49 protein-coding genes, 2 riboswitches and 1 other annotated feature (2 of these 52 cut by a window edge) are annotated in these 57,671 nt (G+C 30.2%); of the genes, 8 read left to right on the top strand and 41 right to left on the bottom strand.

The window, feature by feature from the left end; genetic code table 11:
• From B8978_RS08405 to ade, 6 genes are all read right to left on the bottom strand, one after another.
• A protein-coding gene (locus B8978_RS08405; protein WP_084115207.1) for a pyridoxal phosphate-dependent aminotransferase crosses the window boundary here: on the bottom strand, positions 1–897 show its 5' portion. The gene continues 267 nt to the left of window position 1, outside the view; 897 of the gene's 1,164 nt are visible here — the first part of the coding sequence; the start codon lies at positions 895–897; the stop codon falls past the left edge of the window.
• Complete coding sequence (locus B8978_RS08400) at positions 894–1,373, bottom strand: Lrp/AsnC family transcriptional regulator (RefSeq protein ID WP_084115206.1); 480 nt, start codon at positions 1,371–1,373, stop codon at positions 894–896. The genes B8978_RS08405 and B8978_RS08400 overlap by 4 nt, the downstream gene beginning before the upstream one ends.
• A 52-nt stretch (positions 1,374–1,425) precedes the next feature.
• Positions 1,426–1,678: a binding site (T-box leader), on the bottom strand.
• Positions 1,679–1,733: 55 nt separating this feature from the next.
• Positions 1,734–2,123 carry a GerW family sporulation protein gene (locus tag B8978_RS08395; protein WP_139796007.1) on the bottom strand — a complete coding sequence of 130 codons (390 nt, stop codon included), beginning with the start codon at positions 2,121–2,123 and terminating at the stop codon, positions 1,734–1,736.
• An 11-nt stretch (positions 2,124–2,134) separates the two neighbouring features.
• A complete protein-coding gene (locus B8978_RS08390) occupies positions 2,135–2,800 on the bottom strand; it encodes a DUF2953 domain-containing protein (RefSeq protein WP_084115204.1) in 666 nt (221 codons plus the stop codon).
• Positions 2,801–3,473: 673 nt separating this feature from the next.
• A complete protein-coding gene (locus B8978_RS08385; RefSeq protein WP_084115203.1) occupies positions 3,474–4,340 on the bottom strand; it encodes a tRNA 2-thiocytidine biosynthesis TtcA family protein in 867 nt (288 codons plus the stop codon).
• A 73-nt stretch (positions 4,341–4,413) separates the two neighbouring features.
• Positions 4,414–6,129 carry an adenine deaminase gene (gene ade, locus B8978_RS08380; RefSeq protein WP_084115202.1) on the bottom strand — a complete coding sequence of 572 codons (1,716 nt, stop codon included), beginning with the start codon at positions 6,127–6,129 and terminating at the stop codon, positions 4,414–4,416.
• A gap of 877 nt (positions 6,130–7,006) precedes the next feature.
• Between ade and B8978_RS08375 the strand changes: the two genes are divergently transcribed.
• Positions 7,007–7,492, top strand: coding sequence for a QueT transporter family protein (locus B8978_RS08375; RefSeq protein WP_084115201.1), 486 nt, complete (start codon positions 7,007–7,009; stop codon positions 7,490–7,492).
• A gap of 107 nt (positions 7,493–7,599) precedes the next feature.
• On the opposite strand, the gene B8978_RS08370 is transcribed toward B8978_RS08375, so the two are convergent.
• From B8978_RS08370 to B8978_RS08320, 11 genes are all read right to left on the bottom strand, one after another.
• Positions 7,600–8,721 (bottom strand): amidase domain-containing protein, encoded by a 1,122-nt coding sequence (locus B8978_RS08370; RefSeq protein WP_084115200.1) that lies wholly within the window; start codon positions 8,719–8,721, stop codon positions 7,600–7,602.
• A 17-nt stretch (positions 8,722–8,738) separates the two neighbouring features.
• Positions 8,739–9,641 (bottom strand): M15 family metallopeptidase, encoded by a 903-nt coding sequence (locus B8978_RS08365; protein ID WP_084115199.1) that lies wholly within the window; start codon positions 9,639–9,641, stop codon positions 8,739–8,741.
• Between the two features lie 159 nt (positions 9,642–9,800).
• A complete protein-coding gene (locus tag B8978_RS08360; protein ID WP_084115198.1) occupies positions 9,801–11,174 on the bottom strand; it encodes a SpoVR family protein in 1,374 nt (457 codons plus the stop codon).
• Positions 11,175–11,193: 19 nt separating this feature from the next.
• Complete coding sequence (gene yhbH, locus B8978_RS08355) at positions 11,194–12,357, bottom strand: sporulation protein YhbH (RefSeq protein WP_084115197.1); 1,164 nt, start codon at positions 12,355–12,357, stop codon at positions 11,194–11,196.
• Positions 12,358–12,361: 4 nt separating this feature from the next.
• Entirely contained in the window at positions 12,362–14,284 is a 1,923-nt protein-coding gene (locus B8978_RS08350) for a PrkA family serine protein kinase (protein ID WP_084115196.1), read from the bottom strand.
• A 168-nt stretch (positions 14,285–14,452) separates the two neighbouring features.
• The gene (locus tag B8978_RS08345) at positions 14,453–15,913 is read right to left on the bottom strand and encodes an MFS transporter (RefSeq protein ID WP_084115195.1); all 1,461 of its coding nucleotides are present in this window, start codon (positions 15,911–15,913) and stop codon (positions 14,453–14,455) included.
• Positions 15,910–16,371: a MarR family winged helix-turn-helix transcriptional regulator gene (locus B8978_RS08340; protein WP_084115194.1), complete on the bottom strand. Its 462-nt coding sequence runs from the start codon at positions 16,369–16,371 to the stop codon at positions 15,910–15,912. Before B8978_RS08340 ends, B8978_RS08345 begins: the two co-directional genes overlap by 4 nt.
• A gap of 442 nt (positions 16,372–16,813) precedes the next feature.
• A complete protein-coding gene (locus B8978_RS08335; protein ID WP_084115193.1) occupies positions 16,814–17,404 on the bottom strand; it encodes a histidine phosphatase family protein in 591 nt (196 codons plus the stop codon).
• Positions 17,395–18,138, bottom strand: coding sequence for an adenosylcobinamide-GDP ribazoletransferase (gene cobS / locus B8978_RS08330; protein ID WP_084115192.1), 744 nt, complete (start codon positions 18,136–18,138; stop codon positions 17,395–17,397). The genes B8978_RS08335 and cobS overlap by 10 nt, the downstream gene beginning before the upstream one ends.
• Before the next feature lies 1 nt (position 18,139).
• Positions 18,140–18,682 (bottom strand): bifunctional adenosylcobinamide kinase/adenosylcobinamide-phosphate guanylyltransferase, encoded by a 543-nt coding sequence (gene cobU / locus B8978_RS08325; protein WP_084115191.1) that lies wholly within the window; start codon positions 18,680–18,682, stop codon positions 18,140–18,142.
• A gap of 56 nt (positions 18,683–18,738) precedes the next feature.
• Positions 18,739–19,347, bottom strand: coding sequence for a HutD family protein (locus B8978_RS08320; protein ID WP_084115190.1), 609 nt, complete (start codon positions 19,345–19,347; stop codon positions 18,739–18,741).
• Between the two features lie 227 nt (positions 19,348–19,574).
• Between B8978_RS08320 and B8978_RS08315 the strand changes: the two genes are divergently transcribed.
• Both B8978_RS08315 and B8978_RS08310 read left to right on the top strand, forming a co-directional pair.
• Positions 19,575–20,036 (top strand): YbaK/EbsC family protein, encoded by a 462-nt coding sequence (locus tag B8978_RS08315; RefSeq protein ID WP_084115189.1) that lies wholly within the window; start codon positions 19,575–19,577, stop codon positions 20,034–20,036.
• A gap of 591 nt (positions 20,037–20,627) precedes the next feature.
• A complete protein-coding gene (locus B8978_RS08310; protein WP_084115188.1) occupies positions 20,628–21,803 on the top strand; it encodes a M20 family metallopeptidase in 1,176 nt (391 codons plus the stop codon).
• 98 nt (positions 21,804–21,901) lie between these two features.
• Here B8978_RS08310 and B8978_RS08305 read toward each other — a convergent pair whose 3' ends face one another.
• From B8978_RS08305 to B8978_RS08270, 8 genes are all read right to left on the bottom strand, one after another.
• Entirely contained in the window at positions 21,902–22,198 is a 297-nt protein-coding gene (locus B8978_RS08305; RefSeq protein WP_084115187.1) for a DUF1648 domain-containing protein, read from the bottom strand.
• Positions 22,199–22,223: 25 nt separating this feature from the next.
• Entirely contained in the window at positions 22,224–23,828 is a 1,605-nt protein-coding gene (locus tag B8978_RS08300) for a putative ABC transporter permease subunit (protein WP_084115186.1), read from the bottom strand.
• Positions 23,821–24,534, bottom strand: coding sequence for an ABC transporter ATP-binding protein (locus B8978_RS08295; RefSeq protein WP_084115185.1), 714 nt, complete (start codon positions 24,532–24,534; stop codon positions 23,821–23,823). The genes B8978_RS08300 and B8978_RS08295 overlap by 8 nt, the downstream gene beginning before the upstream one ends.
• On the bottom strand, positions 24,531–25,310 hold the full coding sequence (locus B8978_RS08290) for a DUF3784 domain-containing protein (protein WP_084115184.1): 780 nt from the start codon (positions 25,308–25,310) through the stop codon (positions 24,531–24,533). The genes B8978_RS08295 and B8978_RS08290 overlap by 4 nt, the downstream gene beginning before the upstream one ends.
• A 17-nt stretch (positions 25,311–25,327) precedes the next feature.
• Positions 25,328–25,759: a DUF3887 domain-containing protein gene (locus tag B8978_RS08285; RefSeq protein ID WP_084115183.1), complete on the bottom strand. Its 432-nt coding sequence runs from the start codon at positions 25,757–25,759 to the stop codon at positions 25,328–25,330.
• Between the two features lie 17 nt (positions 25,760–25,776).
• Positions 25,777–26,919: a DUF1648 domain-containing protein gene (locus B8978_RS08280; RefSeq protein WP_176212648.1), complete on the bottom strand. Its 1,143-nt coding sequence runs from the start codon at positions 26,917–26,919 to the stop codon at positions 25,777–25,779.
• Between the two features lie 13 nt (positions 26,920–26,932).
• On the bottom strand, positions 26,933–27,313 hold the full coding sequence (locus B8978_RS08275; protein WP_084115181.1) for a GntR family transcriptional regulator: 381 nt from the start codon (positions 27,311–27,313) through the stop codon (positions 26,933–26,935).
• Between the two features lie 670 nt (positions 27,314–27,983).
• Complete coding sequence (locus B8978_RS08270) at positions 27,984–32,426, bottom strand: alpha-amylase family glycosyl hydrolase (RefSeq protein ID WP_084115180.1); 4,443 nt, start codon at positions 32,424–32,426, stop codon at positions 27,984–27,986.
• A 189-nt stretch (positions 32,427–32,615) separates the two neighbouring features.
• Between B8978_RS08270 and B8978_RS08265 the strand changes: the two genes are divergently transcribed.
• The 5 genes from B8978_RS08265 (at position 32,616) to B8978_RS08245 (ending at position 36,872) form a co-directional block, all read left to right on the top strand.
• Positions 32,616–32,990, top strand: coding sequence for a GntR family transcriptional regulator (locus B8978_RS08265; RefSeq protein WP_084115179.1), 375 nt, complete (start codon positions 32,616–32,618; stop codon positions 32,988–32,990).
• Positions 32,991–33,003: 13 nt separating this feature from the next.
• Positions 33,004–33,870, top strand: a complete 867-nt coding sequence (locus B8978_RS08260; RefSeq protein WP_084115178.1) for an ABC transporter ATP-binding protein — start codon at positions 33,004–33,006, stop codon at positions 33,868–33,870.
• On the top strand, positions 33,863–34,507 hold the full coding sequence (locus tag B8978_RS20505; protein ID WP_084115177.1) for an ABC-2 transporter permease: 645 nt from the start codon (positions 33,863–33,865) through the stop codon (positions 34,505–34,507). Before B8978_RS08260 ends, B8978_RS20505 begins: the two co-directional genes overlap by 8 nt.
• A gap of 168 nt (positions 34,508–34,675) precedes the next feature.
• Positions 34,676–35,761 (top strand): glycosyltransferase family protein, encoded by a 1,086-nt coding sequence (locus B8978_RS08250; RefSeq protein ID WP_084115176.1) that lies wholly within the window; start codon positions 34,676–34,678, stop codon positions 35,759–35,761.
• A 16-nt stretch (positions 35,762–35,777) separates the two neighbouring features.
• The gene (locus tag B8978_RS08245) at positions 35,778–36,872 is read left to right on the top strand and encodes a glycosyltransferase (protein WP_084115175.1); all 1,095 of its coding nucleotides are present in this window, start codon (positions 35,778–35,780) and stop codon (positions 36,870–36,872) included.
• 137 nt (positions 36,873–37,009) lie between these two features.
• On the opposite strand, the gene B8978_RS08240 is transcribed toward B8978_RS08245, so the two are convergent.
• The 16 genes from B8978_RS08240 to B8978_RS08160 all read right to left on the bottom strand — a co-directional run.
• Positions 37,010–37,915 carry a hypothetical protein gene (locus tag B8978_RS08240; RefSeq protein WP_242950522.1) on the bottom strand — a complete coding sequence of 302 codons (906 nt, stop codon included), beginning with the start codon at positions 37,913–37,915 and terminating at the stop codon, positions 37,010–37,012.
• A gap of 97 nt (positions 37,916–38,012) precedes the next feature.
• The gene (locus tag B8978_RS08230) at positions 38,013–39,857 is read right to left on the bottom strand and encodes an ABC transporter ATP-binding protein (protein ID WP_084115174.1); all 1,845 of its coding nucleotides are present in this window, start codon (positions 39,855–39,857) and stop codon (positions 38,013–38,015) included.
• The gene (locus B8978_RS08225) at positions 39,858–41,582 is read right to left on the bottom strand and encodes an ABC transporter ATP-binding protein (protein WP_084115173.1); all 1,725 of its coding nucleotides are present in this window, start codon (positions 41,580–41,582) and stop codon (positions 39,858–39,860) included.
• A gap of 31 nt (positions 41,583–41,613) precedes the next feature.
• Positions 41,614–43,074 (bottom strand): MDR family MFS transporter, encoded by a 1,461-nt coding sequence (locus B8978_RS08220; protein WP_084115286.1) that lies wholly within the window; start codon positions 43,072–43,074, stop codon positions 41,614–41,616.
• A 216-nt stretch (positions 43,075–43,290) separates the two neighbouring features.
• Positions 43,291–44,433, bottom strand: a complete 1,143-nt coding sequence (locus B8978_RS08215) for an MGDG synthase family glycosyltransferase (protein WP_084115172.1) — start codon at positions 44,431–44,433, stop codon at positions 43,291–43,293.
• A gap of 386 nt (positions 44,434–44,819) precedes the next feature.
• Complete coding sequence (locus tag B8978_RS08210) at positions 44,820–45,671, bottom strand: methyl-accepting chemotaxis protein (protein ID WP_084115171.1); 852 nt, start codon at positions 45,669–45,671, stop codon at positions 44,820–44,822.
• A 105-nt stretch (positions 45,672–45,776) separates the two neighbouring features.
• Positions 45,777–47,135 carry a PFL family protein gene (locus B8978_RS08205; protein WP_084115170.1) on the bottom strand — a complete coding sequence of 453 codons (1,359 nt, stop codon included), beginning with the start codon at positions 47,133–47,135 and terminating at the stop codon, positions 45,777–45,779.
• A 26-nt stretch (positions 47,136–47,161) separates the two neighbouring features.
• Positions 47,162–47,431 (bottom strand): ACT domain-containing protein, encoded by a 270-nt coding sequence (locus tag B8978_RS08200; protein ID WP_084115169.1) that lies wholly within the window; start codon positions 47,429–47,431, stop codon positions 47,162–47,164.
• Between the two features lie 148 nt (positions 47,432–47,579).
• Positions 47,580–47,668, bottom strand: a riboswitch (glycine riboswitch).
• A 123-nt stretch (positions 47,669–47,791) separates the two neighbouring features.
• The gene (locus tag B8978_RS08195) at positions 47,792–48,391 is read right to left on the bottom strand and encodes a thiamine phosphate synthase (RefSeq protein ID WP_084115168.1); all 600 of its coding nucleotides are present in this window, start codon (positions 48,389–48,391) and stop codon (positions 47,792–47,794) included.
• A 132-nt stretch (positions 48,392–48,523) separates the two neighbouring features.
• Entirely contained in the window at positions 48,524–48,718 is a 195-nt protein-coding gene (gene thiS / locus B8978_RS08190; RefSeq protein WP_084115167.1) for a sulfur carrier protein ThiS, read from the bottom strand.
• Between the two features lie 64 nt (positions 48,719–48,782).
• Positions 48,783–50,081 (bottom strand): phosphomethylpyrimidine synthase ThiC, encoded by a 1,299-nt coding sequence (thiC, locus tag B8978_RS08185; protein ID WP_084115166.1) that lies wholly within the window; start codon positions 50,079–50,081, stop codon positions 48,783–48,785.
• Positions 50,082–50,195: 114 nt separating this feature from the next.
• A riboswitch (TPP riboswitch) is annotated at positions 50,196–50,294 on the bottom strand.
• Positions 50,295–50,348: 54 nt separating this feature from the next.
• On the bottom strand, positions 50,349–52,934 hold the full coding sequence (locus B8978_RS08180) for a LuxR C-terminal-related transcriptional regulator (protein ID WP_084115165.1): 2,586 nt from the start codon (positions 52,932–52,934) through the stop codon (positions 50,349–50,351).
• Between the two features lie 32 nt (positions 52,935–52,966).
• Positions 52,967–55,525, bottom strand: coding sequence for a winged helix-turn-helix domain-containing protein (locus tag B8978_RS08175; RefSeq protein ID WP_084115164.1), 2,559 nt, complete (start codon positions 55,523–55,525; stop codon positions 52,967–52,969).
• Positions 55,526–55,568: 43 nt separating this feature from the next.
• Positions 55,569–56,546, bottom strand: coding sequence for an ABC transporter permease (locus tag B8978_RS08170; protein WP_084115163.1), 978 nt, complete (start codon positions 56,544–56,546; stop codon positions 55,569–55,571).
• Entirely contained in the window at positions 56,546–57,289 is a 744-nt protein-coding gene (locus tag B8978_RS08165) for an ABC transporter permease (RefSeq protein WP_084115162.1), read from the bottom strand. Before B8978_RS08165 ends, B8978_RS08170 begins: the two co-directional genes overlap by 1 nt.
• A gap of 12 nt (positions 57,290–57,301) precedes the next feature.
• Positions 57,302–57,671: the 3' portion of an ABC transporter ATP-binding protein gene (locus B8978_RS08160; protein ID WP_084115161.1), read on the bottom strand. Its footprint extends 569 nt past the window's final position; 370 of the gene's 939 nt are visible here — the last part of the coding sequence; the start codon falls outside the window, past its right edge; its stop codon occupies positions 57,302–57,304.

The raw sequence follows: 57,671 nt of genomic DNA, 5'->3' as shown, positions 1-57,671 counted from the left end.
TCTTCTTCTATTATATTCACTTACCATTTCATTTACAGACACATCACCATTTTTAAGTGCTTCTATGGCAGCATATTGAGCATTAGTAGGTGCACACATTATTGCATATTGATGTATTTTTTTCATGGCATCTATTAAAATTTTATCGCCACAGACATAACCAAGTCTCCAACCTGTCATTGCATAAGCTTTTGAAAAACCATTTATAACAATGGTCTTATCTCTAACTTCTGGAAAACTTGCTATTGATACGTGCTCCTTTTCATAGGTAAGTTCTGAATATATCTCATCTGATAATATAATTACATCTCTATCCTTTAATACATTCACTATACTTTGTAATTCATCTCTTGTCATAATAGCACCTGTAGGATTATTAGGAAATGGAATTATTACAACCTTTGTTTTTGGTGTTAAAGCTTCTTCTAATAACTTTGGTGTAAGTTTAAATTCATCTTCTTCTCTCAAATTAATAACCTTTGATGTTGCTCCCGTAAATGCTGTACATCCTTTATATGCTACAAAACTTGGTTCTGGAATTATAACTTCATCTCCTGGACCAGTTAATGCTCTTAATGCTATGTCAATGCCTTCACTTCCACCAACTGTAACAATAACCTCATCATTATAATCATATTTAAGTCCATATTTTCTGCTCAATGATTTACATATTTCTTTTCTAAGTTCAATAAAACCAGAGTTTGCGGAATAATGCGTATGCCCCTTCTCTAAAGAATATATTCCTGACTCTACTATATTCCAAGGCGTTACAAAATCTGGTTCTCCAATTCCAAGTGATATCGCATCATCCATTTCATGTATCATATCAAAATATTTTCTTATTCCAGATGGAGGCATATTCCTTACGTTTTCTAATATCATATCCTCTAATTTCATATAAATGTTACCTCCCTATCATCTTCTGGTTTTTCTTTAAATATTGTTCCCTTATCTTTATATTTTTTTAATACAAAATGCGTAGAAGTGCTTAATACATACTCTTGAACTGCAAGTTTTTCTGCAACAAAAAGAGCTACTTCTTTCATGGTTTTACCTTCTATTATAACTGTTAAATCAAATCCACCTGACATAAGGTAACATGATTTAACTTCTGGAAATTTATATATTCTTTCTGCAACTTTATCGAAACCTTCGCCTCTTTGTGGTGTTATTTTAACTTCAATAAGTGCAAGCACTGTCTCTTTACTAGTCATTTCCCAATTTATCAAAGCTGAATATCCAGCTATTACATTTTTATCTTCATATTCCTTTATTGCACTTTTCACTTCATTTTCAGTTTTACCTGTCATTTTTGCAATTTCTTCCACTGTATATTTACTATTTTTTTCAAGAATCTCAAGAATTTCTTCCATTAAATCCAACTCCTAATCATTATTTTTGTATAAAAAAAACACCTTCATCCTTGTAAGGGACGAAAATGTTATTCGCGGTACCACCCTAATTAGAATATTTCTATTCTCTCTTAGTAAGGGATTTTTTATCCCTTTCCTCTGTAACGTGAGGACACGTCTTTCTCTATTCTTTGAATTAAAAAATTCTTATTTCTCGATAAGAAACTCAGAGGCTGCCTTCTGCAATTCATATTGTTGACATCTCACCTTAAATCAACTCTCTTTGAATTATAATATTGCCTACTCTTCCTCTTCATAGCCTTTATAATTTTAAATCATTATACCAAAATAGTATTGATTGTTCAATGTTATCTATAACTTTTAATCTGCTTTTTTTATATTCGAACTGTTTTTTTCAACTTTTTTAGGTTTTATTTTTGAAACTATCCCCGGTACCAAGTCAATCAAATTATCTAAACTATTTTTACCGCTTACAGGTAGTAAATTAACTTTATCACCTTTTATAACAACTATTGCATTTGGTGTAATTTTAGCAGCCACACCAAGTCCAGATCCACCACCTTGTGATTCCTTTTTGTCACCACCTTGTCCGTTTCCTGTTCCACATCCAAATGCCACACTTATTATTGGAACTAATGTAGTTTCTCCTACTACTATTGGTTCCCCAACTACAGTTTCCGTTTTAAGAAATTTTTCTAAATTACTAAACAATGAATCTACATTTTCTTTTATTGAAGAGTTATTCTCCATTTTAATTCCTCCTACAACACATTTTTATTTTGTTTACTATGCCTAAATATAACATTTCTTATGTTTTTATCCAATACAAACACTACAGTTTTAAAAACAACCACAAGAAGACTTATCTTTCCTAAGCACATAATTTGAATATCTATTATATCTTCTAAAAAAACTGGATTTAAGTCTATATTAACAGCTGGAGCAATAACTTGAATCATCGGAATAACTGCAGATATAAGTCCTGTAACCGACGGATCATAGAATCCATACACTCCACTAATTGTAAATGATTTTGGTTTTATTAATCCTCCAATTTCATATAAATATTCAAGTACTCTTTTAATAAACTTTTTTTTAATCCACTTAAAATTCATCTTATGTTTTTTACTTTTATGAATTTCAGTTTTTTCTGAATCTTTATCTACTTTTTCATCAGTTTCATTACCTTTACAATAAATACAAAATTTAAATATGTATAGTTTTAATTTAGAGCTATCGTTTAATTTTTCATGTTCAATTTGGATTAATCCATAAAAAGCTTTAATTTTTACATGACCACATATTCCACTATTTACATTATACTTTATATTGTAACTATATGGAATAATTAGAACTAGAATCAAAACAAAAATAAAAACAATAAGTAATGCTAATAGGATTTTTAAAAATAAGATAGCAGCAAACATAAATCTAACCTGCCTTATATTGATATTAATTATATTATACTATAAATAACCTAAATCCTATATAAATTTATAGCTTGCCAAATTGTCGTTTTTATCTTCACAATATTGAGAAATTGCGAAGCACGAGGGTTAAAGATTTTCATCATAGCTAAAGCTAGATAAAAAGATTAAAGAAATCCTTCGGCTAGATGGAAGAATTGACGAGGCTAAAGCCGTCAAAGGTGAGAGAAGTTACTTACGTATCCGGTAAAGGAAATTTTTCCTCCTACGTCAGAAAAATAGCAAACTTAATTTATATATATTAGTATTTAAAGATAACTCAAATATATATTTTAACCGCAGTTTATGCTTTTAGGCGTAGCCTGTGGTGCTAACATTACGGTTAGTATTGCAATAAATACTTATGCATTGAATACCATGACCTTCGGTCAAAAATGAAGGGCAATATACTTTAGCTTATATAGTTAAGTTCAAAGATTTTTCGCAGCATAGCGTAGAAAAATCATCCTAAACCTTTTGCTGCAAGCAAATTCTATCACCATTAACGGCATTATCGTTAATTCTTTAATCTTGCCACTCTGGCAATCTTTCACCTTTTTACTCACGTAGTAGAGTAAAAAGATTTAACTAGTTACTTCGCAATTTCTTTATATTATGTAGTACTACCTACCCTCTACTCCTCATCATAAACATCTAAAAAAGAGTATTTCTTTCCGTCTTTTTCCCAGCCTACAATAGAATCCATATTAACATTTTGTCCAGCATTAAATATTGATTTATCTACATCATTAAAAGTTTTCTTTAATTCTGCAATTAAATCTTTAATTTCCTTACGTTTGCTAGATGTTTTGTTTGCAGCAACTATACAACCACAATTCATTGTAGAAAGTCCATTGTTTCTAACAAATCTCTTAATGTCCTCTTCTTCTATGTAATATAACGGCCTTATAAGCTCTAATCCTTCAAAATTCTTTGCTTTAAGCTTTGGTTTCATAGTCTTAAAGTTTCCAGAGTAAAGCACGTTTAGCATAGTGGTTTCAATAATGTCATTGAAATGATGTCCTAATGCAAGTTTATTGCAACCTAACTCCTTAGCTTTACTGTATAATGCACCTCTTCGCATTCTTGCGCACATATAACAAGGATAATCTTTTGCTATATTCTCTACAATTTCAAATATTCCAGATTCAAACAATTTTACTGGAATGTTTAAATACTCACAATTGTTTAATAATAGTTCCCTATTACTTTCATGAAATCCTGGATCCATTGCAATAAATTCAACTTCAAAATTTATTTGAGAATGTCTTTTTAATTCTTGAAACATTTTTGCCATTAAAAGGCTATCTTTGCCACCTGAAACAGCAACTGCAATTTTGTCTCCTTCTTCAACTAAATTAAAGGCTTTTATAGCTTTAATAAATTTTGTCCAAGTTTTTTTTCTGTATTTTTTTATAATACTTCTCTCTATTTCTTCCACTGGCTTTCTATCACACAACGGAGTTATAAGTTCACATCCACTTCCTGCAATGCTATTCAATATTTACACCTCATTTATAAAATTTCTACTATTCTCTAATTCTATTTCAATAGCGCTAAAAATTCAATTATTTTTAATATTTTATGAATTCAAATTTTGTAACATCAAACAACCCCTGATCTGTAATTCTTATTTCCGGTATAACTGGAAGAGCAATAAAAGATAAGGTTATAAATGGATCTATTTTTTCATTAATACCTAATTTTCTCGCTTCTTTAAGCATTTTGTTTAAAGTTTCCATTACATATTCAGAAGACTTATCACTCATAAGTCCTGCAACTTTAAGCTCTAATGTGCCTTTTATTTCTCCATTATTTACTACGGTATAACCACCATTTACCCTTTTTAATTCATTTATTGCAACAAGCATATCTCTATCATTGTCGCCTATTACAATAAGGTTATGCGAATCGTGAGCAACAGTACTTGCTATTGCACCGCCTTTTATATTGAAATTTTTAACAATTCCAAGTCCAATATTACCCGTTGCCTTATGCCTCTCTATTACTGCAACTTTTGAAAATATATTGTCTTGAACAAATTCTCCATCTATAATATTAACCTCTGCAAATTCCTTTTTAGTAAGAAGTTCATTTGCACTAAAACTTATTACCGGAACCTTATTGCTGCTAAGTTTTATTTTTAACTCTTCCTTTGTTACATTTGCTATTCTTACTGTGTTAAGTACATTTCTATCGTTGATGTATTTGGGCATTTCAGTTTTAATTTCATTGTTTTCATATACTAAATCACCGCGATAAAATACTTTATCAACATTAAACTGTTCAAAACTATCAAAAATTAACAGATCTGCTGAATATCCTGGTGCAACAGCTCCTAGCCTTTTAAGTTTATAACAGTTAGCGGCATTTATAGTTGCCATACATATTGCTTCTATTGGATTTAATCCTAATTTCACAGCTTTTTTTATATTATAACTAATATGACCATCTTTACGTATATCATCTAAATGTTTATCATCTGTGCAAAACACACATCTATCAAAGTTCATATCATATTTAATCAAACCTTTTATTAGTTTCTCTAAATTTTTAGCTCCAGAACCTTCTCTTATTTGAACATACATTCCAAGTCTTAGTCTTTCAATAGCTTCTTCTACTGTAGAACATTCATGATCTGTCATAACCCCTGCCACTCTATATGCATTTAGCTCCTTATCTTTAAGGTTTGGTGAATGTCCATCTATTATCTTGTCATCAAACAAATCAATTTTTTTAAGAATTTCTTCCTTACCATTAATTACAGAAGTGTAGTCCATAACTTCTCCAAGCCCTAAAATTCTTTCATTAGCTAAATGTAATGCAATAAGTTCAGCACTTAAGTCCGCCCCATTATTCTCAAATGGAGTACTTGGAACGCAAGATGGCATCATGAAATAAATATTCATGGGTACATCTTTAGACTGATTTAACATAAAATTAATTCCATTTATCCCACATACATTTGCTATTTCATGAGGGTCTGCAATAATAGTTGTAGTTCCCTTAGGTATTATTGCTTTTGCAAATTCTGTTGGTGTTACCATTGAAGATTCTATATGAAGATGACTGTCAATAAGACCTGGGCAAACATACTTTCCTTCAGCATCTATCTCCCTATATCCATCATAATTTCCGATTCCTACAATTTGGTCTTTATAAATTGCAATGTCACCTCTTATAATTTCCTTTGTAAACACATTTATAATATTGGCATTTTTAATTACCAAGTCTGCTTTTTCTCTTTTCATTGCTAAATTTATTCTTTTTTGTTTCATCTCAACACTCATGTTTTTACTCCTTATATTATTTACTAATATTAATACTAAATGATAAACAAAAAATGCTTATGAGTCAAATGCATTTTATTACCTCCATATTAATTAGGTCCATAGAAGTACTGGTGAAGGGTTTTCACCTATGCTTTGCGGTGAAAAGGCGAAGGGTCGCTAAAGCGAGGCGAAGTGTTTGACAGGCGCTTTGCTGGTCAAAGGTGATGGGTTTTCCGTGGGAAAAAGCTATGGATGATTTTTCTCCACGATGCTACGAAAAATCTTTGAACTTAAATCTATTATCTAAAGTATATTGTCCCTCATTTTTTGACCGTAGGTCGTGGCGTACCATGAATAAGTATTAGCATATTAACTTTTTAACTTTTATATAAACACCAAAGGTTACGCCAAAATCAAAACCTACGGTTAAAATACATAGAATAGTTATCTTTAAATACTAAGATATGTAAATTTAAATTCATTATTTTTCCCACCTAAGGAGGAAAAATTTCCTTAGCCTTTATGGATTTATCCATAAACTCCTCACATTTTATCCGCGAAAGCAAGGATAAAACCCATCACCTCGCCCTTTGGCGACCCTTCACCTTTTAACGTGCGAAGCAATCGTTAAAACCCTTCACTTTACTTCGCAATTTCTTTATATTATGAATAACAAACTATTTATTGAAAATCCTTTAAAAATCTGATACACTATCTCAGTAAGACAGTTCGTAAGCCTCCTGTCTATAAACAAAACTACGGCACTTAAATCTATATACCTATTATATTTATTTATAATTTTAGATTAAAAGGCTGTTTTGTGCGGTCTTTTTTTGTGCTTTTATGATTAAAATGTTTATAACATGGAGAAATTTTTATAAGAGGAGATCATAAAATGAAAAATTTCTTTACAACAAAAAACTTAGTTAAAACAGCTATGGTAGCAGCTGTTTATGGTGCACTTACTTTTTTTATTGCCCCTATTAGTTACGGTGCTATACAATTTAGATTGACTGAAATCTTGGTTCTACTTGCATTTGTGGATTTTGGATATGTTCCTGGACTTGTTTTAGGATGTGTAATTGCAAATTTATTTAGTCCACTTGGCATAGCTGACGTAGTTTTTGGAAGTGTAGCAACTTTAATTGCCGTAATAATGGTAGGCAAGACAAAAAATCTTTTACTTTCAACTATATGGCCTAGCCTTGTAAATGGATTAATAATTGCATTAGAACTTTATTTTATATCAAAACTTCCTTTTTTATTAAGTTTTGCAGAAGTTGCTATAGGTGAATTTGTGGTGGTGACTTGTATCGGTTACCCCGTGTTTAAAAATCTTTTAAAAAACGAAAGCTTAATTAAATTTTTGAAATTTGACTAAATAAAAAATATAAAAAAGCAATAACAAACCTAAATTAAATAACACTCAGGTGTGATCAAAACCAAATCCACATCTGGGTGCAAGTTTCACTTTATTTTTTCACCTATCTAATAATTAACGTGTACAAGCCAAAATTTAATATTTTTATCGCTCCAGCCAAGATCCCAAGGAACTTTATTTCTATCCGTATTATGGCAACTAACTAAAGCATATCCTCTTGAATCACTTCCTGTTACTGTTGAAATATGTGTAATGTCACCTTTTTTTTCATAAGCAACAAAATCACCTGGTAAAAGTTTATATGAAGCTTTATAAACTTTATCATAACTACCATGAGCAATTAATGATGCCCTTCCACTGTTAATCATATAATTTTTAAATCCGTCAGCATTAAGCCAAGCCCTTGTCGCACCTGCTCTATCATAATTCCATGACCCATTCTTTTTAAATTTTCCACCTTCAAATAAAATTTGAGATGCAAAATTAGCACAATCTCCTCCTTGCGGATTGTAATCCCTATATTTATTATTGTATTTAAATCCATACTTTTTCTCACTAGCTGCCCCACAAAATTGATCAGCATATTCCATTGCTTTTAATCTTCTTTCTCCTAACGCACTAACATCTTTTTCATTTTGTAATAATATATATTCCTTACTTGAATAAGCTTTAGTATTATCTAAGTATAATGAATCTGCAAAAGGATCTTTATACCATTCTTTTGTTATAATCCATTCACCACCTCTATTTTCAATGTTTAGTACATGATAAGTCCCAATTCTTGAACTGTTTTCTTTATCAGTTTGATTGTCATATTTGTATTTGTATTCTGTAGAGCATAAAAGATTTACTGAATAGTTATTGTTAGTTTTCTCTCTTATTCTTTTAATTACTATCTGATGGGTTATATTTGTAAATTTTATTCCCTGTTTTTCTTGCCAATTATGAATATACTGCATTTTTTTCTTTTCATGCTCAAATGCCCACGTACCATACTTTGTTTTAGTATCAAAAATAGCTTTTATTAAATCAGCATTTCCATTTATAAGTGCCTTGTTTCTATTTTCAAATATTAAATTTATTGCCTTTTCTACCTCTTCCTTATTGTTAATCTCTGCCGCTTTTGTTTTAGTAATCATAAAAGGATTTATATATATAGATATAGATATAAAAATAAACAATATTACTTTTATTATAAACCTATCACTTTTAAAAAAAGAATACTTCATATTTTTCTCCTTTTCTCTTACTCCAGCGCACTATCGATTTTTTTAATACAATCTTTAACTAACAAATCTTCTGTTGGTGCCCCTTCATACCAAATTTTTCTTTCCTTACTATCTCCAAAATATTTAGCTTTTAAAATTATTTCAGGACGATATTCAAAATGTAAGGTATCAAAATGCCCCCATTTACCTCCCCAAACAAAATTATGCTTTTGAAATATATCCACTACCTCTTTAGGATAAATATCTAATCTCTTTTGTCCCTCTTCTCTTGATGCCCATTTCCAATAATCTCTTTTATCCCTGTTTAAATCTATAGCAATGCCATAAGCATGCGGACTAAGTTTCCCTGTGCCTGCAATTAACCTATAATTATAAGTTCCATTTAAGGGAAATACCGCTGAATATATATTATTTTTATTTTTTATTGCAGTAATTTCTTTAAATACATCATGCAGCGAATTCGATGCTTGGTTTTTATTATTAAATTGTAGATTTCTATAAATTAGATTAGTGTTTTTAAGATTGTGTTCTATTGAACTTCTATTATTCCCGTATACATCATCAAATAAGCTGTAAACCCTGCATCTACCAGGATTTTGGTCCTTCTCCATAAGCTTTTTTGTAGTTTCTAGAGGATATTTCTCCTCCATCATATCTTGCAAATCAGTATTTTGAAACTTCTGTTCTGCACTTTTCTTTACCTTATCGTCATATAAGATTTTTTTACTTGAATTCATGGTAATATATACATTCCCATTGTCATCATGAAGCACATCTTTAATATTTTCAGGATAAGCAAGCATTAAACACAGTATATCTTGTTTCATTGTTTCTTTATATTTACTAGTTTCTCCATTTACAGAAATTGAGGAATTACAAATAATCAATATATTTATTAATAATACAATTATTTTTTTCATTTTTAAAATACTCCTTATTAATATTCTGCTTTTATTATTCCTTATTTGCACTACTTTATCCTTAAATATAAACTTACCAAAAATGTTAATAATTATAGAAACAAAAAACGTACGTAGCTTTGCTTTACACAATTCTATGCACGTTAACTAAAACAAAAATTATTCTCTTCTTCTTATAATTTTATCTTTCTCATCACAAATTATATTTATGTCACCCTCTTCATCTTTTGTTTTCAAAACAACTCTATGTCCCCAAAGTTCATATATATATTTTAAAGTTTGCTCTGCATACGTAGCATTAAGTTCTCTTCCATCGTACACATGCTCAATAATTAAAGATTTATCATAACTAGACATGTCTACAACTTTTATAACAGGAACTGATCCCATTCCACAAGAAGAACTTAATGTATTTCTTATATTAATCCATCCACTTTTATCCGCCACATCTTTAATTACATACTTATCGGCCTCTTTTGCATATTTAAACAAATTTAATTCCCTACAAAGATCCTCCGTAAGATATCTTCTTATAAATGATTCATCTCTATCTAATTTTCTGACCTCAAATATCTTTTCAATTCCATATTTTTCATAAAGAAAACTAAAAATTTTAAATCCTATAAAATATGGATTTATAGAACCTATTCCTGGTGCAATAACATCATTATGACGTTTAATAAACTCTAAATACAATTCGTCTTTAAGATTAAGTTTTTTTAATGTATTATAGTGCCAAAAACTAGCCCATCCTTCATTCATAATTTTTGTTTCAATTTGAGGTATAAAGTATGCAGTTTCCTGTCTAACTATTTCTAACAAATTTTTTTCCCACTCTTGTAAATTTCCATATTTCACTATAAAGAGTAATATATCTTCTTCAGGTTCTAGTGGTATTTTATTTAAATCCATTATTTTTTTCTCTTCATATGGTTCTATTATACTTTTTCTTTGATTTGAATTTACATAATCTTCAATTATTTTTTCTTTTAATTCTTCATCACTAACTCTTATCTCTCCAATAACCCTACTTGCCTGAAGTTTAATTGCATGAGCTGCATCCAGTATTCTTTCAACTTTTTGATATCCAATACTTGGATCATTTATATATCTTCTAACGGCATCTGCATGTGCTTTAAACATTTCGACTGTGTAGCTAGCACGTGTTCCTTCCTTAAACAACCTATTATTTTTAAAGAAATCATTATGTCCATACACATGAGCTATAGTGAGTATTTGCAAAAGTAAAGTATTTTCCTTCATAAGATATGCTATACAAGGATCAGAATTTATAACCATTTCATATGGAAGACCACTTAAATTATATTTATATATAGTACTGCTCTTCTCATATGCCTTCCCAAAACTCCAATGTGGATATCTAGACGGCATACCTAAGTATGCTTCATAGGCAAGCATATCTTTATATCCAACAAATTCAAATTCCTGCTCATAATAGTCTAATCCAAAGCTTTTAGCTATTTGCTCGATTTTTATGTTCCAATCTTCTATATTTTTTAATGTGTACTCCAAAGCCTCAACCACCCCTTAGCTATTCCTTTTTTAGCATTTCTTTAAGTGCACTCCATAATTCATTTTTTCTTTTTATAGAAACTGCAATAAATTTTTTGCTTTCAACTTCTCTCATAAGTCTATCTTTTATATTGGTGGTATAATATCCACTCATTATTTCTGCATATCCTAACATATTACATTGTTCACATAACTTCTTAACAGCTGTGACAGTTCTTTCATTATCTTCAGACCAATTGTCTCCGTCACTAACATAAAAAGTATATATGTTCCAATATTCTGGATTATACCTCTTATCAATTATATTAAGCGCCATATTTAATCCACTTGATATATATGTTCCACCTGATTCAACCTTATGAAAAAATTCAAATTCATTAACTTCTTTAGCAACGGTTGAGTGTGCAATAAAAACAGTTTCAACATTTGAATATTTTGTACTCACAAATTGAGATAGAATAAAGAAAAAAGATCGCGCTAAATATTTTTTTGTACTATCCATAGATCCTGAAACATCCATAACACAAAAAATAACGGCATTACTTTCTCTTTTGTAGGTTTTTTTTATCCTATAATATCTTAAATCATCATTATTAAATGGAAATCTTTCAATTTCTTCATTTATTCCATCCTCATTTAATGCCCTTTTTTTATTTTGCTGTCTCTTCAATTTTTCAATTGTAGTTCTTTTTTTGGCAAGCCTTGGGTTTATACCATGTTTTTGATATCCAGCTTTTTTATTCCCATTTTGTGTTACTATATTAGAAAATTTTTTTTTATCCATCTCTGGTAGCTCTAAATCTTCCATCAGATAACCAAGGACATCTTCTAGTGTTATTTCTGTTTCGTAAATGTCTTCACCTTCGTCATTGCCTGCACCTTTGTTTCCATTTCCTCCTTCATCTGATTTATCCTTTCCTATCACCTGACCTCTTTTTTCATCCCCTTCACCACTTCCAACACCAGGTGAATTTTTACCATATATAAATTGATATTCCTTTATTCCCCTAATGGGTATCTTGATTTTTTTATCTTTACTCTGCCCAATTATACTTTCTTCAGATAATATATCCCCTAAGTTTTCTTTTATTGATTTCTCAACAAGTTGCCTATGCCTTCTTCTATCCTCTACTGCTCTATCTCCTCCGATGGAACTATTATTATGTTCTTTAAATATTGCCACTGTATTAATCCCTCCACAAATTATTAGCCGCATACTTTAGTATTACATCACAGCAATGATCGCAATATCCGTTTTCCTCCATTTGCATAACCATGGAATTGTATTTCTGATCTTGTTCTTTATCTCTTATTCTTGACTTAGTTATTATTCGGGATATATCTTTAACAGAATTTGTAAGTTTCTTCTCTATTGCTTCTTTTAATGGTTCATACGACGTATAGTCAATTTTTCCACCTTTTCTCACAACATAAAACATATATGAAGTTACATCACTTCTAAAACCTTTAGCTGAATTTTCAGATATAACAATCTGTTCTTCTATAGATCTCATAAATTTTTCATCTGGATTTAATTCTTCTCCCGTTGACTTATCTTTGAGTTTTGTCTTATTTACAAAAGCTTCTGCATTATCAAGATAGTTGTTAAATAAACTTTCTGCCTGCTCTCTAAAACTATTTATAAAGGCTTTTGTTACTTCTTTTTCAAGTATAGAATTATACTCTTTCCTAATTGTATCTTGAATAAATCCTAAATATCGTTTTTTTTCATCTTCTGCAATATCAAGATCTTTAACTGACTTTATGATGCTTTCCATAATACTTAATGGATTTATGCAATGAAATTCTGAAACTGAAAGCGCATTGTCTATTGCTTTAATAATAAATCTAGTTGAAATTCCAGTCATTCCTTCATCTAGACCAGCCTCTTCTTTTAGTTCTATTATGTCAATTTTTTTAGTCGTTCCCTTCTCAACAATTTCCTCTCCATTATAGATTTTTAATTTTGTTAGAGGATCAACTTTATTTGATGGTTTTAGTCTTGTTAGTATAGCAAATTTAGCTGCTGTTTCAATTGTATGAGGCGCAATATGTGCCTTAAAATTACTTTTATTTAATATCTTTTTATAAATTTTCACTTCCTCATTAAGCTCCATGCAATACGGTACTTCAACCTTAACAATTCTATCCAATATGGCTTCATTTGTATGATCTGATTTAAATCTATTCCATTCTGATTCATTAGAATGTGCTAATATTATTCCATCATAATATATCATAGAACCTTTTCCTGGTGATGGAATTGATTTTTCTTGAGTTGCCGTAATAATTGTATGGAGATATTCTACATCATTTTTAAACACCTCTATAAATTCTACCATACCTCTATTTCCAACATTAAAGGCACCATTTAAGGAAAATATTCTTGGATCATCCTCAGGATACATATCCATTTTTGATATATCAACTGAACCAGTTAAAATTGAAGTATCTTGATTATTGGGATCAACAGGAGGTACAACTCCAATTCCCTTTCTCGATCTTATCGAAAAAGACGTTGTTTCTACCATGAATTTCTCATATTCACCATTGTAATCATGCGTAAGTCTATGTTTGCAGATAGGGCATAAGTCTCCTTCAATCTCTACGCCTAATTCCTCACTAAATTTTTGTCTAAGATGTTTTGGTATTAAATGTAACGGTTCTTCATGCATTGGGCAACCTTTTAAATAATAAATGGGCTCTGCACATTCTAGTGCCTTTTTTAATGCCTCCACTAAAGATGACTTTCCTGCTCCTACTGGTCCAACTAAATATAAAACCTGCCTTGATTCCTCACCTCTCATTGCTGCGGAATAGAAATAATTAACAATTTTCATAATAACTTTATCAATTCCAAAAAAATCTTCTTTAAAAAAATTATATCTTTTGATAACATCATTGCCATATATCTTTCTTATTCTTTGGTTTTCTTCTGGCTTTAAAACTTCAAATCCATTTTTAATTATTAAATCATACATCCTCTTATGTGCAAGTTCTGCTACAATAGGTTTTTCTTTAACAATATCTAGGTATTGTAAAAATGTACCTTCAAATTTAAATTTATCACTTTTCTCTCTATCACTTTTTATTAACTCCTTAAAATCCATAATCTGCCCCCCAAATAAATTTATAACAAATGTGAATTATACACCTGTTTAAAACTTTGCTTATAAAAATATATGATAAGAGACACCACTAACATGATAAATAAATAAAAAAAATTGCTTAAAATTAGTTTTAACTCTAATTTTAAGCAATCTTTTACCTAAAAAACATTATTTAGCATACTTTTTCTGTGTTAAATTTTCAGTTGAACTGTTTTTTTTACTATTGTAAAATCTTACAGCTGTTATTATTGCTCCAATAACACACATTATTCCTGCACAAATGTACACATATCTCATTCCATACATAAATACATCGCTTCTACCTTTTACATAATCTATAACTCTGTACCCTATTTTATGACTCATTCTATTGTATAACAATAATGTTGCAAATGATGTACCCGAAACCATTCCAATATTTCTTATCAGTGCATTTACACTTCCTGCTATGCCAAGTTTATCCTTTGGCACTGTAGACATAATAAGCGAATTATTAGGAGATTGGAACATTCCATTTCCAATTGTCATTATTATAATAAATATTACAAGAAAAATCAGTGAAGAATTTTCATTTAAAGTACCTATTAATATTAAACCAAAACTCGTAAGTATAAGTCCCACAAGTGTAAGAATCTCTGATCCAATCTTATCTGAAAGATAACCACTAAATGGTGCCACTACAGATAAAACAATTGGGGATATCATCATAAAAAATCCCGTTATTGCTGGAGATATTTGTTTTGCATCTTGAAAGTAAAATGGTAATATAATATTTGATGCACTTATAGCTATAAATGATATGAATGCGCATAAAATACTTATTGAAAATAAGCTGTTTTTAAATATACTTAATTGTAGAAGTGGATCTTCTAATTTTTTTTCAACAATTATGAATAATATAAACGTAATAATTGCAACAATAAATGCTCCTATTATTAACGGACTATTATATCCTGTGTTTTGTCCTTGCTCAACAGCTCCAAACAAAGCTACCATTGTAATTGTAAATAATATGGCACCTTTACCATCTAATTTTTCATCTTTTACTTCATTAGCTTTTGGAAATATTTTTAAAGTCATTAAAAATACTATAATTCCTATAGGTACATTTATTAAAAATATATATTTCCAGTTTACTGCTGAAACTATTATTCCGCCAAGTGGTGGACCAGCCATAGCTCCTAACGCTACAAAGGTACCTATAACGCCAAGTGCTCTTCCTCTTTCTTTAGCCGGGAAAACTTGAGTAATAATTCCTTGGTTTGTAGCCATAGTAGCAGCTGCTCCTATTGCCTGTATAACTCTTGCCCCTACTAGGAATGGAAGGGAATTTGTAAATCCACAAAGAAGTGAACCTATTGTAAATAATACAACTCCAAATTTAAATACTCTTGTCTTACCTATAATATCTCCTATTCTTCCAAATATTAAAATTGTAGCAGCTACTGCAATTAAAAAGCTAGTAACTACCCATTCTATAGCCGCCATGCTTACATGCATCTTCTGGGCCATGTCCGGCAATGCTACATTTACTATACTTCCATCTAGCGTTGCCATAAAAGTTGCCAATAAAACATTAACCAAAATAATCCATCTGTTTTTATACACATTGTTTTCTGTCGTATTCAATTTTTCTTCATCCCTTCACAACATTTTTCTTTATGTTTTTTACCATTATTTAATACCTTTTTCAAAAAATTTATTGATGTATTTATTTCCTCATTGCTGCTGTCTTCAATCAAGATTTCAATCCACTCATCAATTATCTTATGAATTTTGGGCACTACAGATTTTCCCTCATCTGTAATATAAAGCTTATACGCTCTTACATCTTCTTTATCTTCTTCTTTTCTAATATACCCGATTTCTATAAGTTTTTTTATTGTCCTTGCAGACATAGCTTTATCTACATTAAGTTCTCTACTTATTTGATTTTGGCATATGCCTTCATTATTATTTAGAGTTAATAAGTAGGGATATGTTCCTGCCGAAAGATGAAATTTTTCAAGTTTTCTATCTAAATACCATTGAGTACACCTATATATCTTTGATGTGAATTTTATAAGACTTTTCGCATTATTATCCATACAACCTCCTTTTAGAATTCCCATAAAAAAATATAACACGATATAGTTGATAAGTCAACTATATCGTGTTATATTTTTTTCATAATATTAAGAAATTACGAAGTACGGGTGAAGGGTTTGAACATCAGCTTTGCTTGTTCAAAGGTGATGGGTTTTCCGTGGGAAAAAGCTTATGAACACAAAGGCTACGGTTAAAATATATATCAGAGTTATCTTTGTATATAAAGAAATACAAATTTAAATTCATTATTTTTCTGACGTAGGAGGAAAAATTTCCTTAGCCTTTATGGATTTATTCATAAACACTTCACCTTTTATCCGAGCCTCTCAAGGATAAAACCCATCATCTCGCCATTTGGCGACCCATCACCTTTTAACGTGCGAAGCAATCGTTAAAACCCTTCACTCTTGCTTCGCAATCTCTAACTATTCTGTACAATTCTTATATCAATCCATTAGTATCCATGCAATTTATCCCTTTAATATACATATAATTATTTTCTATACCTATAACATTAATTGTTCCATGTAATATTTTAAATCTATAAAAATATTCTCTACTATTAAATACAAGTGATAATGCACATCCAATTACTCCTCCATGAGTAACTACTAAAGCAGTATTATTTTCTCCCTCTATATCTTTAATAAATTTTTCTACTCTTGAAAAAACATCATTTAAGCGTTCCCCTTCTGGAACCTTATAATTCAAGTAGTCGTTAGTCCAAGCTTTGCTTTCTTCAGGATATCTTTCATTTATATCTTTATACGATAGCCCTTCAAATATTCCAAAATCTATTTCTCTAAGTCTTGCATCAATTGTGTAATTTTTTCCTACTATAATTTCAGTAGTTTCAATTGCTCTCTTTAAAGGACTTGAATATACATTATCAAATTTTATACCATCAAGAGATTTAACTAGCTTTTTTATATCATCTTTGCCTTTTTGTGATATACCTGTATCAGTCTTTCCAACATAAATTCCCTTCTCATTTAATAATGTACTTCCATGCCTTACAAAAACTATATCCATTTTGCTATTACAAGAAATGCTGCCATTGATAACATTTCACATAATTCTGCATTGGCTCCAAACACATCTCCTGTTAATCCTCCTATTTTTTTATACGAATATTTCATAAGACTTAACGTAAAAATCAAGGCTAAGCCAAATGTAATTAAAAAGTTTAACCTACAAATATACAAGCTTATTAGTATAAATATTATAGTGGCTGGTATAAAATACTTTTTTGAATCTTTATTCATAAGCATATCTCCCATACCACCTTTTCTTGCTGATTTTCCAAAACAAAATAACATAGCCACCATTGTTCTTGATATTCCACTTGATAATATAATCCAAGCAACCGCCATTTTAGGTTCCATGCTTTTAATAACAACATATTTAAATAATATATCAAGTACTATGGCTATTACACCAAAGGCACCTACCCTGCTGTCTTTCATTATTTCAAGTATCTTTTCTTTTGGTCTAGATGAAAAAAAACCGTCTGCCGTATCTGATAGTCCATCAATATGTAACCCACCTGTTGTAATTACCAGAGCTAAGACTGCACATATTGAAGCTATATCACTGCTTATAAAACTAAAAACGTAATAAAAAGTTGCTGCAATGACACCTACAAGCATTCCTATAAATGGAAAAAAGAATGTGGTTTTAGTTAAATTTTCTCTATTATAATCAACTTCTATATTTACAGGAAGCCTTGTTAAAAATTGAAGTCCAAGTATTAACGCCTTTACCATCTTACTTTACCTTAAGCGGTATTCCACAGGTTACTAAATACACATCTGATGAAATTGCTGCTACCCTCTGATTTATTTTGCCAACTATATCCCTGTACACTCTAGCTATGTGATTTTCTGGTACAATAGAACATCCAACCTCATTTGTTACAATCACAAGTGTTCCATCAACTTCTTTTATACTCTTAATTAAACTTTCTATTTCAGCTACGACTTTATCTTCAACTTGTTTTTGCTTATCCCTCTTTATTCTATCAACACCTCTAGTAATATCAAACATAATGTTTGAAGTCATTATAGTAAGACAATCTAATATGTATTTTTTTGAGTTTGTAACAGCTTTATAAAGTTCATAATTTCCTTCGAAGGTTTTCCATTCCCTAGGCCTAGAACTCTTATGAAGCTCAACTCTTTCTTTCATTTCATCATCATATATTTTTGACGTAGCTATGTATACAACATCACTGCTATCTTTATATAATGATTCTGCAAAGGAACTTTTACCACTCCTAGCTCCCCCAGTAACTAAAATTACATTACTCATTTTCCACCCACCTTTATTTAATATAAATTATATCATATGCTTTGTTAATTAATAACTTAAAACTTATCTGTAACTTTAGCCCTTATAATCTTTATTTCATTGTAATTTTTATTTATAAATTCAATTTTTTCAGAAATGGATACATAAGTTATGCAAAATAAATCTTTTTCCTCAATATAAAACTTTTCATTTCCCATTAATATTTCTATATTACCGCCAAGAATATAAAAAAAATCTGATATTTCCGTATCTGTACGCTGAAATTCTATACTAACTTCACTTTCCGCTTTAATAGTTAATACATCTAAAGCTCCAATGCACTCCTTAGCTGTCATCAAATTAAAATCTGAAGCTTTTCCATAGCTTTTAGTAGTCCAATCACCCATAAAGCTGTCCTTTTCAAATGGATTTAAAGTTATATTATACATCCCTTCATGAGCTAAAACTGTTTTTCCTTCTGTAACCATTAGTTTTCTTGAAAAGCCTTCTAGCCTTGTAAATATTGATTCTTCTACTTCAACTGTTGCTGTACTTATCCTCCACTTAAAATCTCGATTATTGTATTTAGCTGTTTTAGGATATATATATAATTCTGTAGTTCTTCCACCAGACCACTTTGATACATTGTAATTTTCTTTTTTTATTATTTCAATTTTATAATTCATTACACACTAGTCCTCTCTTGTTCTTTTACATATTTTTTCTATGTTTTAAATATATAATTTCATTTAATAAACGTCAATGTACTTCCTTTATTTATATATTCTATATTTTTATTTAACAAAATATATTGACAAGACTTTTCTTTAATGTTAGCATATTCCCAAATTTAAGAATTAAAAATTGTTATTTATCTTACTAAATTTAATATTTAAGAAAAGAGGGGCTAGTATTGAGTGTAGAAAATGTAAGGAAGTTTTTTTTAGATAGGAATCTTGAGGATCCTGTTTTTACCTTAGATGAGAGTGGTGCAACTGTTGATCTTGCTGCCGAAACTATAGGTGTAAATCCAGAATTTATTGCAAAAACTCTTGCTTTTAATGTTAAGGAAAAAAAGGTTTTGGTTGTCACAAGGGGAGACGCTAGAGTTGATAACAAAAAATTCAAGCAATTATTTAAGACAAAAGCTAGAATGATAAATTCTGAAGACGTTGAATCTTCAATAGGCCATCCTGTTGGAGGAGTATGTCCCTTTGGTGTCAAAGATGATGTAGAAATTTTTATTGACGAATCCATACGAGATTTTGAGTATGTATATCCCGCTGCTGGTTCAAAAAACACAGCATTAAAAATTTCACCTTCCCAAATAGAGGAGCTTACTAATGCTTCTTGGGTTGATGTATGTACATACTAAATAAAGTGAAGGGTTTTAACGATTGCTTCGCCCGTTAAAAGGTGAATGGTCGCCAAAGGGCGAGGTTATGGGTTTTATCCTTGCTTTTCGCGGATAAAAGGTGAAGAGTTTACTGATAAATCAGTAAAGGCTAAGGAAATTTTTCCTCATTAGGTCGGAAAAATAATGAATTTATATGGCTTACTATTTAAAGATAACTATAATATATATTTTAACCGTAGGTTTTACTTTTGGCGTAGCCTTTGGTGTTTTTACAATAGTTTAATATGCAATAACACTTATTCATGTAACACTGAGACCTACGGTGAAAAAATGAATGTAAATATACTTTAGATTATATATTTTAAGTTCAAAGATTTTTCGTAGCATAGCGGAGAAAAATCATCCATAGCTTTTTCCCACGGAAAATCCATCACCTTTGACCAGCAAAGCGCCTGTCAAACCCATCACCTCGCCACGGCGACCCTTCACCTTTTCACCGCTAAGCATGGGTGAAAACCCTTCACTTGTATTTCGCAATCTTTAACTGTTATGAATGAACTTAATTTATTAAGCATCATAAAATATAGAGAGAAATGGGGCATAATTTATATGAACATTAAAGAACTTTCATTAAAATATAAAGACTACATGATTGAACTCAGACGATATTTTCATAGACACCCTGAATTAAGCTTTCAGGAGTATGCTACATCAAAAAAAATAAAAGAAGAACTAGACAAAATGGGTATACCCTATAAGTCTGGCGATAATAATACCGCAATACTTGCTACAATTGAGGGTTTTAAAAAAGGAAAAACTATAGCATTACGTTCTGATTTAGATGCACTAAAAGTTACTGAATGTACAAATTTAGAATATAAATCAGAAAATATAGGCTCTATGCATGCTTGTGGTCATGATGCTCATATGGCATCACTTCTTGGTGCTGCAAAGATTTTAAAGGATATACAAAATGATATACCTGGAACAGTAAAACTTATATTTCAGCCTGGTGAAGAAATGGGAAAAGGTGCTGAAAAACTTATAGAACAAGGTTTTTTGGATGGAATTGATAGCATATTTGGTATACACGTTATAAGTGACATTAAATGCGGTAAAATTTCAATCGATGCTGGACCTAGAATGGCTTCAGCAGATAACTTTAAAATAAAAGTTATAGGTAAAGGCTGTCATGGAGCAAGACCTAACCAAGGGACAGATGCACTAGTTACAGCTTCATCTATAGTTCTTAATCTGCAATCACTAGTAAGCAGAGAAATAGATCCCCTAGAACCCGTTGTAGTTACAATTGGTACCTTAATTTCTGGAACCCAATATAACATTGTAGCTGATTCTGCTGAAATGACTGGAACTGCTAGATGTTTTAATAATGAAGTCAGAAAAAAAATTCCTGAAATTATGAAACGAATAATAGAAAATACGGCAAAAGCTTATGGTGCAGAAGCAATGCTTGAATATGATTTTGCTGTAGCTCCTGTTATAAATGACTCTAAGCTTTCAGTTATTGGTGAAGCTGCTGCAGAAAAAATTTTATCAAAGGACGCCCTATTAAAGAACACAAAATTATTGATTTCAGAAGATTTTTCTTCTTATCTTGCCAAAGTACCAGGTATATTTGCACTTGTAGGTGCTGGTAATGAAAAAAAAGAAGCAATTTATCCTCATCACAATGAAAAATTTACTGTAGATGAAGATTGCCTTCAAATTTCTAGTGCCCTACATGCACAATATGCCTATGATTATTTAAATGCAAATGATTTATAGTTCTTAAACTTTTAACTCATCATAATATTAAGAAACTGCGAAGACGCTTTTGTTAAGCTTAAAGTTGCTTCGCAATCTCTTAATATTAAATTTTAAAATCATATCTTTAACTGAGAAAATATTATCCATATATTAGCTATAAAAAATACCGTTTCTACTATAATTACTTTAAATTTATTACTAGCTTTATATATGAATGAAAATATCCATATAGCAATAATTAGCACAGGTGTAACTAAAACAAATAACATTTTGGGTATATAGTTATCCATAGTTCCATTATTGTTTACATGCATCCCAATCTTTACAGGTAGATACATATAAGTAGCGACATTAATTATAATTGTGATCACTAAAAAAATTATACTTATCTTTTTTATTAAATTTTCGTTCATCAAAATTATTCCTTTCCTTATAAGTTTACCCCATAATTTCTAAGAAGATTTTTTCACCCTTAGTTTTAGTTATTCTCCAAAGCAAAATATTTAATATGAAAAGCGTAATAATCACTACTAACAAAAATACTGTAAAATTATTAGGTTTCATTAAATAAAAAATTCCTCCAATAATAAACATATATACAAACCCTAACAATGATGAAATCAAAACACTTGCACTTTGTTTTACAACCGCGGTCTCAGATTGCCATTCTAATTTAGGAAACAACAAATTTGCAATTATTCCTGTAATTGAAGACAAAATCGCACTCAAAATACCTACCAGTACAATCTCAAAATATTCTATAAATGTAATTCCTAATGCAAATTTTAAAACTGTAATGTCTATAATAAAAACAGGAACACTTATTGTTAAGCTAAGAAGTATTTTACTCTTAATAATGTCAATATATTTTATTGGTAAGGTCTTTATTATCCAAATGTTTTTTCCTTCTAATGATATAGAGGGTGCCGTAACAAATGTTAACATTATAGAAAATATCATTATTGCTGCAAACATAGGTATTATGATTCCTTTTAATTCTGGAATTTTTAGTATTTTAAGAATTGTATCTTTACCAAATATAGCTGTACCAAATGCAACAAAGGTCATCATAACAGCTCCAAATCCAGTATTTATAAAATATGGAAAAGATGAAAAATAGAAACTTATCTCTTTTTTATAAAGTGCCATTAATATTGACGACTGTTTAAGCCTTGACATATCATACTTGGATACTTTATAGTTCTCATTCATATCTGCATTAATATTTTTAAAACTCCTCGAGAACAATATTGTAAATAACATAAATATTAATGTATTTATAATTATAAACATAAAAAAAGATATAAGATTAATATTTTGGGTAGCATTTAAAAATATTTTTGTTATAAAATATATATTTGTTATATTCTGAAATACAGCTTCTACATTTTGAACTTGAGTTGTTGATATTAACTTTATATTATTCGTTACTATAAATAAAGCAATTATTACTACAAAGGTTCCAATTGATAAAATTAGATTTCCTCTTTTATTTTTTGATGATATTTTTGCTATTATAAGAGATAAAACACAGCCTATAATCATAGGTATAACTTGAACAAATAACAATAAAACAATTACTATTATATAATACAATGCATTACTATTAGCTGTAATTCCATATACAATAAGTGGCGGCATCCCGAATACAATTACACCTATAAAGTTAGTTATATATAAAAAGAAAATTTTACTTATAAGAATTGAAGAGGTTTTAATTGGAAGCGACATAAGCATATCATAATCTTTAAAAGAAAATAAATACCCTGATGCTTTTAATATTGTAAAAATCAGTGTACATCCATTAGCAAATAAAAATCCAAAAACAATAAGCATGTTTAATTTATTTATCATGATTAACGAATTGGCCATCATAAAAAAGTATGCAAAACTTCCAATTAAAACTGCTGTAAATGCCCATACAATAACAATTCCTATCAATATTTTTTTAGCTTTTTCAGCCTTTGATTTTGTATTTATAAATTCATTTATACCAAAAAAATTCATTATATTTATTTTTATGAGCAAAAAAACATTATTCATTATCTACCAACTCCAAAAATAAATTTTCAAGAGATTCATCCCCAGTAACCTCTTTTGTTTTTCCACATTTTATAAGTTTACCTGCTTTTATTATTGCTACCTTATTGCAAAGTTTTTCTGCAACTTCTAAAACATGTGTAGAAAAAAATATAGCAGCACCTTTTTCACATAACTCTTTCATATATTCCTTTAACGTGTGAATGGCCTTAGGATCAAGCCCGGTAAAAGGCTCATCAAGTATTAAAATTTTAGGTTCATGAATAAGTGCGGCTATTATAGCTAATTTTTGTTTCATTCCATGTGAATATGAGGATATTAAATCACCAAGATTTTTACTGATTTCAAAGCCATTAGAATATTTTTTTATCCTATCTTGCCTAATATCTTTAGATATATTAAATATGTCTGATATAAAATTAAGATATTGTATTCCTGTCATGCTTTCATAAATGTCAGGATTATCTGGAATATACGCCATAATTTTTTTACATTCTAATGGTTCCTTTTTTATAGATTTACCATCGATTAGAATATCGCCTTCTGAAAAATCAAGTATTCCCGTAATGCATTTTATTGTTGTTGTCTTACCTGCTCCATTATGGCCAATGAAACCATACATATCACCATTTTCTATTTCAATGCATAAATTATCTACTGCTTTTTTACCATTTCTATAGGTTTTAGAAAGATTGGTTATTTTAATCATTGTAAATCTCCTCCATTATTTTTGTACTTTAGAAGTTCCTTATAAAATTTCTCTGTTTTTGAAGCATCTTTATTATTAATGATTACAAAATCCTTACCCATAATTACATATAAATATGGACCTTTGTCACTTTCTAAGAATACTGATCCCTTTCCAAGTCCATTTACATCATATGTGCCACGTTCAATGCTGCCTATACCTTCTCCAGAAGACTTTGAATGGTCTGGTATTGTATTATTTATATATATCTTATTTATGGTTTTTGTATCGTAAAATCTTTCTACTGCACCTGCTTTAATGTTTAACTCTTTGTTATCCACAGAAAGGGTTGTACTCTGAATACTTTCTTCTATCATAAAACCACCTATTAAGCCAAACACAATAATTAACAATACACTACCCGCTATTATAGACGTTTTATTATAATATTTTTGTGTCTTTGATTTTTCAGCCCCTTCTGATAATTCATATCTCTTAGAATAAATTGCACATTTTAATGAAAAATATATCACGTCCACAAAAAAGAGGATTATATCCAATATGGAGGCAATAGTATGTGATTTTGAAATTGCTACAAATATGACATTTATAATGACAATAGATACCCCCATATACATAAGATTACTTCCATTAAATTTTGCAAGCCCCTCCCTATCATATTTTTTTGTTGGATCATATCCATTAAGCATCTCAATGGCTTTGTATTTATACAATATAAAACCAAGAACCAATATAAAAATTCCAACGGCCATAAAAATAAAATACATTAAATTCATATGAATGCCCCCTAAAGCTACTTTTTCATAAGTTTTGGTGAACTTATAATAAAGGTTTCTATTGCATGTTTGTTATCATCATCAAATGTAACTGTAATTGTTGTTTCTCCTGATTCATTTTTATATTTCACATCATAAACAATCACAATATATTTTTTACCGTTCTGAGATACTTTCGTTCCCTGTTTAAACTTTTTTGAATTAGGTATATATTTACCTATTTTTGTATTTACAATTTTATTTTGTTTATCCATCTCATCCTTAGTAAAATTTTTTTTAGTGGCACTACTTAAATTCTCTGCAAACTTATCATAGTCATTATTATTTTGTGCTATAAGCATATTTTCCACAGTACTATTCGCAAATTTAGTGCCACTTTCACTTATTTTCTGTGAACATCCAACTAATATAAAAATTGATAAGGCTAACATTATAATTTTTATTTTCATAATTAGTCTTTTCCTCCTTAAATGTTGTACATAAGTAGTAAGATATACTCAAGTACATTTAATAATATAATTGAACCTATCACTGCTATTATTAACACATAAGTTCTTATTTTCCCATAATTAAGTCCAAAGGCGATTCCAAATCTTTTTTCTACAAACAATGCTGGATCTTTTGGATTGAAATAGATAAGTCCTAGTTTCCAATATTTATCATCATCCAGATTATCACAGCTATTTGTATCTATATTATTATCATCAATTTTAATTCTGCTTCCTCCTTGCCCTGTCCATAAGGATATAATTAAAATATCTAACAAAATAAGAATTACAGTTATAGGCTTTAATAAAACCAAAAATTTAAAGTTTATATTTACAACTTCTAGCAAAAATAAATTTGTAATAGTACTTTCAATTAAAATTAACACATTAAGAAATATTATATTTGCTGCCCATCTATATCTAAAAACTCTATTTATTTCTCTTGAATATTCTGGTCTAAAGCTACTTATTTGCTGTTTAGACCTCTCTATAATTTGGTAAATTAAAAACATGTATATAGTTATAAAAATCTGCTGCAGTGGGACTTCAAATATTACTCCATAAGATTTAATTGTAGTAATATCAATTTTTCCGCTGGCATTCCAATGTACTGGAACAAATATAGGTAATCTATCAAATACTAAATATCCTATTATTATATTTAACAAAACTATACTTATTGGAATTAAAAACCATTGTCTGTGTGGCAGAAGTCTCTGCTTTTTATTATTTCTAAAATTTGTATCTATAACAACTATCTGTTTTTTATAAGTTTTATCCTGGTTAAATTTTTTAAATTCCTTTACTTTTTTATGAGAGAAATAATATATAATCGTAGATAAAATAAAAAATGCTATAATACCTATTAATAAAACAATATTGCTTGGATGAGTTAATAACATATAACACAAAAATACTACATAAATTCCACACACAAAAATACTGTTTCTTATATAAAGTTTTTTAAATTCCTTAAGCTTTTCATGGTTAATTAACTTCCTCGGAAGTCTAACTCCAAAAAAAATTTCGCTTCGCATTATAAGTGGTGTAGATATTTTCAAAACAAGAAGCATCAATATGAAAATAAAAGCTAATATCAAAGTCCAATTCGTATAATCCATAATCATAACTCCTTCATGCCTCTGCAAATTTTATATATATTTCTTTTATTTTTTTTATTATTTCTTCTTCCTTCATGCCTCTACAATATGCCTCTGCAATAATAGGTTTTATATCCTCCTCAAATTTACTTTCATAATCATTTAACTCCATATTTTGTTTTGAATTTATAACAGCTCCTATCCTTCTGTCCATAAGAATAAAATTATCATCTCTTAAAATAGCATATGCCTTATTAACAGTGTGTAAATTTATTCCTATGTCTTCTGCCATCTGTCTTACAGAAGGCAAACTTTCCCCTTCTTTTAAAATTCCAGCTGCTATACCTTCAATAATTTGTTGTCTTAACTGTGTATATATTGGTACATCTGAGCTAAAATCAATTTTTATAAACATAAACACCTCCAACTAGATAATATGTTATAGCTGTTATACATAATATATAACAGCTATAATTATAAATCAATTTTTAAAATCGCTGTAATTCTTTGCAATTTTAACTTTAAGCCTCGCTTTATCCATATAATCATGGAATATCTCGGATTAGATTAAATTTTCTACACTATGCTAATTTTAACTATTTTGAAAATCACATTAAAACTTAATACAAATAGATTGAAAAGTATTGACTAAAGAATTTCATCATAGCTAAAGCTAGATGAAAAGATTAAAGAAAGCCTTCGGCTAGATGGAAGAATTGACTAGGTAAAGCCGTCAAAGGTGATAGAAGTTACTTACGTAACAAGTAAAGGAGATTTTTCTTCCTACGTCACAAAAATAGTGAATTTAAATTTATATATCTTAGTATCTAAAGATAACTCTACAATATGTTTTAACCGTAGGTTTTGTTTTTAGAGCCTTTTGCTGCAAGCAAATTCTCTCACCATTAACGGCATTACCGTTAATTCTTTAATCTTGCCACTCTGGCAATCTTTAATCTTTTTACTCACGTAGTAGAGTAAAATTCTTTAGTCTTTTTGCTTACACCTTATAAAAAATCCAAACAAAAATAGGCATCTGAGCTAAACTCAAATACCCATTTTTTTAATACTTTATAATCTTTATTTTACTTTTGTTTTCTTCTTGATAATAAAATAACCCCTGCCCCAAACATTAACATAATTACTCCAAATATAAGAAGTACCGATTCGTCAATAACTGAACCTGTCTTTGGAAGACTTGCAGCAATAGTTTTCTGAGCTGCAAAGTAATCACTACAATGATTTAGGGATATTGTTATATATCCATTAGCATCTGCTGTAGCTTCCGTAACTATTTCATAGGTGTTTTTATCTGCAAAATATCTGTAAATATTAACTGTCTTATTGGCAAAGTCTGTACCTAATGATAAAGTTATCTTTGCTGTTCCAGGAAGTATTCCATTATAATTGAAAGAAAAAGAAGCTATATTTATATCTTTTCCTAAGATAGATTTAACTTTATTTTCTTCTTTGTCTCTGAGCTTGTAGCTTACATTCTTTAATGATAAATCTATATCACTTGTAGTGTATCTAGTAATGTCTTTTCCATTAAATACCCAAGTAGCACTTGCCGTTACAAAGGTTATTGTCTTATTCTTACCCTTCATTTCATTAAATACATCTTTAGATATTATAGGATTTTCTCTTGCATCAATTTCTAATGCTGTAATGTTAGCATCGTCTATTTTAGCAATGATGTCACTAGTATTATTTTTCAGTTGTATACCATTTGTTTGTTTTGTATTAGTACCACTATCTCCAGAACCTGTATTTCCACCTGAACTTACGTTTCCACTACTGCCAGTTCCAGAAGCTCCATTTCCACCTGAACTTGTATTTCCACTGCTACCAGTTCCATTGTTACTAGGTTTAACTACTGTTACTTTACATTTGGCTGTAAAGCCTCCATCTACCGTGGTGGCAGATATATCTGTTGTTCCTTCACCTACAGCCGTTACTTCTCCGTTTTTATCAACTTTTGCAATATTGTCATCACTTGAAGTCCAAGTTACATCCTTTAAAGTGGCATTATTAGGTTCTAGGTTAGCAACAAGTGTTACATTCTCACCAACTTCTAAAGATTTTGATGTATCCAAAGAAACTCCTGTTATCCTAACTTTATCACTAACTACAAAGCTTGGATTATAGGCATCTTTTAACCCCGCTTCATTAATATCAGCAGCTGTATATTTTGCAACAAGAATTGTACCTGACTGAGCTGGTACATTTACAGTTACGGTACCATTTTCAACTGTATATTTCTCACTATTATTTAAAGCGTTTGTTAAAATTGTTCCATCTGCAATATCAGGAACATTTAATTGTAATCCACTAATGTTTGTAGTTTTTCTGTTTGCTACAACCACTGCGTGATTTGATGTATCATTTCTAGTATATGCTAATACATCACTAGAATTAGTATCATTAACTTGAAGCGGCACTATATCTCCTGTTCTTAAAACCGGATATGCATTTCTTATGTTAGCAAGTCTTGCATACCAATCAACTAAAGTCTGGTTTCCTTCTCCCCATTCCATAGCTCTTCTATCATCAGGATCGGCTCCACCAGGCATTCCAAGTTCATCACCATAATAAATAGTAGGTGCCCCTGGATAAGTCATTTGAATAAATGGCACTAGCTTCATCTTTGCAAAATCTGCTTCTGAAGGATTTGGAGCTATTGATTTGCTATCATTACCAATACCATCAAAATCTGAAATTATTCTTTCAGTATCATGAGAATCAACAATATTCATAAGAGCTTCAAAAGCCTCCTTTGGGTACTGTTCTCTCATTTTTTCAAGGTCATTCATAGCTTTCACGGCATCTCCTGAACCAGTTACATACTCTTGCACTGCTCCTCTAAACCTATAGTTCATTACAGAGTCAAACATGTTTCCAAGAAGATACTTTGATGAATCGCCCCAAATTTCACCAATTATTACATCATCAGAATTTAATCCCTTAATTGCAGGTCTAAAGTGCTGCCAAGTATCATCAGAAACACTGTCTGCAGCATCTAATCTCCAGCCATCTGTACCTAATTTTAGCCAGGACTTTGAATCTGCATTTGGACCATCTATTATATCATTTGCCCAAGATGTAACATTATGTTCTGAATTGTTTAGTGCTTGAATTTCTGGCATGGAGTCATTTCCATTCCAACCGTTATATTTATAAACTCCTGAGGCATCTTTCTGATTGCTGATTATAAACCAATCTTTATAATGAAAATCTGTTATACCCATTGCTGTTAAATCGGTTTGTACTTTACCTTCTGCATCTTTTTGAGACATATTAGCATTTTTATTCATTAAGTCGTAAACTCTTGACCAATATTGATATGCCCCTATAGGTTTGCCTTTTTCAACATATTTACCATATCTATCAAAATAGATTGAATCATCAGAAACATGGTTAAATACTCCATCAAGAATTAAATGCATACCTATTTTATGTGCTTCATTTATCAGATTAACATAATCATCCATATTACCAAGCATAGGATCAACCTGTGAATAATCCTTAGTATCATACTTATGGTTTGAACTAGCCTCTGATATAGGATTGATATACAAAGTGTTAACTCCTAAGGATTTTAGATAGTTAAGTTTGTCTTGAATCCCCTTTAAATCCCCACCATAGACATCGTTATTCCATATGCCATCTCCAACATTTCCCTTATAATCAGGACTTACAATAGGTTTTCCAGCAGCATCCTTAATAATGTTTCCATTTAAATCCTCCTCATACTCTAAGTTTGGATCTTCTGGTATGGAATACCATTTATTCACACACTCATAGAGAGTATTTCCTCTTGCAGTGGTATCAGCATAATCATTACTTGTACTACCATTAAAAAACCTATCCGGGAATATTTGATATATAACTGCATTCTTCATCCAATCAGGAGTTTTAAAGTTCTGATCATATACAGTCAAATCGTACTTTCCAACCTTTCCAATATCATCTGCTTTCCCAGCACCATAATATCCATCATCATCACCATAAGCCTTAACATCTGAGCCATTCGTTACAGCAAAATAATACTGATACAAACCTATAGTAGTTGGATTAAAATCTACTGACCATCTATCAAACTGGTTATTTTTATCTGAAGCAAAGGTACCATTCTTCTTCATATCTAAAACCATTGTGCCCGAACCTGATAAAATAATTAGCTTAGCACCAGTTAAATCACCTTTTTTAGCCTGTAAATTAAACTTTACATTAGTATTAGTTGGTATTGCCCCATATATGGACTTAAAACTTGCATCCTTAGAATTAAAATATATGTTTGCCGTATCAATCTTATTAGTTGATAAATCATTAAATATTATTCCCGTTACAGCATCATAACTTATCGTAACATCCTTAGAATTTTCAGTAATATCTATAGTAGGAACCTTGATTGTTTTACTCCCATCTGTTATTAGTAAATCGCTGTGCGTTCCTTTACTTAATGTTATTTTATAGCTATATACCCCTGTTAATCCATAATCTAAAAGAATAGTATTAGCTGGTACATCAGTTCCTGATAATATTGGAGAATCCACCACATATGTAGTTGTATCAACTATAACATGTGTAGTATCTGAATAATAAAAGGTTACATCTTTTGTATTTGTAACTGATAAAGCTATATTCCCACCATTATTTACCCCATTGGCTCCATAGTTTTCTGCCCAAGAGCCTCCAATGGCTACTTTATACTGGTAATTTCCAGCAGGTACATTTTTTAAAGTTATTTTATATAATCCATTTCCTTGGTATAACATTCTTGTTTTTGTATCACCAGGTGCCCAGGAGCTAGCTCCAACAGCAGCTTGAATGTCACCAGCAAGAACTACTTCTTTTCCACCTGGTTGTTCAGTAAGCTTCCTAACTACTTCTATGTTTTTAGTTACTGTTATACCATCCTTTTCACCCATTATTGAAATTGTTTTACTATCAATTCCATCTGGTAAAGCACTTGCTTTTAGTACTCCATTAGCATCAATTGTAGCTAAACTATTTTGTGAAGTACTCCAATTAACACCAGTTGTTTCTGCATCGGTTCCATCAGTATTTAATTTAATAGCTGTTACATTAGTTGTTTCATTTTGTTGAACTTGTCCAGCAATATTTATTGCATAAAATCCTGGAACATATGCCAGTGAATTACCTCCTGAAGACGTATTCGTGTTTTGCGGGTCCGTAATCCAGTTGCTGCTATTAACTACAAATTTATATTCGTGTTTTCCTGGTACTAGAACTCCTGTTGTTATGCTCCATATATTATTATCACCTTTTGTCATAGGAGTTGCTGTGCTGCTCCACCCATTCATATCCCCCGCTAAAGATACAGAAGTTGTACTACTATCTCCTTGGTATTTAAATACCACAGTTCTGTCAGCATTTACTGTAATACTTTGAAATGTAGGTGAAACGTTTACAGTTGTGCTCGCAAACGTTTTAATGTTTGGTACAAAAGTAATCAAGAGAAAAAAGGTAATTACCAAACTTAGTACTTTTTTAAGTTTTTTCAATATATCCCCCCCTTTAATATATTAAGATGCAATCGATTGCATCTTAATATATATTACTATACAGTTAACATTTTTTCAAGTATATGTTAATATATATTTTATTACTTTTACTTGACAGCCATGTGTATACTGTATATACTGTTCATATACAGTATTGATGCTTACACTTTGCAAAGAGGAGTTAATCAAATGAATATAATTATTTCAAATTCATCCGGAGAACCAATATATAAACAAATAAGCAGCCAGCTTAAAAATCTTATTTTTAATGGTGAGCTACTGGAAGGTGAATCTCTTCCTTCTATAAGAAGCCTTGCAAAAGATTTAAAGATAAGTGTGATAACTACTAAAAGAGCCTATGAAGAACTTGAAAATGAAGGGTTTATTTACACACTTCCAGGTAAGGGTTCCTATGTATCTGCTCAAAACATGGAAATCTTAAGAGAAAAAAAAATAAAAATTATTGAGGATAAGCTATCAGAAGCAGTTGATGCAAGTAAATTAATTGAACTTCCTATTGAAACCTTAAAAGAAATGTTAGATATCTTATACAATAATAAATAATATGGAGGACATTATGGATAATATTTTAGAAATTAAAAATTTAACTAAAAGCTATAAAGATTTCACTTTGAGTAATATAAGTTTCAATTTAAAACCTGGGTATATTATGGGATTTATTGGTCCAAATGGTGCTGGGAAAAGTACTACCATAAAACTCATTATGAATTTAATAAAAAAAAGCAGTGGTGAAATCAAAATTTTTGGAATGGATAATATAAAAAACGAAAAAGAAATCAAGCAAAAAATAGGATTAGTATATGATGAAAATTATTTTTACGCTGACCTCACGTTATCGCAGATGAAAAACATCATTGCTCCCTTTTATAAAAATTGGGATGATAAGGTTTTTAATAGGTATTTATCTCAATTTGATCTGAGTAAGAATAAAAAAATAAAAGAGTTATCAAAAGGCATGAAGATAAAATATTCTCTTGCTATATGTCTTTCTCATAATGCCCAGCTTATTATAATGGATGAACCAACTTCTGGCCTTGATCCTATATTCAGAAGTGAACTTATAGATATATTATTATCAATAATTCAAGATGAAAACAAATCTATTTTTTTCTCAACACACATCACTACTGATTTAGAAAAAGTGGCTGATTACATTACCTTTATAAATGACGGTAATTTGATATTTTCAGAAGAAAAGGATGACATTTTAGGTAAATACGCCATAATTAAAGGTAGTAACGATATCCTTACGAATGAAAATAAAAAAGAGTTTATAAGTGTAAAAACTGGGATTTTTGGTTTTGAAGCTTTGACAAATAATAAAAAGAAAATAGAAAACATTTTTGGCGATAAGGTAATGATTGAAAATGCTAACTTAGAAGATATTATGGTGTATTCAGTAAGGAGTGGTGAAAATGTTTAATTTAGCTTTAAAAGATATTGTTATTCAAAAAAAAATTATACTCGTAACAATTATTTTTATAATTGCTTATGCTCTACTAATTACTTTTACTAACTCAACTATAAACCTGATGAATTTTGTTCCTATAGTAATTGCATATACTTCAATTATGGGTGCATGCTCTATTGATGATAAGAATAATTCAAATGTATTATTTGCAAGTCTTCCTATAAAAAGAAATGATATTGTTTTAGGAAAATATTTATCGGCTTTTATTTTTCTCGTACTCGGAATTATAATCTCTATAGTCTTATTAACAGTACTAAATATTAATAAATTTAATGCTTTGGAGGACATATTGATTCCTATATTAAGTTCCATGACATGTGCTTCTTTATTATGTTCTATATTTTTCCCCGTCTACTTTAAATTTGGTTACTTAAAGTCAAGATATTTTAATATTATGTTGTTTTTTGCTGCTTTCTTCTTACCTGGAATCTTGTATCCTTACCTAAAAAAACCTATAAACAGTATTCTAGCAAATTTGCAATATACTCCAAACTCCATAATTATTTTATGGATACTTATTTTTATCATTGTGCTTAATACCGTATCCATTATAATTTCCATAAATATTTTTGAGAATAAAGACTTGTAACAAAAGGATTTTAAGCACCATTTATATCCTTAATTTTAATATTACCTTTGTTTTTAGATTCATCCTATTATAGTGTCAAGCTACATCTCAATTTCATATAATATGAATAGCTTAATTATAATGCAAATTTATATAACTATGCAAAGATTGAATGGAGTTTGATTTAATTTGAATAAATATAAAATATGCGTTTATGCTATATGTAAAAATGAGGAACAATTTGTTGATCGTTGGATGAATGTTGTTACCGAAGCGGATATTGTAATTGTTACTGATACAGGTTCTACTGATTCTACTGTTAAAAAACTGCTTAACAGAGGTGCAATAGTATATAAAGAAAAAATACAACCTTGGAGATTTGATGTAGCAAGAAATATTGCTATGAATCATATTCCGGAAGACGTAGATATTTGTGTATCTAATGATCTTGATGAAGTCTTTGAAGCTGGTTGGAGACAAAAACTTGAAAAAGCTTGGAATCCTAACTGTACACGTGCTCGTTACCTTTTCACTTGGAGTTATCATGAAGATGGTAGCCCAAATAAGCAGTTTCCTATGGAGAAAATTCATAGCCGCAAGGGATTCAATTGGATACATCCTGTACACGAAATTCTTGCATATAATGGAACTGCCAAGGAAAACACTATTTGGATTCCAGAGATAATTTTAAATCACTATCCTGATTTGTCAAAGCCAAGGAGTCAATACCTATCCTTATTAGAGTTATCCGCTAAAGAAAACCCAGATGATGATAGAGGTGTATTTTGGCTTGGAAGAGAATATATGTATTATAAAAAATATTATGCTAGTATTTCTACTCTAAAAAAATATTTAAACATGCCAACTGCTACTTGGGCTGAAGAACGTTGTGCAGCTATGCGATTTATTGCTAGGGACTATGAAAATATAGGGAGTTTACACGAAGCTCGAATGTGGCTTTATAAGGCTATTGCCGAATGTCACTATGTTCGCGAACCATATCTAGATATGGCCCAACTTGGATATTTAGAAAGCGATTGGCCTCTTGTAAAACTTATGACAAATGAGGCTCTAAAGATTAATACTAGAACTGAAAGCTACCTTTTAGAGATTTCTTCTTGGGACTATACCCTTTATGATCTTGCTGCTATTAGTAATTATAGACTTGGATTGTATGAGAAGTCATATAAATATGCTGCAAAAGCTTGTGAAATGTCTCCAGAAAATGAACGTCTTAAAAATAATCTTTATTTAATAAGTCTTAAAGTAAAGTAAGCTTTGAGGTGATAATTTGAGTAAGTATAAAATATGTGTTTATGCTATATGTAAAAATGAAATTCAATTTGTTGATAGATGGATGAAATCTATGAGTGAAGCTGATATTATAGTAGTTACTGATACTGGTTCTAATGATGGCACTGTAGAAAAACTTCGGGAAAACGGTGCTATTGTATATATAAATGAAGTAAAACCCTGGAGATTTGATGTTGCAAGAAACATTTCACTTGATCATGTACCTAAAGACATTGATATTTGTGTCTGTACCGACTTAGATGAGATTTTTGAAACCGGCTGGAGAAAATGTCTTGAAGATTCCTGGATGCCTGGCACAAAAATGGCTAGTTATTTATACAATTGGAGCTTAAAAGAAGATGGTACACCTGACATACAATTCAACTATTTTAAAGTTCATTGTAGATATGGTTATAAATGGTGCTATCCTATACATGAATGTTTAAAGTATATGGGTACACCTCCTGAAAAAGTAGTCTTCGCTAATGGTATGGTTCTTAACCATTATCCTGATAATAACAAACCAAGAACCTCCTATCTTCCCTTATTAGAAATGGCCGCTTCTGAATTACCAGAAGATGATCGTGTTAATTATTATCTTGGTCGTGAGTATATGTATAGTGGAATGTGGAAAAAATGTATTGATACTTTAAAAAGACATTTATCTCTAAAATCATCTGTATGGAAAGAAGAACGTTGTGCTTCAATGCGATGGATTGCAAAATCATACTTTCAGCTTTCAAATTATACCGAGTCATATATTTGGTATTTCAGAGCTATTTCTGAATGCTCTCATATGAGGGATCCTTATATAGAATGTGCTAAAATAGCCTATGCATTAGAAAATTGGGAAATGGTATTTTATATGGTACAACAAGCTCTAAAAATAGAAAAAAAGTCCTCAACGTACGTTAATATGGGATATTGCTGGGATTACACACCATATGACTTGGAAGCTATAAGTTGCTATTGGCTTGGCATGTATGAAAAATCTCTCAATTGTGCAAAAAAAGCACTTTCATTTAGCCCTAATGACACCCGGCTAATTAATAACTTATCAATAATAGAGAGCAAATTTATTAATAAATTATAAAGAGGAGTATAAAATTAACTTATACTCCCCTTTTTTATATTATAAATTTAATCACGACACATGCCTTAATTAATTTTTTCATAGATAATTTAGCAATACTATCTGTTCATTAATACTTAACTCAATATGCTATTACTCTATGCAATTTGAGTGATAACAAGATGTGCTGAAACAGGCCTTGTTCCGCCTGCAAACGGAGTCATTGTTAGTGCCGTTGAATTTCCAGCAGGATTTCGCACAGTTAGTTGTGAATTAATGACTGTGGTATTCACAAGAGCTATTCCTACTATCTGCGAAGTTCCTGTTGATCGTCCAACCACCGTATAGGCTAAGTCTACACCATTAAGAGTTAAAATTAATTGACCTGGTTCATTCACACTTACTTGAAACAATACCTGATAAGTTCCAATTAAAGACAAGTTGAATGTGCTAGCACTAGTACGAGAAATAAACAAACCATTATTAGGTCCATCTTGAGGAAAACTTACATCTGTTCCTGGAGCAACTGTGGCACTATTATCAGGAGGCATCAATGCAAAAAAGTCTGCAAAATTTATTACTCCAGTTGCTCCCGTTGGGCCTGTTGGACCTGTTGCTCCCGTTAATCCGGTTGCTCCTGTTGCTCCGGTTGGACCTGTTGGTCCTGTTGGACCCGTTGCTCCTGTTAATCCGGTTGCTCCCGTTGGACCTGTTGCTCCCGTTAATCCGGTTGCTCCTGTTGGTCCTGTTGGACCTGTTGCTCCCGTTAATCCTGTTGCTCCTGTTGCTCCCGTTGGGCCGGTTGGACCTGTTGGCCCTCTTTGTCCAGTTGGGCCGGTTGGGCCTGTCGGACCTCTTCGCCCAGTTGGGCCTGTTGGTCCGGTTGGACCCGTTGGACCTCTTCGTCCCGTTGCTCCAGTTGGGCCTGTTGGGCCGGTTGGTCCACAACATGGATGCTTCTTGCATGGATTTTTATTTGGTTGATCGCAATCATAATCTTCCGGCAAACCTATATTTCGTCTGTAGATGTTTATCATTGTATCATCATTACTGTTGTAGCTCATACAAAAATCTCCTTCAAATAATATTAGATAATATTATCCAATATTATTTTATGCCGTATAAAACAATATGATAATAATAATTCATTTTTATAAACTTCTACTCTTCACTATTGTTAAATTGATTAAAATACATATTATAATATTTGCCTTTTTTATTTATAAGCTCTTCATGATTTCCTATTTCCATAATCTGCCCATCATCAATTACCATTATTTTGTTAGCATCTCTAATAGTACTTAGTCTATGCGCTATAATAAAGCTAGTTCTTCCGTCCATTAACTTAAGCATTGCTTCCTGTATTTTTAGTTCTGTTCGAGTATCTACACTACTTGTGGCCTCATCTAATATTAATATAGATGGATTTGTTAAAATTGCCCTTGCAATAGCTAGAAGTTGTCTTTGCCCTTGGCTAAGATTACTTCCACTTTCAGAAAGTACTGTTTCATAACCTTTGGGAAGCCTTTTTATGAACTCATGTGCATTTGCCATTTTAGCAGCATTTTCAATCTCATCATCATTAGCATTAAGATTTCCATACTTTATGTTTTCTTTTATTGTTCCCGTAAATAGATACGTATCCTGTAAAACTATACCAAAGCAATTTCTAAGACTGTCCCTTGTATAATTCCTTATATCCACGTCATCAAGATATATATTGCCAGCAGTAATATCATAAAATCTTGTAAGTAAATTTACAATTGTAGTCTTTCCTGCTCCAGTTGGACCTACAAGTGCTATGCTTTCACCTGGTTTTGCTTCAAAATTAATATTTTTAAGTATATCTACGTCTTTCCTATATCCAAAGTATACATTATCAAATCGGACATGACCTTTAGGTGCATTAAGCTCTTTAGCATTTTCTACATCTGCTCTTTCGTCCTCTTGATCTAATATATCAAATACTCTTTCTGCACCTGCTACTGCCGATTGAAGGGTATTAAATATACTTGCGATGTTGTTAAGAGGTCTTACAAATTGTCTTGAATAGCTCAAAAAGCTAGCAATTACTCCTACTGTTATCATGCTATTTACTGCAAGTACTCCGCCTACACCTGCTACTGCTGCAAAGCCAATATTATTTATTACATTCATAATTGGCATTAAAAAACCAGAAAATATTTGTGCCTTTAATCCAACTTCACATAAAGCTTCGTTTATCTTGTCAAATTCTTCTACAGTTTTGCTTTCATGGCTAAAAGCCTTAACAATATGGATTCCAGATATAGTTTCCTCAATATGTCCATTAAGTTTTCCAAGCTCTGCCTGTTGCCCTTTAAATAGCTTTCCTGTTTTCTTTGCAATATTTCGTGTTAGCAAAAACACTAATGGTACTGTTATTAAACTCGCTAAGGTTAATAGAGGACTTAATATTAGCATAATAAAGAATGATCCAATTACAGTTATAACACCTGACATAAGCTGAATAGTTGCTTGAGAAATAGTTGAACTTACATTGTCTATATCATTTGACAGCCTACTCATAATATCCCCATGACTATTTGTATCAAAAAAAGCTACTGGAAGCTTTTGCAACTTAAAAAACAGCTTATTTCTCATTCCTTTAACTATTCTCTGACTGGAACTAGCCATTGCAAAACCTTGAAATAGAGTTATTCCTGCATCTACTAAATATGAAAGTAGAAGGGTTAAGACAGTTATAGTTAAAAGACTAAAGTTAACCTTGTTTCCTTTACCAGACATTGCATCAATAGAACGTCCAATTAAATATGGCCCTAAAAGACAAACTAAAGAATCAACTATTGTAAATATAAATATTATTATAAAAGTCTTTCTTTCAGCACCAAAATAACTCCAAAGCCTTCTTATGGTGCCTTTAAAATTCTTAGGTTTTTCCACTGGTCCCATATTTCTTCTTCTGCCTCTAGCTCCTTGAAATGGCATATTCATATTTTCTGGTGTTTTATATTTGTTATCTGCCATTTATACCATCTCCTTTCCGATTTGAGAAAGGAAAATATCTTTATAAACATCACAACTTTTTAAAAGCTCATCATGCTTTCCTATTCCTTTTATTTCTCCATTATCTAAAACTATAATTTTATCTGCCCCCATTACTGACGTTATTCTTTGAGCAATTAAAATACAAGTTATATCTTTAGAATATTTCTTTAAATTTTCTCTTATTCTTACTTCTGTATCAGTGTCTACTGCACTAGTAGCATCATCAAGAATTAGTATTTCTGCTTTCTTAATAAGTGCACGTGCAATGGATAAACGCTGCTTTTGTCCACCAGAAAAATTAACACCGCCTTGTCCTATTCTTGCATTATAACCCTCTGGAATTTTCTCTATAAAGTCATAGGCTTCAGACACTTTAGTTGCCTCTTCAATATCAAAAAATTCAGCGTTTTCACTTCCCCATTTCATATTTTCTTCTATAGTACCGGAAAACAGTAACGCCTTTTGTGGAACTACGGCTATTTTCTTTCTTAAGTCTTCAACTTTTAAATTTTTGACATTCATTCCATTAACCTTCACTTCTCCACTTAAGCAATCATAAAATCTAGGAATTAAATTAACAAGTGTACTTTTTCCTGAACCTGTTGAACCAATTATTCCAACAGTTTCTCCTTTACTGCAACTAAACGATATATCTTTAAGGACAGGTTCCTTTTCTTTATTATACGAAAAATATACATGTTCAAAATCTATGCTTCCTTTAATTTTAGTATTGTCTAAACTGTGCTTTCCATTAACCATACTGCTTTCTTCAGCAAAAACTTCTCCTATACGTTCTGAAGATGCTCTAGCTCTAACAAACATTGTAAATACATTAGTAACCATCATAAGTGAAAATAATATTTGAGTCATATAATTTGTAAATGCAATTATTTCCCCTACATGCATAGTTCCTTTATTAACATTTATGCCACCTATCCATATAACTAACACTATTCCTAAATTCACCATAAGTGCAATTGCTGGCGTAAAAACAGAAGTTATTTTCATAGCTACTGTAGAGGTGTTTGCTAATATATCATTCTTTTCCTCAAACCTTTGTATTTCAAAATCAAATCGATTAAAAGCTTTAACTACCCTCACCCCAGATAAATATTCACGTATAGTTGCATTAACATTATCAATTGATTTTTGCATTTTAATGAAGTAAGGATATCCAAGTCTCATATTAATGTATATGAGAATAGCAACAACAGGAACAATAGCAAATAAAATAACTGAAAGCCTCAAATTCAGTTTAGCAGCCATTATTATGCTTCCAATACCTACTAGTGGAGCTTTTACAAATATTCTCATCAATCCATTTACAAAATTTTGTACCTGTGTTACATCATTAGTAAGTCTAGTAACTAATGATCCACCTTCAAATTTATCAATGCTTTCAAAGGAAAAACTCTGAATTTTTTTGAATAAATTTGATCTAAGCTCTGTTCCAAATTTTTGAGATACATTACTTGATACTACATTTCTAATAGATGCAGCTATTGCACCAATAGCTGTAACAAGAAGCATTACTCCTCCCAATTCTATAACGTAATTCAAATTTTTGTTTGCAACCCCAATGTCAACAATCTTCGACATGATGGTTGGCTGTAACAAATCACAAAAAGCTTCCATCATAACAAAAAATACCGCTGTGCAAAAGCCTTTGCCATATTTATGAATATATACTTTAAAATAACCCAAAATAAAATGTCCTCCTATTCTAATATACCTTCTATTTATTTCTTGAGGATGCTTTAAGTGAATTTGACATTACAAGTGACATTACAACACATATAATTGATAGAACTACAAATATAAGTACCAATGAATGTATTCCATAATTAAGTGATTCTTTAACTTTATCTATGGGAATATTATTGCTTAATTTACCTGAACTATATAAATTACTAGCATTTACATTTATAATGTTAAGTTTGCCTAGATATTTTGATATATTTAAGTTAAATATCACACCAAATCCAGCAACGCCAACAGTTTGTCCTATAGTTCTTAACAAGGAATTTGCACCTGTAGCAGCCCCTCTTTTTTCATAATCCACAGCTTCTTGAATTACTATTGTAAGAGTAGTCAATGTTCCACCATAACCAAATCCAATAATAAAAGCATATATAACAACTAGAACCAATGATGATTTTACATTTAGTGTATACATAAGTACAGTACTTATAAAAATAATAAAAGTTGAAATAAAGACAACTATTTTCTCTCCATACTTTTGTATGGTTTTTGATAAAATCCAGGATGATAAAATCCAGGATATAGACATTGATGCTAATGAAATTCCTGATATAGTAGCACTAAATCCCAAAACATTTTGTATGTACACTGGCAAATATACATCTGTTCCTATCAATATAGCGGAAATAAGTAAACTTATAATATTAACAATATTGGTTTGAGTTGAGAAAATATCAAAAGGCATTAATGGATCCTTTGCCCTTTTTTCTGCAATGTAAAACACAATTAACAATACAATTGTACAAATTATTGGAGTTACTATTTTAAAAGAGTATATTTTAGTATTTTCATTAATTGCTAAAATCGTACACAAAAATATTATTATAGAAAAGGATAAAGTCACTATACCTAAATAATCAATAGCGCTTTCTTTTTTTTCAAACTTCTCATCTAAATTTTTTTGAAGAAGTATAATGGAAAAAATTCCAAATGGAATATTTATATAAAATATCCAATGCCAAGACATATAATCAATTAAGAAGCCTCCTAAAAAGGGACCTAGTAGACTAGCTATCCCCCATACAGAACTAATCCATCCCTGAACCTTTCCTCTCTCCTCAACTGCAAAAACATCACCAACTATAGTGTATGACACTGTAAAAATCGCACCAGCACCAATACCTTGAAGTCCTCTAAATAAAATCAGCTCGTACATATTCATGCTTATACCACATAGTGCACTTCCTATTAAGAATATTGAAATTCCTGTAAGCAGTGCAGCTTTTCTTCCATATAAGTCAGCTATTTTCCCATATATTGGTGTTGAAATTGCTGAGGTCAATAAATAAACAGAAAAAACTAAACTTATTTTATCAAACCCATTTAAACTTTTAACAATAGTTGGCATAGCGGTAGTTACAACTGTTCCCTCAACCGCTCCTAAAAACATAGCCACCATTATTGATAGAATTATATTTCTTTTTTTAGTATTCATTTCACGTTCACATACTTTCTTGTAATTTATGTATAAAGTAGCCTTCAAATTCATAGTAGAAAGAAATTGCCAGGTAATATGATTTAAATAATCATTTTCATAAATATCATTATATCGTATAATGATATTTATGAAAAATAAAATTATTAACATTTTAAGAAAGTTACAAGTAGTAAATAAAAAAAGTCCACCAATTGGCAGACTTTTTCCTTTCAATTAAACAGACCTTAAAACTGATATTTTACTTCTATCCACAGGTATACTATCTATAAAATCAACTACATCTTCAGCACTATTAAAATTAATATATTTTCTTTGAGCTCTCTTTATCTCTTCTAATTTTTCATTATTGTTTTTTTCAAGCTCACAAACTACATTGTATATATTTTTTATGTTGTTACAGTATATTCCCAAGTTATACTTTTCAGCAAAGTATGGATTGCCTTCTTCTTGGCCTGGTAGTGCTCCAGTTATAATGAACGGTACATTACATGAAGCTACTTCTAGCATAACGTTTGGACTTGCTCTTGTAAATGCAATATCTGAAGTAATCATTAATTCTTGAATGTTATCTACAAACCCATGAACTTTAACTCTATCCCCATAAATATGAGTTAAAGATAATTCAAGTTTCTTTTTAAGTTGCTTATTTCTACCAGCTATAATATTTACGTTACAATCAAAATTTTTTAAAAGTATATTGGCAACTTTTTTCATATTGCCAACACCTTCTCCACCACTCATAATTAAACAGTTTAATCTTTTTCTATCTTCCTTAGATTGTTTTAAATTTGTTATATTGTTATAATGAAATCTTGATCTTACCGGCAAACCTAATACCCTTATTCTATTGTTAGGAATTCCGTATTGTAAACACTTGTCTTTTGCTTCAACTGTGGGACTTATTATATATTCTGCTCTCTTATCAGCCCAAAGTGGAGATATACTTATAAGATCTGCAATTAGTGTTACAACTGGGATTTTATAGTTGTACTTATCTAATAAATTTATTATTGAACCATTAAAATTAGGATGCACAGATAAAATCAAGTCTGGTTTGATTTCTTCAATTAATTTAATAAATTTTTCTTTAATTGTTATTTCAATTATTTCATTTATTAATTCAGGCTTAACTGAAGATACATCAAATATAAGATCCCATAATCCTTCAGCATTTCTAGTAATAACTCCATAGGATTTTCCTACTGCTATGAGCGGCTTCCCTCCAAGAGAGAACCCGTCTACTACATGAACATTTACATTTTCTCTCATTTTAAATTTTTCACACAAAGCCTCAGTTATACTCTTATGTCCATTTCCAGTATGATTTGAGGAAATAATAAGAATATTTTTTTTCATAATAACGCTCCTCTCAAATAGTCACACAATAACTAACGTTAGTTAAGTTAAGAATTATAAACTTATTGTGTGAAAAAACCTGTGATTATATTCATGTCTATAATATTTTTCATAGTTGAAATGATCTAGCTGGCAGCAACCGTTAACTCAATGCTTGCCGATGTTGAAATCTTATAGATGCTAGCAAATGTATAAATTCACCCCATTGCCCCTTTAATTCAATGAGAATACACATGTAAAAATTCTAATTTAATTTTTCCTTTTCAATTCATTATAAATGTACTAAGTTAAATTTAGATTAAAATTTCTATAATAATAAAGGGTTGTTGAATAATTAATTACTTATTCAACAACCCTTTATTATTAAACCTTTAAGTTTTAGTGTTTTATTCAAATCTCTTCATAAATTGATCTAAATTATTTAATCTTTCATTTATAGTCTCTACATTAGAACTTAATTCTTCTGTTGCAGCTGCTTGCTCTTCACTAACTTCTGCACTTTCATTAACAGCTTTAGCAATCTTTTCAACTGAAGAATTCATATTATCAATAATCATCTTTATGTTAGATACGGATTCCTTGCTCTGTTTAGCAAGTTTTCTTACTTCAGTAGCTACTACTGAAAATCCCTTTCCATGTTCACCTGCTCTTGATGATTCTATAGCTGCATTAAGACCAAGTAAATTAGTTTGATCTGCTATGCTTTTTATTAAATCAAGTACTTCTGAAGTTTGTTTTGCTGTTTCTATAGTTTCTCTTGCAAGTTCTATAGCCTGTTGTCCTGATTGGGCATATTTAACAGAGGAGTTGGCCATTTGTGTTATACTATCTTTTACTTGAGAAGTTGATTCTAATATCTCCTTTACATTAGAAGCCAGCTTTTTAGTATCTTCAACATCAATTCCGTTGCTTATTGTACCAATAATTCTGCCGTCTGAATTTTTTATAGGTACCACTATAACTTTTAGTTCTTTTCCTAAGACGTCAGCTGGAAGATCACCTTTTTCTATGTTTCCACTTCTTATAGAAGCTTTTATATTATCCACTACATCCGTTCCATACTGCACTCTTAAGTCAAAACCTTCAGCTGGTTCGTAACTAATATATTTTTTCAAATCTGACAGACCAAATGCCATATCATCTCTAACCAGTTTATTAAGATAAGGCATTACAACTGAAAATGCCCTTAGTATTTCATCATCGTTTAATTTCTCGTTAAAATATTCCTCATAGTCCAAAATATAACCCTCCTCATTACAAGAAATTTAAAATATTCTTGCTTATACCATATATTTCGGGTTTTTCACCTATTACTTTATACGTTAATAAACACTTAGTATTTTTTAATTTTTAAAACTATGAACTGGTGATGGTATTCTTCCACCTCTAGCTATGAAATCTTCACTTGAAAAATCACTTACCTTCATTATTGGAGCCTCACCTAAAAGTCCACCAAATACAGCCTTATCTCCAAGACCTTTACCATATACAGGTATTACCCTTACAGCTGTTGTCTTATTGTTAATAACTCCTATAGCAACTTCGTCCGCAATAATACCAGAAATTGTTGATGCTGGTGTGTCTCCAGGTATAGCAATCATATCAAGTCCAACTGAGCAAACACAAGTCATAGCTTCTAGTTTTTCAATATTTAATGCTCCTGCTTCTACAGCCTTTATCATACCCTCATCTTCACTAACAGGTATGAAAGCTCCACTAAGCCCACCTACATGTGATGATGCCATTATTCCACCTTTTTTAACTGCATCATTTAACATAGCAAGTGCTGCTGTAGTTCCATGACATCCACACATTTCAAGACCCATTTCTTCAAGTATTCTAGCAACACTATCTCCAACAGCTGGTGTAGGTGCAAGTGATAAATCAACTATTCCAAAAGGAACATCAAGTCTCTTTGAAGCTTCATTAGCTACTAGTTGACCTGCTCTCGTTATCTTAAATGCAGTTTTCTTAATTGTTTCTGCAACTACATCAAAACTTTCTCCTTTGACGTTTTCTAATGCTGATTTTATAACTCCAGGACCACTTACTCCAACATTAATTACGCAATCAGCCTCTCCAACGCCGTGAAATGCTCCAGCCATGAATGGATTGTCTTCAACAGCATTTCCAAATACAACTAGTTTAGCACATCCTATGCTTTCTCTTTCTCTAGTAAGATATGCTGCTCTTTTTATTATTTCTCCCATATCTCTGACAGCATTCATGTTTATTCCGACTTTAGAATTTCCAACATTTACAGATGAACATACAAGGTCTGTAACTGCTAATGCTTCTGGAATTGAATTTATAAGTATCCTATCTCCAGGTGTGCAGCCTTTATGTACTAATGCAGAAAATCCGCCTATAAAGTTTACACCTACAGTTTTTGCAGCCTTATCAAGAACTTTTGCATATTCTACATAGCTAGTATCACTACTGCTTTGTGCCACTAGGGCTATAGGTGTTACAGAAATTCTTTTATGTATTATTGGTATTCCAAACTCAGTTTCAATTTGTTCACCAATTTTAACTAAATTTTCAGCTTTTCTAACAATTTTATCATATATTTTTTCCCTTGACCTTGCTCCATCCCCATCAGCACAATCCAATAAAGATATACCCATGGTTATGGTCCTAATGTCAAGTTTTTCTTTTTCAATCATCTTAATTGTTTCTATTATACTTTTGTTATCAATCATATTTATTCTCCTAATCTATATGTTTATTATAATTCATGCATAGCTTTAAACAAATCTTGTCTTTGAAGCTTTATAGTTACTCCAAGTCTCTTAGCTTCTTCTCCAATTTCATCATTTAGCTGTTTAAAATCAACTTCTTTTTCCCCTAAATCCACTAACATAATCATTGTAAAATAATTTTGTAAAAGTGTTTGATTTATATCCATTACATTAACTTTATTTTTTGCTAACACAGTTGTGATACCTTGAATAATACCAACTTTATCTTCTCCAATTACAGTTATAAATGCTTTCATTTACCTTTTCCTCCTAAATAATATTTTACCAATATTTCCCTAATAAATTAATAAAAAAGAGACTAAAAAAATTAGTCTCTGAAATACAAACAAATAAAGCAAAAGAGCACTAATTGCTATAACACTTATAGCATATACCCATTTCTTTAAAAATGTCTCTGTTCTTTTACCTGAGAGTTTCACTAAAAATTAGTTTTCCCCTTCGGTGCTCTTTTGAGTCTCTCCAGAGTTTCGTCCAATAACGGTTTATAAATTCCACTATCTTCATTCGAAGTATTAAGTTATTAAAGATATTCTAACACAATACATTTGTACTAATCAATGTAAAATTAATCTTTATTTATGAATTTTATTGCATAATTAATAATTTATTGTCTGTTTTAGACTATTGATTAGTTTTTCTGGATCATCTGATTTCATAACAGATGACATAACTGCTATGCCCTGAGCCCCACTTTTTATAACTTCTAAAGCATTTGATAAATCAATACCACCAATTGCAACTACAGGTATATTTACATTTTTAGTTATCTCCTCTAAAAATTTAAGCCCTCTGCCTTCAAGTCCTTTTTTACATTCAGTATTATATATGTGGCCTGCAAGAATATAGCTTGCATCCATTAGATTTACTATTTTTGCTTCCTCTACTGAGTGTATAGATACTCCCTTTATGCTCTCACAAGCCTGACTAAAGTTTAAAAAGTCATTATAACTCAACTGTATTCCCTCTGCTTTTGCTATAATACTAACCTCATAATTACCATTAATAATAATTGGAATATTTCCATTTGTAGCCTCTTTAATAGCAATTGTAAGTTTGTACAATTCTTCTTTATTTAAATCTTTTTCTCTTAAAATTATCGCATCCGCCCCACCACGAACGCATGCCTTAGCTACTCTACATAAATCGCCATCTGGAATAAGTTTTCTATTTGTTACAATAAATAGTTTTCCTTTCATATCTATCTACTTCCAATCTTTTTTAGGTTAGTGAATAATAATTTTATGTTTATTCATAATATAAAGAAATTGCGAAGCAAAGTGAAGGGTTTTAACGATTGCTTCGCAATTTCTAACTATTATGATTTAACTTCAGCCTCCACCTACAAACCTTATAATCTCAACCTTTGACTCCGTTGATAATTTTTTTGTTTCAAAATCATCTTTTGATATAATTTCAAGGTCAACTTCAACAACAATTCTGTCCTTATCAATATTAAGTTCCTCCAATAATCTCTCAACGTTTATGCCATTTGGAAAATCTTTTTTTTCACCATTAATAATCAAAACTATAACACCACCTTCTGCATTTTAGTATTTATGATATTTTCAAAAATGAACATTCTAAAATTTATATATTAAGTTCCTCATTATTAAGTATTTTCTTCATGGTCCTAGCCGAGCACATCTTTCCACACATAGTACAAGTGTCTTGGTGTTCTGGTGATGATTCTGCTCTATACTTACGTGCTTTTTCACTATCAATAGCAAGACTAAACATTGCCTCCCAATCTAAATCTGCTCTTGCCTTACTCATGGCATTGTCCCAATTTCTTGCTCCCTTTATCCCTTTTGCAATATCACCTGCATGGGCTGCAATTCTAAATGCAATTATACCTTCCTTCATATCCTCAATAGATGGAAGCCTCAAATGTTCCGCTGGTGTGACATAACATAAAAAATCTGCTCCACTTGAAGCTGCTATAGCTCCTCCTATTGCAGCCGTTATGTGATCATAACCCGGTGCAACATCTGTAACTAATGGTCCTAAAACATAAAATGGTGCTCCATGACATAATTTCTTTTCCAAAAGCATGTTAGCCTTGATTTCATTTAATGCCATATGTCCTGGACCTTCTATCATAACTTGTACATTTCTTTTCCATGCTCTTTTAGTTAGTTCTCCTAATGTTATTAGTTCCTTAATTTGAACAGCATCAGTAGCATCTTCTATACATCCTGGTCTACACGCATCTCCTAATGATATTGTTATATCATATTTTTCACATATATCTAAAAGTCTATCATAGTGCTCATAAAATGGATTTTCTTCTTTATTAAGTTCCATCCATGCAAACAAAAGACTTCCACCTCTTGATACAATACTTGTTAATCTTGGATTTTCCTTAATTACTCTTGCTGTTTCTCTGTTAAGTCCTGCATGTATAGTCACAAAATCAACACCATCTTGACCATGTTTTTCTACAACCCTAAAAAAGTCATCAACTGTTAAATCCTTTAACTGCTTATTGTTAAAACCAATGGCATCATACATTGGAACTGTCCCTATCATTGCTGTAGACATCCCAATTACATCTTTTCTTAAAAGTTCTGTTTTTCCATAATTAGATAAATCCATTATAGCATCGGTTTTCATTTCAATAGCGAGTTTAACTTTTTCAAGTTCTTTTTCAATGTTGCAGCAATCCTGTGATATACCTAAATTTACATTTATTTTTGTCTTTAGCCCTTCTCCTACCCCTTCAGGATTTAGTGATTTGTGATTTTTATTTGCTGGAATTACTACCTTTCCTTCTGCAATAAGTTCAAGCAAATCCTTCTCAGCCATATTTTCTTTTTTCGCAACAATTTTCATTTCATCTGTTACAATGCCTTTTTTAGCAGCATCCATTTGAGTTGTATACTTCATTTAACATTACCTCCATATTTTTAATAATATAAAAAACGACCAAATGTAGAGACTACACTTGGTCGTTATCTTAAAGACTTAAATAAAAAAACTTGCAAAAAGCAAGCATATTTTAAAATAAAACCTATGCTTCCCTACGGTGGTCTTAACCACATCAGGTTCGTAGAGTTAGGAAAAATCCTTCTCAGCCTTTCGGCACCCCTAGCAACTATTTATTATTTAATTATTAAGTTGATTATACAATAAAAAAAATCAATTGTAAAATATCTATTTTATAATTTTAACCTTTCTTGCCTTTTCTATTGCCTCTATTCTGTTATTTACTTGCAGCTTTGAGTATATATTTATAATATGAGTTTTTACTGTTGAGACAGATATGCAAAGTCTCTCACCAATTTCCTTATTTGAAGCTCCTGTGGAAAGCTCAGTGATAACATCTACTTCACGTTTACTTAGAATTCCCTCCTCATTATTATGAGTTTTAGAATTAATTATACTTCTAAGAAATTCTCTTTCATCACTGCTCATATTGTTATATCTTTCTAAAAGCAATATTGATAATGGTTCTATTAGCTTCTTCCCCTCAAATATAAATGGAGCAAATATCTGGTTGTCAGCAGCATAATATATTGCTTCTCTAAGATGATTCAATATTTCCCTCTTATTTGTATTAAAGTCTTCTAAAAGTATTACCACATTTAAAATAGATGCATATATAATCTCCATTACTAACTTTTCTTCTCTTGCCTTTTTTAATACTTCATGAACAATTTGAAGTGCTAAATCCATTTTTCCTAACATATATTGTGCTCTGCAATATACAATTTTATCATCTAAACGCCTGCTCTTAGTATTAGAATTGTTCTCATAAAACATCACTGCCTGCTTCAATTGTTCTTCTCCTAAAAGTTGTAAATACAATAGATATTTAAATATAATAAATTTATAAACGCTATTCTCTAGATGTTCATCTAAATTAAAAATTTTTTCTATAATTTGCCTTGCCTGCTCCTTCTCTCCTCTTAGTATCTTAAGTTCCATAATGTTGTATTCATATCCAAAGGTTAGCTCAGCATTGCTTGTATCAATTGCTTTACCTGCTATCTCTAAATATCTTTCTGCTTCGTCCAATTTATTCATTTTAATATATGTTCCAGCAATTGCAATGTAGGTATTTACTTTTAGTGAAGCTAAAACTATAAAATCTTCATGCATTTTAAATACTCTTTTATATATTAGAAGTGCATCTTTAAGCCTTCCAAGTTCTTCTAATAATTGTGCTCTAAATGTAAGTACAAAGTATCTAATGTAGATATTATCCATGTCTTTTTCAATATCTAATACATAATTATTGCACTGAAGTGCCTCCTCATATCTATCGTCAAGTCTTAAAAACATAGAACTTATTATATGAATTATTGCTTTAGTAACATTACTTAAATTCATATTTTTAATTTCTTCTGACTTTAAAGGTTCTACTTTTATGGCATCCTTAAAATTATTGCTTACTAACGCTATTGAAAATTCCAATATTTTAGTTGAAAAATCATCCTCAACTATATTTTTTAACTTGTATAACACATCTTTGCACTCACTTAATTCCATATTACAAAAATAATAAAAAATTCTTTGGAACATCATATCACGGTTTTTAGCAATATATTCTAGTGGGATCTTTTTTAAAAATGTCCATCCCTTAGGATTTTGCCCTATGTTCTCAATTAAAAGCAGTGCTTTTTCATATTCCTTTATTATCATAAGATGACTTAAACTTTCTTCTAAATCTCCTATATCTTCATAAATTTTATATGCTTGTAAATGAAAGTTTTCTCTTTCCTTATAACTTAGTTTACAAAATTGAAGTTTTAAAAATTCTTTAAATATAGAATGATACCTGTACTTGCCTCCACCTATATTTACAATAAACATATCACTATCTATAAGTTTATTTATAAGCTCATTACTATTATCTATTTTTAGAAGTTTATTAGCTATATCCATATTAAAATAACTTAACGTTGAAGTTTTTATTAAAAACTCTTTTTCATCATCTTGTATAGACTCTAATATTTCTCGTGACAAATAATCTATCATATATTTATTTAATGTTCTAATGTTTCCTATTACTTTATTGTTACTTTTATTTATTGCAATAGTAATAAGTTGTAGTCCACCAATCCAACCTTCTGTAGATTTTAATATATTGCTCATAGCTTCTTCATCAAGTTCCATACTTACAGTTTCACTTAAAAATGCCCTCTCTTCATCTTGTGAAAATCTAAGTTCGCTGTCTTCTATCCTAAGAATTTTATCCTTCATTAAAAGTTCACTTAAATGAAGTGTTGGTTCATTTCTTGTAATGATGATTATATGAATATTTTCTGGGAAATACTTTATAAAATAATTTAATGTATCTACTAATTTTTTTTGTTTTATATATTGAAAATCATCTAATACAATTATAAATTCACCTGATTTACATAGATTATTTATAAGCAATGTCAATATATCATAAATATCATTTTCCTTTATGAGAGCCTCAAAATATTGTAAAATATTTTTACTATCATCTATAATATAATCCTTTATTCCTTCTAAAAAATAAGCCCAAAAGGAATATATATCATTATTGTCTTCATCTAATGTAATCCATACTACCTTAGATAACCTGTTTTCTTTTATAAAAGACGATACTAGTGTAGTTTTACCACTTCCAGCATTTCCTTTAACAAGTATTATTTTGTTATTAAACACTTCATTTAGTTTTCTTAAAAGCTGTTCTCTTTTTACATATTTATTTCTTGGAATTGGCATATTAAATTTTGTAGATATGAACTTTATACTATTTTCCATCTAATCCTCCACTAAAAGTATCCCCTAACAGCTTAGCCTTCTCTAAATTTCTTTGCAGCTTCCACTCTATTAGAAACTCCAATCTTAGAATAAATATTAATAATATGGGTTTTAACTGTGGCTACAGATATACATAAAGTTTCTGCTATTTCTTTGTTAGAAGCTCCACTAGCTAAAACTGTAAGTACTTCCTTCTCTCTTTCACTGAGCATTTCAGTTTTATATTCCTTATTCATATACATTAAAACTTCATTTAAAAAATCTTTTTCTTTTTGATTTATACTATTGCTTTTCTCATTTTTAAAATTCAGTAATAAATTTTCTAAGCCTTCACCTTCTAAAATATATACATCTATGATTTTATTTTCATAGCTGTAGTATATTGCTTCCTTTAATAGATTAAAGATTTCTCTTTCATTACTTTTTAATTCATCTTTTAATATTTGAATTTTCAAAATTATGGCTTGTATCAATCTCGGTTTTACATGGTATTTTCTTAAAACTTCTAAAACTTCATTTATAACCTTTAAAGCTTTTGCCTTTTTCTTTAAACAAATTAGAGCTTTTGCATATGTTATTTTATCCCATATAAATAATTTTTCTTTACTTTCACATTGAATTACAAAGCTTTGGAGTTGCTGTGTTGTAACATTCTTAGCTGAAATCAATAAGCTTATCACTGCTGCATGATAAACAAACTGTTTACTTTCAACAAAAAAATAAAGTCTATCTATCATTTTTTTTATTTCCCTATAATCTTTAGTAGCTATTTTATATGCAATTAAATTACCATTATATGCTGCTTCCAGTCCTAAATTGCTTATGTACATTGCACCCTTTGCTTTTTTTAAGTATTCCTCTGCTTTCTCAAGTTGAAATCTTCTTAAATATATACCAATTATACCTATGTAAGCATTTACCTTAATTTTTTCCAGTATAGGATATTTTTCATACATTTTAAATATTTCTTCGTATATTTTTTCAGCTTCATTAAGATCACCAAAATCTTCTTTAATTTGAGCTTTTTGAAATAGGCAAAAATATCTAATGTATGGATTTTTATAATTTTTTTCAATGTTAATTATTTTTTTAATTATAACATCTGCATCTTCATAGTTATCATATAAAGCTAACAGAGAGGACATAACTAAAAGAATTGCTTTGGAAACATCACTAATATTGAGTTTATCTATTTCTTCAAAAATCTCTACATCAAATTCTAACAAATCATTCTCACCAAAATTAATTTGTGACTGTTGCAAAGTAAACTTTAATACTCTTTTCATATCATCGTAATCTTTTCTCATACATACTTTATCATATATATCCTTGCATTTATCTATTTCTCCATTGCAATAATGATGGAAAAATTTCTCCACCATGAGACTTCGATTTTCTAATATAAATTCTATTGGAATTTTATTTAAAAAAGGCCAACCTTTTTGATTTTCACCAAACTGTTCAATTATTTTAAGTGACCTTTCATATTTCCCTATAGCTAAAAAATGATTTAAACTTTCTTCCAAATCATATAATTCTTCAAAAATCTCTCCTGCTTTTATGTGTATAACTTCAATGGTTTTCTTATCATTTTTCATCAATTCATGCTTTAAGAACTCGGAAAAAATATTATGATATCTATAAATTTTTTTATCTTCATCTATATTAATTAAAAATAAGTTTTTATCTAGAAGTGCATTTATAATTTCACCTGAATCAGAAATATTTAAAAGTTTATTACAAATTTTTTCATCAAAATAGCTTAAAATGGAAGTATTAATTAAAAAATTTCTTTCTTCCTCTGTAAGAGCAGTTAATATTTCTTTGGATAAGTATTCTACCATATATTTGTTCACTATATTAACTTTACTTATATTTTTGTTATTTGATGCCAAAGCAATTAACTGAAGACCGCCAACCCAGCCTTCAGAAAGCTTATTTATTTTATTTATAAATTCATTATCAAAATTTACTTTAAGAGTATTTTTAATAAAAGCTTCACTTTCCTCTTCAGAAAATTTAAGCTCTTCTTCATTAATTTCGAGAAGCCTGCCCCTCATAATTAAATCACCAAAATATATTGGAGCTTCTTCTCTAGATAACAAAATAAAGTGTACATTATCCCCACTGTATTTTATGAAATATTCAATAGTTTCAAGTAAATATCTATTCCTAATATTGTGAAAATCATCAAAAATCATTACTATTTCTTCATCAGTATAAATAAAATTTATAAGCATTGTTACTAAACTCTCAATATCTTCTTTGCTTAACATAATTTTAGAGAAATGAAATACTTCCTCACTATTTACAATGCTGTCTTTAATGGCTTCCAAAACATAATACCAAAAGGAAAATAAATCATCATTGCCTTTATCTAAACTAATCCATTTAATCTTTTCAAAGTTTTTTTCTTTTATAAAGGATGTCACTAGCGTCGTTTTACCACTAGCGGCTGCTCCTTTAATCAAAGTAACTTTATAATCCAAAATATTTTCAAGCTTTGAACTAAGCTTTTCTCTCTTTATATAATTTTTTCTTGGTACAGGCATTTTTAACTTTGTAGATATGAACTTTATATCCTTTTCCATTTCATCACCCTACATTAATTGTATACTAAATTAACCGTCAATATCAATATTTGCCTTCACTATACCTCCTATTGCAAATTACTGATCCTATAATAAACAATATAATTGAAAGGGCAAAAATATATATAAGTTGCCCGCTATAATTAGACATTGCACTTTTATTTTCAATTCCCTGAACTAGATTTAGATAATTCTTTTGTGGCATAATATCTGTAATTTTGTCTAAAACATTATTTTTATTGGTAAAGGAATAAAAACAACCTGCTAGTATTGAAGATAATGTGATAATAAGAGTTGACATCATGGAACTATCATCAGTATTTTCAATAGCTGTACTCATAAAAAATCCAAAGGCTGTTGAAATAAGGGTTAGAATTGCTAGCAAGTATGCATACTGAAAATAGTTAAAACCAATATCCACCTTTAAGATTTGCTTCTCCACAACTAACACAATAAAAGTAGGTATATAAATTATGAAAAAATTAAAAATACATTGTGCTAGCAAATAGCTTTTCATTGATATGGGTGAAATTAAAACTCTTTTAAAAGTTCCATTAATTTTATCTTCAGAAAAATACCTCATAAATATTGTGCCTTCCATAAGTACAAACATAGTTAAATATCCTAAAATGTTTGTGCCTGCTTTTCTAGTTCCGCCAGAGCTAAAACTTATAGACCTTTTACCTTGTAGTGCTTCTTCAATAGATTTTTTAAAGTCATCACCTTTGTACGTAACTACGTCAAAGTTACCTTTTTCTTTATCCATTACTATAGCATCATACTTTCCCATTACTAAGTCCGATTTTTGTGGTGCCTTTTTCATAACATTAACATTTATATATTTTGATGTCACATCAAATTTATTTGAATTTGTAACTAACGCAATATTTCCTTTAATTTGAAACTTTGAAGTGAAATACACTGCTAAAAGTATAGTTGCAATAGTTATTACTAAAACACTTATAACATAACTCTTATCATTTTTTAATCTTAATATATTATTTTTAATTACTCTTGACATTACACATAATCCTCCACTTTAAAAGTTAATTTACATCCAATTAAAAATATTATTGTTAATGCAATTAATATTATTACTGTAGGCTGAAAATAACTAAAATCCTTATCATAAATAATTTTAAATATTCCTTCATTTACCCATTTTGCAGGTGATATACATGATATTTTTTCTACAGTTTTTCCAAGACTAGCAATTGGGAAAAATGCACCACCAATTATAGAAAAAATATTTAAAAATGGACTGAGTGTCTTATTGGCTAATTGTTCACTTTTAAATATGCAGCAAAAAAGAATTCCAATTGTACAAGACAAAAGATTGAAAAGTTCTAATAATATAATTACATATACTATATTTTCTCCACCATAATTTACATTGAGACAAAGCTTTAAAATTGCCATTGAAGCTAAAATGCAAGCCGATGAAAACACAAAAGTTGCTGCTATTTTTGACATATAAATGCTTGATGGATTTATTGGCGAATACATTATTCTTAAATTACTGGACTTCACCCTTTCTTCCATAAAACTATTTGCAGCTGTCATTGCAACATACAAAACGGTAAATATTATAAGGCTTACACCATAATAATCATAGGAAGTAACACTCCCCCCTTCATAGTTTCCACTAGTTAAATAGCCTAAAATTAATACCATAAGAAAAGGGAATAGGGTATTATAAATTACTAGCATTGGACTAAGTGTTAAATTTTTCAAATCTCTTTTAAATACTGTAATAAAGCTCATAACATATCCTCCCTAATCTCTTAAAGTTCTTCCTGTTAAATTTAAAAACACCGTTTCAAGACTAGCTACTACACTAGTAATGTTATTTATTTTTACATTTTTGTTCATTAATAAAGTTATTAACTTATCTAAATTTTCCACGCCCTTTAGTGTTGTTATTTCCACATTACTCTCGCTTACCTCAACTTTTTTTACACCTTCCACTTTGAAAAATTCATCTTTATTTAAATCTCCTAAATTCTCTACCTCAACGTTATAAATTTTTTCATCCTCTAGTTTGGCTTTCAGTTCCTCTTTTGTTCCCATTGCTATCATTTCACCATGATCAATTATTATTATCCTGGTGGATATTTCTTCGACTTCTTCCATGTAGTGAGTAGTG

Source organism: Clostridium acidisoli DSM 12555 (assembly GCF_900176305.1).
Taxonomy (GTDB): domain Bacteria; phylum Bacillota; class Clostridia; order Clostridiales; family Clostridiaceae; genus Clostridium_I; species Clostridium_I acidisoli.
The sequence above is the reverse complement of the archived record's forward strand: the minus strand, read 5'-3'. Positions and strand labels throughout refer to the sequence as shown.

Bases quoted from the DNA above. Each gene is read 5' to 3' on its own strand.
- B8978_RS08260 (WP_084115178.1), top strand. From the start codon at position 33,004: ATGGATAATATTTTAGAAATTAAAAATTTAACTAAAAGCTATAAAGAT.
- B8978_RS08265 (WP_084115179.1), top strand. From the start codon at position 32,616: ATGAATATAATTATTTCAAATTCATCCGGAGAACCAATATATAAACAA.
- B8978_RS08300 (WP_084115186.1), bottom strand. From the start codon at position 23,828: ATGAATAATGTTTTTTTGCTCATAAAAATAAATATAATGAATTTTTTT.
- B8978_RS08220 (WP_084115286.1), bottom strand. From the start codon at position 43,074: ATGAATACTAAAAAAAGAAATATAATTCTATCAATAATGGTGGCTATG.
- B8978_RS08275 (WP_084115181.1), bottom strand. From the start codon at position 27,313: ATGTTTATAAAAATTGATTTTAGCTCAGATGTACCAATATATACACAG.
- B8978_RS08375 (WP_084115201.1), top strand. From the start codon at position 7,007: ATGAAAAATTTCTTTACAACAAAAAACTTAGTTAAAACAGCTATGGTA.
- B8978_RS08350 (WP_084115196.1), bottom strand. From the start codon at position 14,284: ATGGATTTTAAGGAGTTAATAAAAAGTGATAGAGAGAAAAGTGATAAA.
- B8978_RS08370 (WP_084115200.1), bottom strand. From the start codon at position 8,721: ATGAAGTATTCTTTTTTTAAAAGTGATAGGTTTATAATAAAAGTAATA.
- B8978_RS08205 (WP_084115170.1), bottom strand. From the start codon at position 47,135: ATGATTGATAACAAAAGTATAATAGAAACAATTAAGATGATTGAAAAA.
- B8978_RS08305 (WP_084115187.1), bottom strand. From the start codon at position 22,198: ATGAACGAAAATTTAATAAAAAAGATAAGTATAATTTTTTTAGTGATC.
- B8978_RS08180 (WP_084115165.1), bottom strand. From the start codon at position 52,934: ATGGAAAATAGTATAAAGTTCATATCTACAAAATTTAATATGCCAATT.
- B8978_RS08165 (WP_084115162.1), bottom strand. From the start codon at position 57,289: ATGAGCTTTATTACAGTATTTAAAAGAGATTTGAAAAATTTAACACTT.
- B8978_RS08310 (WP_084115188.1), top strand. From the start codon at position 20,628: ATGAACATTAAAGAACTTTCATTAAAATATAAAGACTACATGATTGAA.
- B8978_RS08285 (WP_084115183.1), bottom strand. From the start codon at position 25,759: ATGAAAATAAAAATTATAATGTTAGCCTTATCAATTTTTATATTAGTT.
- B8978_RS08400 (WP_084115206.1), bottom strand. From the start codon at position 1,373: ATGGAAGAAATTCTTGAGATTCTTGAAAAAAATAGTAAATATACAGTG.
- B8978_RS08395 (WP_139796007.1), bottom strand. From the start codon at position 2,123: ATGGAGAATAACTCTTCAATAAAAGAAAATGTAGATTCATTGTTTAGT.
- B8978_RS08230 (WP_084115174.1), bottom strand. From the start codon at position 39,857: ATGGCAGATAACAAATATAAAACACCAGAAAATATGAATATGCCATTT.
- B8978_RS08215 (WP_084115172.1), bottom strand. From the start codon at position 44,433: ATGAAAAAAAATATTCTTATTATTTCCTCAAATCATACTGGAAATGGA.
- B8978_RS08175 (WP_084115164.1), bottom strand. From the start codon at position 55,525: ATGGAAAAGGATATAAAGTTCATATCTACAAAGTTAAAAATGCCTGTA.
- B8978_RS08290 (WP_084115184.1), bottom strand. From the start codon at position 25,310: ATGAATTTAATGTATTTTATTTTTATGGCCGTTGGAATTTTTATATTG.
- B8978_RS08320 (WP_084115190.1), bottom strand. From the start codon at position 19,347: ATGAATTATAAAATTGAAATAATAAAAAAAGAAAATTACAATGTATCA.
- B8978_RS08390 (WP_084115204.1), bottom strand. From the start codon at position 2,800: ATGTTTGCTGCTATCTTATTTTTAAAAATCCTATTAGCATTACTTATT.
- B8978_RS08200 (WP_084115169.1), bottom strand. From the start codon at position 47,431: ATGAAAGCATTTATAACTGTAATTGGAGAAGATAAAGTTGGTATTATT.
- B8978_RS08280 (WP_176212648.1), bottom strand. From the start codon at position 26,919: ATGGATTATACGAATTGGACTTTGATATTAGCTTTTATTTTCATATTG.
- B8978_RS20505 (WP_084115177.1), top strand. From the start codon at position 33,863: ATGTTTAATTTAGCTTTAAAAGATATTGTTATTCAAAAAAAAATTATA.
- B8978_RS08340 (WP_084115194.1), bottom strand. From the start codon at position 16,371: ATGGATAATAATGCGAAAAGTCTTATAAAATTCACATCAAAGATATAT.
- B8978_RS08240 (WP_242950522.1), bottom strand. From the start codon at position 37,915: ATGAGCTACAACAGTAATGATGATACAATGATAAACATCTACAGACGA.
- B8978_RS08195 (WP_084115168.1), bottom strand. From the start codon at position 48,391: ATGAAAGGAAAACTATTTATTGTAACAAATAGAAAACTTATTCCAGAT.
- B8978_RS08335 (WP_084115193.1), bottom strand. From the start codon at position 17,404: ATGGATATAGTTTTTGTAAGGCATGGAAGTACATTATTAAATGAGAAG.
- ade (WP_084115202.1), bottom strand. From the start codon at position 6,129: ATGAGTGTTGAGATGAAACAAAAAAGAATAAATTTAGCAATGAAAAGA.
- B8978_RS08170 (WP_084115163.1), bottom strand. From the start codon at position 56,546: ATGTCAAGAGTAATTAAAAATAATATATTAAGATTAAAAAATGATAAG.
- cobU (WP_084115191.1), bottom strand. From the start codon at position 18,682: ATGAGTAATGTAATTTTAGTTACTGGGGGAGCTAGGAGTGGTAAAAGT.
- thiC (WP_084115166.1), bottom strand. From the start codon at position 50,081: ATGAAGTATACAACTCAAATGGATGCTGCTAAAAAAGGCATTGTAACA.
- B8978_RS08365 (WP_084115199.1), bottom strand. From the start codon at position 9,641: ATGAAAAAAATAATTGTATTATTAATAAATATATTGATTATTTGTAAT.
- cobS (WP_084115192.1), bottom strand. From the start codon at position 18,138: ATGGTAAAGGCGTTAATACTTGGACTTCAATTTTTAACAAGGCTTCCT.
- B8978_RS08295 (WP_084115185.1), bottom strand. From the start codon at position 24,534: ATGATTAAAATAACCAATCTTTCTAAAACCTATAGAAATGGTAAAAAA.